Annotated in this window: 49 protein-coding genes and 1 tRNA gene (2 of these 50 only partly in view); 36 read left to right on the plus strand and 14 right to left on the minus strand. The window is 67.2% G+C overall.

Going from position 1 to position 57,671, the window contains the following annotated elements; translation table 11 throughout:
• From AC3WP6_RS04810 to AC3WP6_RS04820, 3 genes are all read right to left on the minus strand, one after another.
• Positions 1–22 carry the 5' end (the start) of a hypothetical protein gene (locus AC3WP6_RS04810; RefSeq protein ID WP_492626658.1) on the minus strand. The gene continues 1,931 nt to the left of window position 1, outside the view, so 22 of the gene's 1,953 nt are visible here — the first part of the coding sequence; the start codon lies at positions 20–22; its stop codon lies beyond the left edge, outside the window.
• A 52-nt stretch (positions 23–74) separates the two neighbouring features.
• Complete coding sequence (locus AC3WP6_RS04815; protein ID WP_492626659.1) at positions 75–521, minus strand: pilin; 447 nt, start codon at positions 519–521, stop codon at positions 75–77.
• Positions 522–643: 122 nt separating this feature from the next.
• Positions 644–1,096: a pilin gene (locus tag AC3WP6_RS04820; RefSeq protein ID WP_492626660.1), complete on the minus strand. Its 453-nt coding sequence runs from the start codon at positions 1,094–1,096 to the stop codon at positions 644–646.
• 520 nt (positions 1,097–1,616) lie between these two features.
• Between AC3WP6_RS04820 and AC3WP6_RS04825 the strand changes: the two genes are divergently transcribed.
• The 5 genes from AC3WP6_RS04825 (at position 1,617) to AC3WP6_RS04845 (ending at position 10,964) form a co-directional block, all read left to right on the plus strand.
• The gene (locus AC3WP6_RS04825) at positions 1,617–3,764 is read left to right on the plus strand and encodes a dipeptidyl-peptidase 5 (protein ID WP_492626661.1); all 2,148 of its coding nucleotides are present in this window, start codon (positions 1,617–1,619) and stop codon (positions 3,762–3,764) included.
• 1,122 nt (positions 3,765–4,886) lie between these two features.
• Positions 4,887–5,636: a uracil-DNA glycosylase family protein gene (locus AC3WP6_RS04830; RefSeq protein ID WP_492626662.1), complete on the plus strand. Its 750-nt coding sequence runs from the start codon at positions 4,887–4,889 to the stop codon at positions 5,634–5,636.
• 226 nt (positions 5,637–5,862) lie between these two features.
• Positions 5,863–8,454: an ATP-dependent chaperone ClpB gene (clpB, locus tag AC3WP6_RS04835; RefSeq protein ID WP_492626663.1), complete on the plus strand. Its 2,592-nt coding sequence runs from the start codon at positions 5,863–5,865 to the stop codon at positions 8,452–8,454.
• A 646-nt stretch (positions 8,455–9,100) separates the two neighbouring features.
• Complete coding sequence (locus tag AC3WP6_RS04840; RefSeq protein ID WP_492626664.1) at positions 9,101–10,075, plus strand: nicotinate-nucleotide--dimethylbenzimidazole phosphoribosyltransferase; 975 nt, start codon at positions 9,101–9,103, stop codon at positions 10,073–10,075.
• Positions 10,076–10,169: 94 nt separating this feature from the next.
• On the plus strand, positions 10,170–10,964 hold the full coding sequence (locus AC3WP6_RS04845; protein ID WP_492626665.1) for an SDR family NAD(P)-dependent oxidoreductase: 795 nt from the start codon (positions 10,170–10,172) through the stop codon (positions 10,962–10,964).
• A gap of 48 nt (positions 10,965–11,012) precedes the next feature.
• On the opposite strand, the gene AC3WP6_RS04850 is transcribed toward AC3WP6_RS04845, so the two are convergent.
• Positions 11,013–13,163, minus strand: a complete 2,151-nt coding sequence (locus AC3WP6_RS04850; RefSeq protein ID WP_492626666.1) for a TonB-dependent receptor — start codon at positions 13,161–13,163, stop codon at positions 11,013–11,015.
• Positions 13,164–13,514 (minus strand): hypothetical protein, encoded by a 351-nt coding sequence (locus AC3WP6_RS04855; RefSeq protein ID WP_492626667.1) that lies wholly within the window; start codon positions 13,512–13,514, stop codon positions 13,164–13,166.
• Positions 13,515–13,817: 303 nt separating this feature from the next.
• Here AC3WP6_RS04855 and AC3WP6_RS04860 point away from each other — a divergent pair, with 303 nt between their 5' ends.
• The 20 genes from AC3WP6_RS04860 (at position 13,818) to AC3WP6_RS04955 (ending at position 30,285) form a co-directional block, all read left to right on the plus strand.
• On the plus strand, positions 13,818–14,108 hold the full coding sequence (locus AC3WP6_RS04860) for an FmdB family zinc ribbon protein (protein WP_492626668.1): 291 nt from the start codon (positions 13,818–13,820) through the stop codon (positions 14,106–14,108).
• A gap of 98 nt (positions 14,109–14,206) precedes the next feature.
• Positions 14,207–14,812 (plus strand): DUF3011 domain-containing protein, encoded by a 606-nt coding sequence (locus AC3WP6_RS04865; protein ID WP_492626669.1) that lies wholly within the window; start codon positions 14,207–14,209, stop codon positions 14,810–14,812.
• A 95-nt stretch (positions 14,813–14,907) separates the two neighbouring features.
• Entirely contained in the window at positions 14,908–16,662 is a 1,755-nt protein-coding gene (aspS, locus tag AC3WP6_RS04870; RefSeq protein WP_492626670.1) for an aspartate--tRNA ligase, read from the plus strand.
• 161 nt (positions 16,663–16,823) lie between these two features.
• Positions 16,824–17,456 (plus strand): esterase/lipase family protein, encoded by a 633-nt coding sequence (locus tag AC3WP6_RS04875; RefSeq protein WP_492626671.1) that lies wholly within the window; start codon positions 16,824–16,826, stop codon positions 17,454–17,456.
• A gap of 70 nt (positions 17,457–17,526) precedes the next feature.
• Entirely contained in the window at positions 17,527–18,240 is a 714-nt protein-coding gene (locus tag AC3WP6_RS04880; RefSeq protein WP_492626672.1) for a YebC/PmpR family DNA-binding transcriptional regulator, read from the plus strand.
• A 189-nt stretch (positions 18,241–18,429) separates the two neighbouring features.
• Positions 18,430–18,978, plus strand: coding sequence for a crossover junction endodeoxyribonuclease RuvC (ruvC, locus tag AC3WP6_RS04885; RefSeq protein WP_492626673.1), 549 nt, complete (start codon positions 18,430–18,432; stop codon positions 18,976–18,978).
• Positions 18,975–19,568, plus strand: a complete 594-nt coding sequence (gene ruvA, locus AC3WP6_RS04890) for a Holliday junction branch migration protein RuvA (protein WP_492626674.1) — start codon at positions 18,975–18,977, stop codon at positions 19,566–19,568. The genes ruvC and ruvA overlap by 4 nt, the downstream gene beginning before the upstream one ends.
• A gap of 12 nt (positions 19,569–19,580) precedes the next feature.
• Positions 19,581–21,521, plus strand: a complete 1,941-nt coding sequence (locus tag AC3WP6_RS04895) for a potassium transporter Kup (RefSeq protein ID WP_492626675.1) — start codon at positions 19,581–19,583, stop codon at positions 21,519–21,521.
• Between the two features lie 223 nt (positions 21,522–21,744).
• Complete coding sequence (gene ruvB, locus AC3WP6_RS04900; protein ID WP_492626676.1) at positions 21,745–22,794, plus strand: Holliday junction branch migration DNA helicase RuvB; 1,050 nt, start codon at positions 21,745–21,747, stop codon at positions 22,792–22,794.
• Positions 22,787–23,197 (plus strand): tol-pal system-associated acyl-CoA thioesterase, encoded by a 411-nt coding sequence (gene ybgC, locus AC3WP6_RS04905; RefSeq protein ID WP_492626677.1) that lies wholly within the window; start codon positions 22,787–22,789, stop codon positions 23,195–23,197. Before ruvB ends, ybgC begins: the two co-directional genes overlap by 8 nt.
• 29 nt (positions 23,198–23,226) lie before the next feature.
• A complete protein-coding gene (tolQ, locus tag AC3WP6_RS04910; protein WP_492626678.1) occupies positions 23,227–23,910 on the plus strand; it encodes a protein TolQ in 684 nt (227 codons plus the stop codon).
• 14 nt (positions 23,911–23,924) lie between these two features.
• Positions 23,925–24,383, plus strand: a complete 459-nt coding sequence (gene tolR / locus AC3WP6_RS04915; RefSeq protein ID WP_492626679.1) for a protein TolR — start codon at positions 23,925–23,927, stop codon at positions 24,381–24,383.
• On the plus strand, positions 24,370–25,317 hold the full coding sequence (locus AC3WP6_RS04920) for a cell envelope integrity TolA family protein (RefSeq protein WP_492626680.1): 948 nt from the start codon (positions 24,370–24,372) through the stop codon (positions 25,315–25,317). The genes tolR and AC3WP6_RS04920 overlap by 14 nt, the downstream gene beginning before the upstream one ends.
• 5 nt (positions 25,318–25,322) lie before the next feature.
• The gene (gene tolB, locus AC3WP6_RS04925; RefSeq protein WP_492626681.1) at positions 25,323–26,648 is read left to right on the plus strand and encodes a Tol-Pal system beta propeller repeat protein TolB; all 1,326 of its coding nucleotides are present in this window, start codon (positions 25,323–25,325) and stop codon (positions 26,646–26,648) included.
• A gap of 244 nt (positions 26,649–26,892) precedes the next feature.
• The gene (pal, locus tag AC3WP6_RS04930) at positions 26,893–27,402 is read left to right on the plus strand and encodes a peptidoglycan-associated lipoprotein Pal (protein ID WP_492626682.1); all 510 of its coding nucleotides are present in this window, start codon (positions 26,893–26,895) and stop codon (positions 27,400–27,402) included.
• 66 nt (positions 27,403–27,468) lie between these two features.
• Positions 27,469–28,278 carry a tol-pal system protein YbgF gene (gene ybgF / locus AC3WP6_RS04935; protein ID WP_492626683.1) on the plus strand — a complete coding sequence of 270 codons (810 nt, stop codon included), beginning with the start codon at positions 27,469–27,471 and terminating at the stop codon, positions 28,276–28,278.
• A gap of 16 nt (positions 28,279–28,294) precedes the next feature.
• Positions 28,295–28,969, plus strand: coding sequence for a 7-carboxy-7-deazaguanine synthase QueE (queE, locus tag AC3WP6_RS04940; RefSeq protein WP_492626684.1), 675 nt, complete (start codon positions 28,295–28,297; stop codon positions 28,967–28,969).
• A gap of 96 nt (positions 28,970–29,065) precedes the next feature.
• Positions 29,066–29,761, plus strand: a complete 696-nt coding sequence (queC, locus tag AC3WP6_RS04945) for a 7-cyano-7-deazaguanine synthase QueC (RefSeq protein WP_492626685.1) — start codon at positions 29,066–29,068, stop codon at positions 29,759–29,761.
• A 60-nt stretch (positions 29,762–29,821) separates the two neighbouring features.
• Positions 29,822–29,897: transfer RNA gene (locus AC3WP6_RS04950), tRNA-Lys, on the plus strand.
• A gap of 61 nt (positions 29,898–29,958) precedes the next feature.
• Positions 29,959–30,285: a hypothetical protein gene (locus AC3WP6_RS04955; RefSeq protein WP_492626686.1), complete on the plus strand. Its 327-nt coding sequence runs from the start codon at positions 29,959–29,961 to the stop codon at positions 30,283–30,285.
• A gap of 232 nt (positions 30,286–30,517) precedes the next feature.
• Here the strand turns inward: AC3WP6_RS04955 and AC3WP6_RS04960 are convergent, their stop codons facing one another.
• From AC3WP6_RS04960 to AC3WP6_RS04975, 4 genes are all read right to left on the minus strand, one after another.
• On the minus strand, positions 30,518–31,513 hold the full coding sequence (locus AC3WP6_RS04960) for a YncE family protein (protein ID WP_492626687.1): 996 nt from the start codon (positions 31,511–31,513) through the stop codon (positions 30,518–30,520).
• Between the two features lie 77 nt (positions 31,514–31,590).
• A complete protein-coding gene (locus AC3WP6_RS04965; protein WP_492626688.1) occupies positions 31,591–32,151 on the minus strand; it encodes a deaminase in 561 nt (186 codons plus the stop codon).
• Between the two features lie 4 nt (positions 32,152–32,155).
• Positions 32,156–33,910 (minus strand): glutamine--tRNA ligase/YqeY domain fusion protein, encoded by a 1,755-nt coding sequence (locus AC3WP6_RS04970; protein ID WP_492626689.1) that lies wholly within the window; start codon positions 33,908–33,910, stop codon positions 32,156–32,158.
• A gap of 84 nt (positions 33,911–33,994) precedes the next feature.
• Positions 33,995–35,059 (minus strand): diguanylate cyclase, encoded by a 1,065-nt coding sequence (locus AC3WP6_RS04975; RefSeq protein ID WP_492626690.1) that lies wholly within the window; start codon positions 35,057–35,059, stop codon positions 33,995–33,997.
• Between the two features lie 90 nt (positions 35,060–35,149).
• On the opposite strand from AC3WP6_RS04975, the gene AC3WP6_RS04980 reads away from it, so the two are divergent.
• The 4 genes from AC3WP6_RS04980 to msrA are packed head-to-tail and all read left to right on the plus strand — an operon-like array spanning position 35,150 to position 37,535.
• Positions 35,150–35,428, plus strand: a complete 279-nt coding sequence (locus AC3WP6_RS04980; RefSeq protein ID WP_492626691.1) for a putative signal transducing protein — start codon at positions 35,150–35,152, stop codon at positions 35,426–35,428.
• Positions 35,429–35,445: 17 nt separating this feature from the next.
• Positions 35,446–36,333 carry a DMT family transporter gene (locus AC3WP6_RS04985; RefSeq protein ID WP_492626692.1) on the plus strand — a complete coding sequence of 296 codons (888 nt, stop codon included), beginning with the start codon at positions 35,446–35,448 and terminating at the stop codon, positions 36,331–36,333.
• A 13-nt stretch (positions 36,334–36,346) separates the two neighbouring features.
• Complete coding sequence (locus AC3WP6_RS04990; protein ID WP_492626693.1) at positions 36,347–36,865, plus strand: adenine phosphoribosyltransferase; 519 nt, start codon at positions 36,347–36,349, stop codon at positions 36,863–36,865.
• Positions 36,866–36,875: 10 nt separating this feature from the next.
• Positions 36,876–37,535, plus strand: a complete 660-nt coding sequence (msrA, locus tag AC3WP6_RS04995) for a peptide-methionine (S)-S-oxide reductase MsrA (protein ID WP_492626694.1) — start codon at positions 36,876–36,878, stop codon at positions 37,533–37,535.
• A 33-nt stretch (positions 37,536–37,568) separates the two neighbouring features.
• Here the strand turns inward: msrA and AC3WP6_RS05000 are convergent, their stop codons facing one another.
• Positions 37,569–38,540: a LysR substrate-binding domain-containing protein gene (locus AC3WP6_RS05000; RefSeq protein ID WP_492626695.1), complete on the minus strand. Its 972-nt coding sequence runs from the start codon at positions 38,538–38,540 to the stop codon at positions 37,569–37,571.
• A gap of 127 nt (positions 38,541–38,667) precedes the next feature.
• Between AC3WP6_RS05000 and AC3WP6_RS05005 the strand changes: the two genes are divergently transcribed.
• From AC3WP6_RS05005 to AC3WP6_RS05025, 5 genes are all read left to right on the plus strand, one after another.
• Entirely contained in the window at positions 38,668–41,334 is a 2,667-nt protein-coding gene (locus AC3WP6_RS05005; RefSeq protein ID WP_492626696.1) for a M1 family metallopeptidase, read from the plus strand.
• 169 nt (positions 41,335–41,503) lie between these two features.
• Positions 41,504–42,439, plus strand: a complete 936-nt coding sequence (locus AC3WP6_RS05010) for a hypothetical protein (protein WP_492626697.1) — start codon at positions 41,504–41,506, stop codon at positions 42,437–42,439.
• A 59-nt stretch (positions 42,440–42,498) separates the two neighbouring features.
• The gene (locus AC3WP6_RS05015; protein WP_492626698.1) at positions 42,499–46,548 is read left to right on the plus strand and encodes a hypothetical protein; all 4,050 of its coding nucleotides are present in this window, start codon (positions 42,499–42,501) and stop codon (positions 46,546–46,548) included.
• Complete coding sequence (gene prmC / locus AC3WP6_RS05020) at positions 46,541–47,368, plus strand: peptide chain release factor N(5)-glutamine methyltransferase (RefSeq protein ID WP_492626699.1); 828 nt, start codon at positions 46,541–46,543, stop codon at positions 47,366–47,368. Before AC3WP6_RS05015 ends, prmC begins: the two co-directional genes overlap by 8 nt.
• 104 nt (positions 47,369–47,472) lie before the next feature.
• The gene (locus AC3WP6_RS05025; protein WP_492626700.1) at positions 47,473–48,285 is read left to right on the plus strand and encodes a universal stress protein; all 813 of its coding nucleotides are present in this window, start codon (positions 47,473–47,475) and stop codon (positions 48,283–48,285) included.
• 127 nt (positions 48,286–48,412) lie between these two features.
• Here AC3WP6_RS05025 and dxs read toward each other — a convergent pair whose 3' ends face one another.
• Positions 48,413–50,239, minus strand: a complete 1,827-nt coding sequence (gene dxs / locus AC3WP6_RS05030; protein ID WP_492626701.1) for a 1-deoxy-D-xylulose-5-phosphate synthase — start codon at positions 50,237–50,239, stop codon at positions 48,413–48,415.
• A 199-nt stretch (positions 50,240–50,438) separates the two neighbouring features.
• A complete protein-coding gene (locus AC3WP6_RS05035) occupies positions 50,439–51,041 on the minus strand; it encodes an HNH endonuclease (RefSeq protein WP_492626702.1) in 603 nt (200 codons plus the stop codon).
• A 252-nt stretch (positions 51,042–51,293) separates the two neighbouring features.
• Between AC3WP6_RS05035 and AC3WP6_RS05040 the strand changes: the two genes are divergently transcribed.
• Entirely contained in the window at positions 51,294–52,073 is a 780-nt protein-coding gene (locus AC3WP6_RS05040; protein ID WP_492626703.1) for a SapC family protein, read from the plus strand.
• Positions 52,074–52,188: 115 nt separating this feature from the next.
• The gene (locus tag AC3WP6_RS05045) at positions 52,189–53,532 is read left to right on the plus strand and encodes an RNB domain-containing ribonuclease (protein WP_492626704.1); all 1,344 of its coding nucleotides are present in this window, start codon (positions 52,189–52,191) and stop codon (positions 53,530–53,532) included.
• Here the strand turns inward: AC3WP6_RS05045 and AC3WP6_RS05050 are convergent.
• A complete protein-coding gene (locus AC3WP6_RS05050) occupies positions 53,510–57,277 on the minus strand; it encodes a translocation/assembly module TamB domain-containing protein (protein ID WP_492626705.1) in 3,768 nt (1,255 codons plus the stop codon). The two genes, AC3WP6_RS05045 and AC3WP6_RS05050, sit on opposite strands and share 23 nt — an antisense overlap.
• Before the next feature lie 109 nt (positions 57,278–57,386).
• Positions 57,387–57,671, minus strand: the end of a protein-coding gene (locus tag AC3WP6_RS05055; RefSeq protein ID WP_492626706.1) for an autotransporter assembly complex protein TamA. 1,494 nt of this gene lie beyond the right edge of the window; the window shows 285 of its 1,779 coding nt (coding positions 1,495–1,779); its start codon lies off the right edge, out of view; it ends in the stop codon at positions 57,387–57,389.

Genomic DNA, 57,671 nt, shown 5'->3' on the forward strand with positions numbered 1-57,671 from the left:
ATCTGTACTTCATCATCGGCATGCGATCAACCAAGGATCAGTCAATGGCGCAGTATGCCGGAATGCGTCTGATATCACCGGCAGGTTTGCGGCAGATATTCCGCTGCAACGGTGCTGGTGCAGGACCACTGCGTGGCACCGCCGTTACGCACGGGATTCATGGTGAATACCACCTGCTTACCGCTCACTGAGGCCGTCACGCTGCTGCTCCGCATCAGGGCAGTGATGACGCACGAGCCGCCCGAGGAAGTGACATTCACACTGGCGACGTAGTGACCCGAATAGCTCGCCGCGTTGCTGGCGAGCCCATCGCCAGGTGTGCCCACGGTCGGACACGCGCCAGTCTGGCCGTAGTAATCCAGCACATCGTTCTTCAGGCCCGCAGTGACAGTGAATGCTTCGCTGAGCTGAGCTTTGCTGACGGATTTGGCGTAGGCCGTGATGGCCAGGCTGACCAGAATGGCAATGATGGCAACGACAACCATCAACTCGATCAACGTGAACCCCTGCGAACGTTTCATGCGGCTCCCCCCAGTTACTCATACGAACCAGCAAGTTTCAGACCAAGCCTCGTGCCCGACAGGCAAAAGAAAGGCCCCTCCGCGGAGGGGCCTTGATGCCTGGTTGCAACGCGCCGAAACGATTAACGGCAGGCGTCCGGTTTGTACTTGTCAGCAACCGCGCTGGTGCATTTCCAACTGAACGTGCCGCCATTGTCGGTGCCGTTGAAAACGACAGTCGCACTCACCAGCTGCTTAGCAACCGATGCTGCCTTGAAGGTTACGGTGATCGGGCAGAGCGTACCGGCAGTGGTGCTGGTGCCCACGGAGGCAGAGGCAACGTACTTGCCTGCGTAGCTGGCAACGTTGGATGCCAAACCACTGCCGGCTGTACCAACCTGCGGGCAGGTACCGTTCTGAGTGTAGAACTCCTGGATCGGGGTTTTCAGGCCGTCAGCCACTGTCTGCGACTCGGTGAACTGCGACTTGGTGATGTAGTCCTGATACGCCGGAATCGCAATCGCCGCCAAGATCGCGATGATCGCGACCACGATCATCAATTCGATCAGGGTGAAGCCTTTTTGCAGGTTCTTCATGATAGTTCCTCTTAACGGTTAGCTAACGTTGTGGCCCCCTGGGTTCCGGCCCCGATACCCCCTAGGCGGGATCGAACCCCTCACACGACTTGGTCAGGAACGACCAGGAAGCTGGCGTATGCGAAGCACTGAGCATGCCACCGCAACCCCTTGCATATTGCCGCATCTTTCACGATACACGTGGTGTGCACGCGGTCACGAAAGCCGACATGCGGTGAGAATCGGTCGTGTCGGTGACGGTGGACCAAGTGTGCTGGGTGTTATTGGTGCCTTCCGCTTAACGTCACTTTGTGACCTTTTACGGCAAGTTGTGGCAGGCGGTTGGTTCGTAATGCTGGGTCGAAGAGGCAAGAGGTGTTGAAGAGCACGGGCGGAGTGGATGGAGTCAGGGTGCTGCTTTTACCCAGCAACGCTTTGCCTTACGGCCCGGAAGTGATACTCCGCCCCCGTTCCTCCCTTCGCTTGCACCTGCCGCCTCCGCTGTTTACCGTGCCCCATTCATTTCAATGGGGAACGGACCATGAGCAAAACCCTGACCACGGCGTTGCTGCTGGCCATGGCGGCAGCGCCGGCGCTGGCGGCGGAGGTGCCGACGGTGGCGCCGGTGGATACCGCGATCACGCTGGATACCGCGCCGCATCCGTTCAATGTGCGCGACCTGGTGATGCTGCAGCGGGTGTCCGACCCGCAGCTTTCGCCGGATGGGCGCTATGCGGCATTCACCGTGCGCAGCACCGATTACGCGGCGAACAAGGGTGTGACCGCGCTGGCGGTGCTCGATCTTGCGCACGGCGGTGAACCGGTGACGGTGGTGAAGACCGGCGTTTCCTCCCCGCGCTGGGCGCCGGACGGGCGCAGTCTTTATTATGTGGCGCCGGTGAAGGACGTGGCGCAGTTGTGGCGGGTGGATTTTGCCGACGCCAAGGGCGCGCTCGATCTGGCCACGGCGAAAGCCCCGGTGCAGGTGAGCCACGGCGTGCTCGATCTGCAGGCGTACAAGCTGTCGCCGGACGGCAAGAGCGTGCTGCTCTCCTACGCGGCGTTCCGCGAGTGCACCACGCTGGCGTGCAGCAAGGCGCGCGCGGACAAGCGCGCGGCGGACAAGACCACCGGCACGCTTTACAAGAAACTCTTCGTACGCCACTGGGATACCTGGGCCGACGGCACGCGCAATCAGCTCTATCTCGGTCGTTTCGGCGCGAATGGCGAGCTGCCGGCGGAGCCGGTGCTGCTCTCGCGCGGGATCGACGGCGACATCCCGAGCAAGCCGTTTGGCGACGACAGCGAGTTCGCGTTTTCGCCGGATGGCAAGACGGTGTATTTCGGCGTGCGCATTGCCGGCGTGAGCGAGCCGTGGTCGACCAATTTCGACATCTACCAGGTGTCGGTCGACGGCAACGCGGCGCCGGTGAACCTCACCGCGGAAAACAAGGCCTGGGACGCCTACCCAGTGCCCTCGCCGGATGGCAAGACGCTGTACTACCTGGCGATGAAGGTGCCCGGTTTCGAGGCGGACCGCTTCGGCATCATGGCGCTGGATCTTGCCACCGGCGCCAAGCGCGAAGTCGACCCCAAGTGGGATCGCTCGCCCGGCAGCATGAGCATATCCGCCGATGGCAAGACGCTCTACGTCACCACCGACGACGAGGGCCAGCACCCGCTTTTTGCGGTGGATGCGGCCAGCGGCGCGGTGCGCAAGCTGGTGAGCGATGGCGCGGTCGGCGGCTACTCCATGGCCGGCTCGCGCGTGCTCTTGGCGCGCAACGACCTCAAGCGCCCGAACGACCTGTACACCGTGGATGCCGACGGCAAGGCGCTCAAGCAGGTGACGCATTACAACGCGTCGATGCTTGCCAACGCGCACGAGGGCGATGCGGAGTTCTTCACCTTCAAGGGCTGGAACCACGAAACCGTGCAGGGCTACGTGGTGAAGCCGGTAGGCTACCAGGCTGGCAAGACCTACCCGGTCGCGTTCATTATCCACGGCGGCCCGCAGGGGGCGATGACCAACAGTTGGAGCTATCGCTGGAACCCGCAGACCTACGCGGGCCAGGGCTTTGCGGTGGTCACCATCAACTTCCACGGTTCCACCGGCTACGGCCAGGCGTTCACCGATTCGATCTCCGGCGATTGGGGCGGCAAGCCGCTGGAGGATCTGAAACTCGGCTGGAAGGCCGCGCTGGCGAAGTACTCGTTCCTCGACGGCAACCGAGCCTGCGCGCTTGGGGCGAGCTACGGCGGCTACATGACGTATTGGATCGCCGGCGTGTGGAACGGCCCGTGGAAATGCTTCGTCGACCACGATGGCGTGTTCGACGCCCGCTCGATGTATTACTCCACCGAGGAGCTGTGGTTCGAGGAGCGCGAGCACGGCGGCACGCAGTACGACGTGCCGGCCAACTACGAGAAGTTCAACCCGATCGACCACGTGAAGGACTGGCGCGTGCCGATGCTGGTGATCCACTCGGAGAAGGATTTCCGCATCCCGTTGGCGCAGGGCCTTGGCGCTTTCACCGCGCTGCAGCGCCGCGGCATCCCCAGCGAGTTCCTCACCTTCCCGGACGAAAACCACTGGGTGCTGAAGCCGCACAACAGCGTGCTGTGGCACGACACGGTGAACGCGTGGCTGAAGCAGTGGACGGCGGCGCCGGCCGCGGCTTCGAAGTGATGCTGGTTGGCTGAGGGGTGGGCCTCATTTCGGTTGCATCCGGGTGGGGCTCGTCTTTGGCTGGGTCACATCGGGGCGCGGGTTTTGTGGTTGGCGCGCATCAGAGTGGTTTCGTGCGGGCCAGCGCGGGGCGCGGCACTAGAGCGGTTTCGAACGCCCTTTGGGCGTCCGAGCTACTTTTCTCTGAATGGCCAGAGAAAAGTAGCCAAAAGAGAAGCCACCCCGATGGCGCGCCCTCCGGGCATCCTGCCCTGCGGGTGCGCGGGTGGGCTGCGGGGTTTTCCGACGGCACCTCCGTGTGCCGGCGGAAAACTGGCCCGCCTCCCTGCGGGCCATCCTGCGGACTATCCGCAGCCCACCCGCCGCGCCATAGGGGCCCCGAAGAGCAGGCGCGCGTCTGCGCGCCCGAAGCAGAGCAGCCGCGTACTACCAACTGTAGGGGCCCGCTCGCGGGCGATACTTTTCGCAAGAAGCATCGCCCGCTAGCGGGCTCCTACAACAAACCCGCAGCGCCGCGGCACCGCAGTGCTGTGGCCGTTGCCGTTGCTGTTGCCTCTGGCGCGCACGATGCGCGCCGCTCTTCCGGGGGCCCCTCGGCGGCGGTGAGGCGGGGTCGGAAAAGCCGCGCAGCGGGCGAGGCCAGGGATGGCCTCGCCTTTTCGCGCGGGCACGATGCCCGCTCGAAAAGCCCGGCCCCGCCTCACGGACTTTTTGCCCACGGATGGGCAAAAAGCGCCGCCGCGGGGTGCCGTTTCTCTTTGGCTACTTTCTCTTTGGGCAAGCAAAGAGAAAGTAGCTCGCGCGCCCAAAGGGCGCACGAAACCGCTCTGATGCCGCGCCCGCCGCTGGCACCGCACGACACCGCTCTGATGCCACGCCCCGCGCTGGCCCCACACGAAACCGCTCTAGTGCGGCGCGTCGCGCTGGCCCCACACGAAACCGCTCTGGTGCCGCGCCCACCGCCGGCTCCACACGAAACCGCTCTAATGCCGCGCGTCGCGCTGATGCCACGCGAACCGCTCTGACGCCGCGCGTCGCTCTGGCGCCACACGACACCTCTCCAGTGCCGCCCCCACCGCCAAACCCGCGGCGTCATCGCCGCGCGGAGTAAGGTGGTGGATCGTGTTCCATCCATTCCGTTCGCGCATGCCCACCACGTTACCGATCATCCGCATCACCCGCCGCTTGGCGCGTGACATGCAGGCGCTCGACCTGCACACCCCCTCCCACGTCTACAACCCGCTCCGGTACGCGTGGGACGGGCACCATCAATACCTCGACCGCTACGGCGCGCCGAAAGGGCGCGTGTTGCTGGTGGGCATGAATCCGGGGCCGTGGGGCATGGCGCAGACCGGGGTGCCGTTCGGCGACGTCATCATGGTGCGCGACTGGTTCCACATCGACATGCAGCTCGCGCGCACGCTGCCGGCGCAGCACCCGAAATATCCGATTCTCGGCATGGCCTGCCACCGCGGCGAAGGCAGCGGCTCGCGCGTGTGGCGCTGGGCGCGGGACCGGCTTGGCCCGCCGGAGGCGTTTTTCGAGCGCTTTTTCGTCTGGAACTACTGCCCGCTGCTGTTCCTGAAAGACGGCCGCAACCTGATCCCCGAAAAGCTGACGCGCGCGGAGCACGATGCGCTGACGGTCGCCTGCGACCACGCATTGAAATCCGTGGTGCGCGCGCTGGAACCGCAGGCGGTCGTCGGCATTGGCCGCTACGCCGAGCGCCGCATCAACGAGGTGCTCGGGATCACTGCGGACTATCTGCCGCACCCCAGCCCGGCCAATCCCAAGGCCAACAAGGAGTGGCCGGCGATGGCCGAGGAAGCGCTCAAGCCGTGGTTGCCGCGGGGCCGGGTTCGGGCCGGCTGAGAGGTGATCGGTGGGTGGTTTTTCGCGCTGCCTTCATGCGGCAGGGAGATGTATTGGCGGGCCACTGGCGCGCGTACCGATGAAGACCGGAAGCGGGTGCCGGGGCAGGGAGATGAGCTGACTCGGGGCCGTGGGTGGGTGCCGCGCAGCTTGAATCGTTTGCGGCCGTCCACATCTCCCTCGCAGTGGCGGCGGTGCCGCCAAACCTTGTGATGGGGATCGCCCGATGCGGATGGACAAACTCACTTCGCGTTTCCAGCAGGCGCTGGCCGACGCGCAGTCGCTGGCCGTGGGCCGCGACCACAACATTCTCGAACCGGTGCACGTGATGGCGGCGCTGCTTGACCAGCAGGGCGGCTCCACGGTGCCGCTGCTGGCGCATGCCGGCGTGGACGTGCAGGGGCTGCGGCAGAAGCTCGACGCCCTTCTTGGCCGGCTGCCGACCGTGCGCGGGCAGGAAGGCGACATCAGCCTTGGCAACGACCTGAACCGCGTGCTCAACCTCACCGACAAGCTGGCGCAGCAGCGCGGCGACCAGTTCATCGCCAGCGAGCTGTTCGTGCTGGCGGCGCTGGAGGATCGCGGCGAGCTGGGGCAGGCGTTGAAAGCCAGCGGCGCGAACAAGGCCAACATCGAGGCGGCGATCGAGCAGGTGCGCGGCGGCGAGAAGGTGCAGAGCGAGAACGCCGAGGATTCACGCCAGGCGCTGCAGAAATACTGCATCGACCTCACCGCGCGCGCCGAGAGCGGCAAGCTCGATCCGGTAATCGGCCGTGACGAGGAGATTCGCCGCACCGTCCAGGTGCTGCAGCGGCGCACCAAGAACAACCCGGTGCTGATCGGCGAGCCCGGCGTGGGCAAGACCGCCATCGTCGAAGGCCTGGCCCAGCGCATCATCAAGGACGAGGTGCCGGAAGGCTTGCGCGGCCGCCGCGTGCTGGCGCTCGACATGGGCGCGCTGATTGCCGGCGCCAAGTTCCGTGGTGAGTTCGAGGAGCGGCTGAAAGCGGTGCTCAAGGACCTCGCCAAGAACGAAGGCCAGATCATTCTGTTCATCGACGAGCTGCACACCATGGTCGGCGCCGGCAAGGGCGAGGGCGCGATGGATGCCGGCAACATGCTCAAGCCCGCGCTCGCGCGCGGCGAACTGCACTGCATCGGCGCGACCACACTGGATGAATACCGCAAGTACATCGAGAAGGACGCCGCGCTGGAGCGCCGGTTCCAGAAGGTGTTTGTCGGCGAGCCGAGCGTGGAGGACACCATCGCCATCCTGCGCGGCCTGAAAGAGCGCTACGCCGTGCACCACGGCGTGGAGATCACCGACCCCGCGATCGTCGCCGCCGCGACGCTTTCCAACCGCTACATCAGCGACCGCCAGCTGCCCGACAAGGCCATCGACCTGATGGACGAGGCGGCCAGCCGCATCCGCATGGAGATCGACTCCAAACCGGAGGAGCTCGACCGTCTCGAACGCAAGCTGATCCAGTTGAAAATCCAGCGCGAGATGCTGAAAAAGGAGCACGACGCGGAGTCGAAGCAGCGCCTGGCCGATCTCGAAAGCGAGATCAGCAAGGGCGAGCGCGAGTTTTCGGATTTGAACGAGGTATGGAAATCCGAAAAGGCCGCGATGCAGGGCACGACCAAGGTCAAGGAGCGCATCGCGCAGGCTCAGCTCGACCTCGAAACCGCGCAGCGCAAGCAGGATTACACCAGGATGAGCGAGATCCAGTACGGCGAACTGCCCGCGCTGGAGAAGCAGCTTGCCGCCGCGCAGGATGCCGAGCACCGCGATTTCAAGCTGGTGCAGACGCGCGTGACGGCGGACGAGATTGCCGAAGTCGTGGCGCGCGCCACCGGCATCCCGGTCGCCAAGATGCTCGAAGGCGAGCGCGACAAGCTGCTGCACATGGAGGCCGACTTGCACAAGCGCGTCGTCGGCCAGGACGAGGCCGTGCGCGCGGTGAGCGACGCCGTGCGGCGTGCGCGCGCCGGGTTGTCCGATCCGCACCGGCCGAGTGGCTCGTTCCTGTTCCTCGGCCCCACCGGCGTCGGCAAGACCGAGCTGTGCAAGGCGCTGGCGGAGTTCCTGTTCGACAGCACCGACGCGATGGTGCGCATCGACATGAGCGAGTTCATGGAGAAGCACTCCGTCTCGCGCTTGGTCGGTGCGCCTCCGGGCTACGTCGGCTACGAGGAAGGCGGGTACCTCACCGAAGCGGTGCGCCGTCGGCCGTACAGCGTGATTTTGCTGGACGAGGTGGAGAAGGCGCACCCGGACGTGTTCAACATCCTGCTGCAGGTGCTGGACGACGGCCGCCTGACCGACGGCCAGGGCCGCACGGTGGATTTCCGCAACACCGTCATCGTGATGACCTCCAACCTGGGCTCCAACCTGATCCAGGAGCTGGCCAGCGAAGGCGACGATGCCGAGGCCGAGTACACCAAGATGAAGGCCGCCGTGCTCGGCGTGGTGCAAACTCATTTCCGCCCGGAGTTCATCAACCGGCTGGACGAGCTGGTGGTGTTCCGCCCGCTGGGCAAGGCACAGATCCGCGCCATCGCCCGCATCCAGTTGGCTTACCTGGAATCGCGCCTGGCCGAGCGGCAGTTGAAACTGCAGGTGGAAGACGGCGCCCTCGACCTGCTCGCCAACGTCGGCTTCGACCCGGTGTACGGCGCTCGCCCGCTCAAGCGCGCGATCCAGCAACAGCTCGAAAACCCGCTGGCCAAGGAAATCCTCGAAGGCAAATTCCTCGCCGGCGAAACCATCGTGGTGGATGCCGCGAGCGGACGATTGGTGTTTCGCAAGCGGTGATGCGTTGGGCGGCCCCGGCAATGGCTGAGGCCGCCCAACGCTGGCTTGATCTGCCGGGTACCGGGTGAGGGACTGGTCGAGATGAATCCGCCCCGCGACGAATATTGGCGGCGTAGGGAGGGTTTGCGCCTACTGGTGCTTGCCGGGCGAGTGCGAACCCAAAGCTGTTTGTGGAGGGCACCCCAGTCTCGAGCATGCTTCGATGGGCGCTGTCGGCGTGTCCGTAGCCTCGTGTCGTGCCCGCAACGCCTGCTTCTGGTGCGCACGATGCGCGCCGCTTTTCCCGGGGCCCCTCGGCGGCGGTGAGGCGGGGTCGGAAAAGCCGCGCAGCGGGCGAGGCCAGGGATGGCCTCGCCTTTTCGCGCGGGCACGATGCCCGCTCGAAAAGCCCGGCCCCGCCTCACGGACTTTCCGTCCATGGAAGGACGGAAAGCGCCGCCGCGGGGTGGCTTCTCTTTTGGCTACTTTTCTCTGGCCATCCAGAGAAAAGTAGCTCGCGCGCCCAACGGGCGCACGAAACCGCCCTGATGCCCCGTTCAACACAGAAACAGCACCCCTCAGGCGCAGCCGACCAGTTGCGCTGCATCAGTAGCCACCACGCCACCGCGTGCTGAAATGGACGTCAGTTTTCAAGCGAGGCAAGACCATGGCGTACTGGTGGCTCGACGCGTGTGCGGAGCCGGACATGGCCGCGGCCGAAGCGCTGCGCGCAAGCTGGCCGCAGCATGACCCGGCGGACATGCCCGACGGCATCCGCGCCGCGACCCTGCAACTCGCCGCGCTCCAGCGCAGCCCGCATCCACGGCTGGACCACGTGCAGTTCGGCTGGTTCGCAGGTGACCACGGCATTGGCGCCGAAGCGGCACCCGAGGCGCATACCGGCGGGCGGTTGGCTGCGCTGGCGCGTGGGGATGACGGGCGGCGTGCGCGGCTCCAAGCGCTCGGGGCCGGCATCGACATCGTGGATCTCGGCGTGCGCGACGATCCCGGCGAGCTGCCCGGCGTGCGGCGTGCGGTGATCGCGCCGAATACGTTCGACTGGCGCGTGCATCCGGCGATGGGTACCGAACAGGCGCGGCACGCCGTGACCATTGGCGCGACCAGCATCGAACTTGCGGCCGGCGCCGGCGCGCAGCTTTTCGTCGGCGCCACGCTCGGCGATGCCGATGCGTTGTCGGGGCGCGCACTGGCCTGCCGCCTGCTGGGCATCACCCCGCACGAGTTGGATGGCGACGTGGCGAATACGAACCCCCAGCGCGACGGTGCATGGATTGCCGAAGCACTCGCGCGCCATACCGGTGCGGTGGATGCGCTTGCCTGCCTGCGCCGCCTTGGCAGCTTCGGGATGGCCGCGCTGGCCGGTGCCTGTGTCGCCGGTGCGCAGCGCGGCCTGCCCGTACTCGTCGATGGTCTGGTCGGCGCCGTGGTGGCGATGGTCGCCATCGGTCTCAACCCCGATTGCCGCCCCTGGCTTTTCGTGGCCCACAACAGTGACGAGCCGGGATTTGCGCGCGTGCTGGCGGCGCTGCACCTGCAGCCGGTGTCCGCAGCGGTGTCCACCCATGACGATGCCGGCGTGGGCCTCGTCGAACGCTGGCGCGCCGCCTGTGCAGCTGCATGACGTGGTGCGACGAGCGTCCCGCACAGGCCACATCGTCACCAGGCCGGCACGGCCGCCGGGTAAGCTCGCCGGCAGCACATGACGGAGGCACACGATGGATCTTCAATTGGCCGGCAAGACGGCTTTCGTCAGTGGTTCGACCGCAGGCATCGGGTTGGCCACGGCGACCCGGCTGGCGCGCGAAGGGGCACGCGTGGTCGTCAACGGGCGCACGCAGGCGCGGGTCGATGCGGCAGTGGCGCAGGTCAGACGGGACACTGGCAGTGCCGACGTGATCGGCGTGGCAACCGACCTCGGCACTGCCGCCGGCGTGGCGGCCGCCGTGGCGGCGGCGCCGCAGGTGGATGTGCTGGTGAACAACCTCGGGATTTTCGAGGTACGCGCGTTTGCCGACATCGACGATGCCGACTGGCTGCGTTTTTTCGAGGTGAATGTGCTCTCCGGCATCCGCCTGGCGCGCGCGTGGCTACCGGGCATGCGTGCGCGCAACTGGGGGCGCATCGTGTTCGTGTCGAGCGAATCCGCGCTCAACATTCCGGTGGAGATGATCCACTACGGCATGACCAAGACCGCGCAACTTGCGGTGGCGCGCGGGCTTGCCGAGTCGCTGGCTGGTACCGGCGTCACCGTCAACAGCGTGCTGCCGGGGCCGACCGCCTCGGAAGGCGTCACCCGTTTCGTGGGCGAGATGGCGCGCGCCAACCACACCGATGCCGCGGCGATGGAAAAGCAGTTCTTTGCCACCGCGCGCCCGTCGTCGCTGCTCAAGCGCTTCATCCGGCCGGATGAAGTGGCCAACCTGATCGCCTACGTGGCAAGCCCGCTGGCCAGCGCCACCAACGGCGCCGCACTGCGCGTGGATGGCGGCGTGGTGCGTTCGATCACCTGAAAGAAAAGCCCCGGCGCGCGATGCGCCGGGGCTCGTGCAGCCACTCCATTACCAGCGATAGGCCACCTTGCCGTACACGTAGGCGCCGTTGTAGCCGAAAGGCGCAAACGTGGAGTAGGGCAGCGTGCCGTTGTTCGAGTTGTTGGCGATCGCCCGGTTCGGGTGCACGTTGAGTGCGTTGTCGGCGCCGAGCGTGAACGTCCAGTTCTGCCACTGGTAGTTGCCGGCCAGGTCGAACACCCAGCTCGGGCGATACGTCTGGTCGACGATGCCGCGTGCGGGGTTGTAGCTGGCGATGTTGCTTACGTAGTTGGTATAGCGCCCGTAGCGCGTCAGCGTGCCGGTGAAGCTCCACGGGCCGATCTCGTAGCGCTCGTTCCAGATCAGCTTGCTGCGCGGCGAGGAGTTGGCGAGGTAGCCCTTGATGTCCTGCCGGCTCAGGCGGGTGAAAGCGACGCCCAGGTTGGTCAACACCGCCGGGTTCGGCTTCACGTAGTCGACCACGTTCTGGTTGTAGTTGGCGGTGAGCGTGCTGGTGAGTTTGCCGGTGTTGCCGAAGTCGGACACATAGGTGCCGACGAAATCCACGCCGCGGGTGCGGGTGTCGGCCGCGTTGGTGAAGTAGTTGATGCTGCTGAAATCGAGGTTGCCGATGCCGTTGGCGGCCAGGTAGTTGACCACCGCCGGCGTGGTGGTGGAGATCGCACCGGACAGCGCGATGCGGTTGGAGATGTTGATCTGGTAGACGTCCAGGCTGAGGCTCAGCGCGTCGGTCGGGTTCCACACCGCGCCCAAGGTGTAGTTGCGCGATTTCTCCGGCTTCAGCGCCTCGGCACCAAGCAGGGTCGCGATCGGGCTGCCCACCGGTACCAGGCCGCGGTTGTAGATGCCGCCGGGCAGGCCCGGCAAGGTGCCGTTGGCGACGAACAGCGAGGAGATCTGCGAGAAGTACTCCTGCCCCAGCGACGGTGCGCGGAAGCCGTTGGACACGCTGCCGCGCAACGCGAAGCTGTCGGTGAAGTCGTAGCGCAGCGACAGCGCGCCCGAGTTGGTGCCGCCGAAATCGGAGTAGTTCACGTGGCGCAACGCCAACGACGCGCCGAGCTTGTCGGTGAGGTTGGTTTCAAAGTCCACGTACTCGGCGGTGGAGTGCCGCGCGCTGTTCACCGCGTTGGCGGGTTGCCAGCCGGCAAAGCCCTGCGCGCCGCCCGAGGTGCCGGAGGTGCCGACGTACCACGAGGGCAGGTCGCCGGCGGCGATCTGGTAGCCCTGGCGCAGCCACTCGGCACCGAACGCCACGGTCAGCGGGTTGGGCAGCCAGGTCGGCCGGAAGTCCTTGGCCAGATCCACGTCGAACACCTGCTGGCTGGATTTCAGGATGCCGTCGTGGAACGCCGTGGGCGTGGTGCCGAAATCATGCAGGTAGGCGTAGTTCATGGTGTTGCGCGTCATGTACGAGACGCGGTTGCCGCCGGCATTGGCCGACACGTCCCAACGCCAACCGTTCCACGTGCCGCGCACGCCGAGCACCAGCGAACGGTCGTAGGAGTCGGCGTTTTCCAGCGGCAGGAAGCCGTTGGGGAACACCGAGGCCATCAGCGGGTTGTTCGCCTTCGGGCTGTTCAGGCCGTAACGGAAGAACGCCGGCGAGGTGCTGTTGCGATGGCTGTAGTGGCCGAAGGCGTAGAGCTGCACGTTCGGCGTGATGTCGACCTGCGAGTTCAACAGCACGTTGTTGCTGTGCACGTCCGGGTCGCCCTGGCGGAAGTTCACGCCCAGCGCCTGCCAGGCCGGCGAACGGTTGTCCGGACCGGCGCGGTTGGTGTGGTCCTGGTTGCCGCTTTCCAGCGTGAAGCGCATGAAGCCTTGCTCGCCAAGCGGGATGCCGAAGTTGGCCGAACCCAGCCACTGGCGGCCATCGCCGGCGGAGTACTGGCCGCCGCTGGCTTCGATCGCACCGCCTTTGGCGCCACCTTTCAGGATGATGTTGATGACGCCCGCGATGGCGTCGGAGCCGTATTGCGCGGAGGCGCCGTCGCGCAGCACTTCGATGTGGTCGATGGCGGTCATCGGGATGGTATTCAAATCCACCGGCTGCGAGCCGCGGCCGATCACGCCGTTGTTCAGGAGGATCGCGCCGGGGTGCCAGCGTTTGCCGTTGACCAGTACCAGCACCTGGTCGGGCGACAGCCCGCGCAACTACGCTGGGCGCTGGGTGTCGGCGGTATCGGCGGCGGCCGGCCGCGGGAAGTTCAGCGACGGAATGATGCGCGCCAGCGCGGTGGGCAGGTCGGTGGTGCCGGTCTCCTGCAGCACCTTGGCCGAGACCACGTCGATCGGGGTGAGCGAGCTGCTTTCGGTGCGGTCGGCCGAGCGGGTGCCGGTGACGATCACCGTCTGCAATTGCTTGGCTTTGGCGGGAGACACGGTGTCGGTGCCGCCGGTGCTCTGCGCAAAAGCCGGCGCCCCGGTAAAGGCCAGCAGCAGGGCGGTAGCCAGGGCCGTCAGTGCCGGGCGGCGGTTCAGCGTGTCGTGGATCGAGTTCTTCATGACTTCTCCCGAAAGGTTGGTGCAGCGCAGCAACACAAAGTTAACGACCTGCGGTCCGCATTGCAACGGACGTTTGGACGTCCATGTCGGTGACAACGTCATAAGCCGTCTGCATGGCCTGCGCGATGCCCGGTGCGCCCGCCGGCGTCGTGATCTTCGTGTGCAGGGAGGGTGAACCGGCCGGTGTCGCCGGTGCGTGAGCGGCGCAGCACGTTGAAAAGGGCGGGCAGACCCCAAATAATGGCGTGTTGTCGAGATGCCGTTCGGGCCGGATGGCACCGGTTCGACGGCTTTGGAGCCTTCATGCCCATTTACGAGTTTGCGTGTGGCCAGTGCGGCCACCATTTCGATCACCTGCAGAAGTTTTCCGATCCGGACCCGACGGCGTGTCCGAGTTGCGGCGCCGATTCGCTGCACCGCTGCGTGAGTGCGCCGACGTTCCGCCTTGCCGGCAAGGGCTGGTATGAGACGGATTTCAAGGGTGCCGGCGACCACAAGCACAACCTCGCCGACAGTGGTGCGGCACCGGCGTCCGCGCCGGCACCAGCCCCGGCACCGGCACCGGCACCGGCGGCTGCGACCAGCGGCAATTAGCAAGCTGAATCGCGGCATGCCGTGAGTGCCGGAGCCCTGCGCCGGCGACCCTGCGCCCGGGTACCTTGAGCCCCACCTACCGGCGCAGGAAATTTCGCATGCATCGCGTATTCGGCATGACGCTTGGCACCTTTGCGGTATTGCTGGTTGCGGGCTGCGTTCCGTACGACGCCGTTGCGCAACGCTATGGTGGCAGCGGCCAGCAGCAGGTCTACTGCGCGAGCAACGACAACCGCGGCACGCGCTGTCGCATGCCGTGGCGCGATTCGGTGCTGGCCCGGCAAATGTCGCAATCGGCCTGCATCGAGGGCGAGACCTGGGGCAGTGACCCCTACAGCGTGTGGATCAAGAACGGCTGCCGCGGCAATTTCGCCGATGCGCGCGGCTGGGGCCGGCGCGGCTACGGGTATGGCTACGACCGCGGCAGTGGTCGCGGCGACTACGACGGCGATGACGGCTACGGCTACGGTCGCGGCGGTTACGACGGCGGCAATCGCGGCGGCGCCGAGGTGTATTGCGCCAGCAACGACAATCGCGGCGCCCGTTGCCAGGTGCCGTGGCCGCGCGCGGTACTGTCGCGGCAGATGTCGCAATCGGCCTGCATCGAAGGCGAAACCTGGGGCAGCGACCGGTACAGCGTGTGGGTGAAGAACGGTTGTCGCGGACAATTCCGCGCGGCATGGGGCGGTCGCGGCGGTTGGTAGCCGGCCGATGCCGAAGCGACCGCGGCGCGGTCGCGATGTAACATTCCGGGTCTTTCCATCCGTTTTCGTGGGCCTCGGCCCGGAGTTCCAGACGCATGCGCACGCATTACTGCGGCCTCATCGATGAGTCGCTGGTCGGCCAGACCGTCACCCTGTGTGGCTGGGTCAACAAGATTCGCCTGCAGTCGCACGTGGCGTTCGTCGACCTGCGCGACCACGAGGGCCTGGCGCAGATCGTGGTGGAAAAGGACAACGCCGCGGCGTTCGCCACCGCCGGCGAGCTCGGCTACGAATACTGCGTGCGCGTGACCGGCACCCTGCGCAAGCGCCTGGCGCCCAACGACAAGCTCAGGACCGGCACGGTCGAAGTGCTGGCGGACGAGGTCGAGATCCTCAATGCCGCGAAGGATCTGCCGTTCGCGCTGCACGAAAGCCCGAACGAAGATCTGCGCATGACCTACCGCTATCTCGACCTGCGCCGGCCCGAGATGCAGGTAATGATCCGCAAGCGCATCAAGCTGGTGCAGGCGCTGCGCCGGTATCTGGACGCGCACGGTTTCCAGGATGTGGAAACCCCGATCCTGACCAAGGCCACGCCGGAAGGCGCGCGCGATTACCTCGTGCCCAGCCGCGTGCATCCGGGCCAGTTCTACGCGCTGCCGCAATCGCCGCAGCTCTTCAAGCAGCTTTTGATGATTGCCGGCTTCGACCGCTACTACCAGATCGCGCGCTGTTTCCGCGACGAGGACCTGCGCGCCGACCGTCAGCCCGAGTTCACCCAGCTCGACCTGGAATTTGCGTTCGTCGACGAGAAGGACATCCAGGACTTCACCGAGAACCTGATCCGCCACGTGTTCAAGGAAGTGGCGGACGTGGCGCTCGCCGAGCCGTTCCCGCGCATGACCTGGGCGGAGGCGATGCGCCGCTTCGGCTCGGACAAGCCCGACCTGCGCATTGCGTTGGAGCTGGTCGACATCGCCGATGCGGTGAAGCATGTCGAGTTCAAGGTGTTCGCCGAGCCGGCGAACGATCCGGCCGGTCGCGTCGCGGCGCTGCGCGTGCCGGGCGGCAGTGCGTATTCGCGCAAGGACATCGAGCACCTCACCGAGCACGTCGCCAAGTTCGGCGCGAAGGGGCTCGCGTGGATCAAGGTGGAGGATCCGGCGAAGGGGCGCGAGGGCGTCAATTCGCCGATCGCGAAATTCCTCGATGATGCCGCACTCGCTGCAGTGCTTGCGGCCACGGCCGCGCAGGCGGGCGACATCGTGTTCATCGGTGCCGGCAAGTGGAAGCCGATCACCGATTCGATGGGCGCGCTGCGGCTCAAGGTGGCGAAGGATCGCGGGCTGGTCCAAGCCAGCTGGAAGCCGCTGTGGGTCACCGACTTCCCGATGTTCGAATTCGACGAGGCGGAGCAGCGCTACGTCGCCCTGCATCACCCGTTCACCGCGCCCAAGATCGACGACATCGCCAACCTCAAGGACCATGCCGCCACCGCGGTTAGCCGCGGCTACGACATGGTGCTCAATGGCAACGAGATCGGCGGCGGTTCCATCCGCATCCACCACCCGGACATGCAGAGCGCGGTGTTCGATCTGCTGGGCATCACGCCGGCGGAGGCCGAGCTGAAATTCGGATTCCTGCTCAAGGCGCTGAAGTTCGGCGCCCCGCCGCACGGCGGCCTCGCGTTCGGCATCGACCGCATCGCCGCGCTGATTGCCGGCACCGAATCCATTCGCGACGTGATCGCGTTCCCCAAGACCACCAGCGCGCAGGACCTGATGACCGACGCCCCATCCAACGTGTCGGAGCCGCAGCTCAAGGAATTGCATGTGATGGTTCGGGAGTAGAGATTGGGGATTGGGGATTCGGTAGAGCGGGGGCGCGCGAGGTTGTGGCTTGCCGCAATCGACCTGAATCAGCGGTGCGCCAGCTAACGGATTGCCAGCGCGCGGCGTGGCAAGCTTGCGCCGGCACGCTTTGACCGAATTTCTTGTCCCGAACCCCGTCGATGCAACAACACATCCTGCTCCTGCACGGCCTCTGGATGCGCGGTTTCGCGCTGGGCATGCTGCATCGGCGCCTGATCGCCGCGGGATATCGGGTGCACCGGTTCGATTACATGAGCGTGGCGGCCAGCCAGGAGCGCATCCTGGCGCAACTCCTTGCGCGCATCGTGGCGTACGCGCCGGCACCGGTGCATCTGGTGGGGCACAGCCTGGGTGGTCTCTTGGCGTTGCGCGCATGCCTGAGCGAGGTGACGTTGCCGCCGGGGCGCGTCGTGTGTCTGGGCTCCCCACTCAAGGGCAGTGCGGCCGCACGCGCGTTTGCGGCGTGGGGGCACGGCAGCGAGGCGTTGCTTGGCCACAACCGCGCGTTGCTCGAACAGGGCTTCGAGCGCTGGGACGGGCCGCGCGAGGTCGGCGTGATTGCCGGGCGCATGCCGCTGGGGCTGGGGGCAATGCTCGGGCATCTGGCGGGCGAGCACGATGGCACGGTGGCGGTGGCCGAAACCGAATTGCCGGGGCTGGCCGACCACTGCGTGGTCGAGGCCAATCACACGGGCCTGTTGTTTTCGCAGGAAGTTGCGCAGCAGGTAGACGTCTTTCTGCAGCACGGACATTTCGATCAGGGCCACGCTTGACGCCGGTCAGCTCGGTGGGTCCGTGTGCTTGCAGTAAACTGGCGCGCTCGTTTTCACACCGGGAACCGCCATGGGTAGAGGTCCAACCGTCGAAGGCCGCAAGAATGCCGAGGACGCGCGCCGCGGCAAACTGTTCACCAAGCTGATCCGCGAAATCACCATTGCCACGCGCTCCGGTGTCCCCGACCCGGCGCTCAACGCCCGCCTGCGCACCGCCGTCGACAAGGCGCTGGCGGCGAACATGACCAAGGAAACCATCGAGCGCGCGGTCAAGCGCGGCTCGGGCGCCGATGGCGCCGGCGAGGAGCTGCGCTATGAGGGTTATGGCCCTGGCGGCATCGCGCTCATCATCGATTGTTTCACCGACAACGCCACGCGTACCGTGGCCGACGTGCGCCATGCGCTGACCCGCTTTGGCGGCAACCTCGGCACCTCGGGTTCGGTCGCGTTCCAGTTCACCCGCTGCGGCGAAATCGCGTTCGCGACCAATGGCGATGAAGCCGCCGAGGAGAAAATCCTCGAAGCCGCGCTCGACGCCGGCGCCGATGACGTGGTGAACGAAAACGGCGAGAGCACGGTGATCTGCAAGCCGGACGACTTCGAAGCCGTGCAGCAAAAGCTGATCGACGCCGGCCTCGAATCCCTCCACGGTGGCGTCGGCATGCGCCCCAACAACCGCATCGCCGTCAGTGGCGACGCTGCCGAATCCCTCAACTCGCTGATCGAAGCGCTGGATGCGCTGGACGACGTGAGCGAGGTGTATCACAACGCCGTGTTGCCGTAGGCAACACGGCGTTGTGACGGGATTCGAGATGCGGAATTGGGGGTACGGCAAGAGCAACGGCGAGGTTCGTCGCTGCAGGTGACGTGTTGCCTACTGTGGCTGGGATTACGTCGTAACCGGCATTAATGTGCGAGGCACGGAATTCGGCCATGGTGCCGGCAAGGTGCTGCATCCTGGCGAGATACTGCTTTGACCGAATCCCCAATCCCCCATCCCGAATCCCGGATCCTGGGCATCGACCCTGGCAGCCAGCGCACCGGCGTGGGCATCATCGACGTGGATGCCCAGGGGCGCCTGATCCATGTGTTCCACACGGCGTTGGTGGTGGTCGGCGAGGCGACGTTCCCGTTGCGGTTGAAACGCATTTTTGACGAGCTGGGTGACATCATCGCCACCCATTGCCCCACGGAGTGCGGGATCGAGCGCGTGTTCATGGCGCGCAACGCCGACTCGGCGTTGAAGCTGGGGCAGGCGCGGGGCGCCGCGATTTGCGCGGTGGTAAGTCGAGGGGTAACGGTGCACGAGTACGCGGCAACCGAAGTGAAACAGGCAGTGGTCGGCAGTGGCCGCGGCGACAAGGCCCAGGTGCAGCACATGGTCGGTGTGTTGCTCGGCCTGCGTGGCCCGCTGCAGCCGGACGCGGCCGATGCGCTCGCGATCGCGGTAACCCATGCGCATACCCGCGCCAGTCTTGCCCGGGTCGGCATTCCACGCAGCGCGTGGCGGAGGCACCGGTGATCGGGCGCCTGCGCGGCACGCTCATTTCCAAGCAGCCGCCGTGGCTTTTGGTCGAGGTGGGCGGCGTCGGCTACGAGCTGGAAGCGCCGATGTCCACCATCTACGACCTGCCAACGCTGGGCCAGGAAGTGATCCTGCTTACCCATTACGCGCAAAAGGAGGACAGCGTCGCGTTGTATGGCTTTCTGAAGGAGGCCGAGCGCGTGCTGTTTCGCAACCTGCAGAAGGTTTCCGGCATCGGCGCCAAGATCGCGCTGGCCGTGCTTTCCGGTGTCTCCACCGATGAATTCGCGCGGCTGGTGCATGCCGGCGACGTGGTGGCGCTGACCAAGATTCCGGGCATCGGCAAGAAGACCGCCGAGCGCATCGTGGTCGAGCTGCGCGACCGCGTGGATGGCCTGGGCGTGACGCTGCCGGGTGCGGGCCGCGGTAGTGCGCCACTCGATCCGGCCGGTGAGGCCACGGTGGCGCTGCAGCAGTTGGGTTACAAGCCGGCCGAAGTGACCCGCCTGGTGCAAAAAGTGGCCGCCGACGGCGACAGCGCCGAAGCGATCATCCGCAAGGCGCTGCGCGCTGCGTTGGGCGGCTGAGCAGGCAGTGCAGTGAGCGAGCAACCCGTATCCAGCAACCCTGCCGCCGGCGCGGCAAACCGCAGCGAGCCAGCCGACGGCGCAAGCGTGCATGGCAAGCTGCGGCTGCTGGTGCTGGGTGCGCTGGGCGTGGTGTTCGGCGACATCGGCACCAGCCCGCTGTACACCATGCACGAGACGTTCCTGCCCGAGCATGGCCTGCATCCGCACCCGGAAACCGTCATCGGCGTGCTGTCGCTGGTGACGTGGACGCTCATCATGGTGGTCGCTGTGAAGTACGTCAGCGTGGTGATGCGCGCCGACAACAAGGGCGAAGGCGGCATCATGGCGCTGATGGCGCTGGCGCAACGCGCGGTGCGCGGCTCCAACCGCATGCGCAAGCTGGTGATGCTGATGGCGCTGTTGGGCGGCGCGCTGTTTTTCGGCGACAGCGTGATCACGCCGTCGATCTCGGTGCTGTCCGCGGTCGAAGGTCTCGAAGTCGCCACGCCGGCGCTGTCGCGCTGGGTGGTGCCGATCACCGTGATCGTGCTGTTTGGCCTGTTTGCCTTGCAGCGGCACGGCACGGCGCGTGTGGGTGCGCTGTTTGGCCCGGTGATGACGATCTGGTTTCTCGCGCTGGCGGCGGTTGGCGTGTGGAATGTCATCAGGGCGCCGGCGGTGTTGGCGGCGCTCAACCCGTGGTATGCCGCGCAGTTTTTCATGGCCCACGGCAAGACCTCGATGCTCGCGCTCGGCTCGGTCGTGCTGTGCGTCACCGGGGCAGAGGCGCTGTACACCGACATGGGGCACTTTGGCCGCTTTCCGATCCGTGCCGCGTGGTTCGGGTTCGTGCTGCCGGCGCTGCTGCTCAACTATTACGGCCAGGGTGCGATGCTGCTGCATCACCCCGAGGCGATCGCCAATCCGTTCTACCACGCGGTGCCGGATTGGGCGCTGTACCCGATGATCGGGCTGGCGACGCTGGCCACGGTGATCGCGTCGCAGGCGGTGATCTCCGGCGCGTTCACGGTGTTCCGCCAGGCAGTGCAGCTCGGCTTCATGCCGCGCATGCAGGTGGTGCAGACCTCGCGCGAGGCGATCGGCCAGGTATTCCTGCCGTGGATCAACCGGGTGCTGATGATCAGCGTGATCCTGACCGTGATCGCCTTTGGCTCGTCGAACGCGCTGGCGGGCGCTTACGGCATTGCGGTGACCGGCACGATGGCGATTGACACCGTACTGGTGATGGTTGTCGCGCGCCGCATGTGGCACTGGAACCGCCTGCTGGTACTGCTGGTGCTGCTGGTGTTCCTCACCATCGACATCAGCTATTTCGGCGCCAATACCCTGAAGATCCCCGATGGCGGCTGGTTCCCGCTGGCACTCGGCCTGTGCACCTTCACCATCATGACGACGTGGCGGCGCGGGCGCGATTTGCTGGTGCGCGAGATGCAGCAGGGCGGGCTTGCGCTCAAGCCGTTCATCGAGGCGATGCGCGAGCATCCGCCGCTGCGCGTGCCCGGCGCGGCAGTGTTCCTTACCGCCAACCAGCACGCGGTGCCGCATGCGCTGCTGCACAACCTCAAGCACAACAAGGTGCTGCACGAGCGCAACGTGCTGCTTACGGTGGAAATGCTGGAGACCCCCGTGGCCGACCCCGACGAGCGCATCCGCATCGACGCGATGGGCGACGAGTTCTACGGCATCGAGCTGCACTTCGGCTTTGCCGAGGTTCCCAACGTGCCGCAAGCGCTGGCCCAATGTGCACGTGCCGGGCTCGCTTTCGACATGATGGACACCACGTTCTTCCTGTCGCGCGAAAACATCGTGGCCGACAAGCGCCGACCCGGCATGGCGCTGTGGCGCGACAAGCTGTTCGCCTTCATGGCGCGCAACGCGCTGCCCGCCACCGCGTTTTTCCAGATCCCCGGCAACCGGCTGATTGAGCTGGGGGCGCAAGTGGAGATCTGATCCGCTCCGCGGATCAGATCTCCACCGCGGCCCCGCGGCCCATGGATGGGCCGCACGCATGCCGATCGCTTTGCGATCGGCATGCGGAGCCTGGACGGGCGCAGCCCGTCCCTGCGAGCCCGAGGCGGACATCCTGCCCGCCTCGGGCTCATGAGCATGAGCATGGCGCTCTTGCTCTTGCCTTGTGCTCCTCTCACGGAGCCAGAGCCGCCATAATGCCGCCATGACCGAACCCCGCCTCACCACTCCCGTCTCCCAGCTCGACGACGAGGCGCTGGAAGCGACGATCCGTCCACGCCGGTTTGCCGAGTACCTGGGCCAGGATGCGGTGCGCGAGCAGCTGGCGATCTACATCGAGGCGGCAAAGAAGCGCGGCGGTGCGCTCGACCATGTGCTGATCTTCGGTCCGCCGGGGCTGGGCAAGACCACGCTCTCGCACGTCATCGCCAACGAGCTCGGCGTCAGCCTGCGCTCCACTTCCGGCCCGGTACTGGAACGCGCCGGCGACCTCGCAGCACTGCTGACCAATCTGCAGCCGAACGATGTGCTGTTCGTCGACGAGATCCATCGCCTGGCACCGGCAGTGGAAGAGGTGCTGTACCCGGCGATGGAGGATTTCCAGATCGACATCATGATCGGCGAGGGTCCGGCCGCGCGCTCGATCAAGCTCGACCTGCCGCCGTTCACCCTGGTCGGCGCCACCACCCGCGCCGGCATGCTCACCGCGCCACTGCGCGACCGCTTCGGCATCGTGCAGCGGCTGGAGTTCTACAGCGTGGAGGAGCTGACCGCGATTGTGCGCCGTTCGGCGAAGATCCTCGGCATTGCCTGCGTGCTTGACGGCGCGCAGGAAATTGCCCGCCGCTCGCGCGGCACTCCGCGCATCGCCAACCGCCTGCTGCGCCGGGTGCGCGATTACGCCGAGGTGCGCGCGCAGGGTGAGATCACGCTGCCGGCGGCGCGCGCCGCGCTCGACATGCTGAAGATCGATCCGGATGGGCTCGACGAACTCGACCGGCGCCTGCTTGGCATTATCATCGAGAGCTTCGATGGCGGCCCGGTTGGCGTCGAGTCGCTGGCCGCGGCGCTCAGCGAGGATCGCGGCACGCTTGAGGACGTGGTCGAGCCGTACCTGATCCAGCAGGGTTTTCTGGTGCGCACCGCGCGCGGACGCATGGCGAGCGCCAAGGCCTGGCGCCACCTGGGTCTGAACCCGCCCACACGCCCCGCGCAGGTGCCGGATCTGTTCGACGGAGATCACCCCGATGGCTGAACCCGTGCCGTTCCGCTGGCCGATCCGGGTGTATTGGGAAGACACCGATGCCGGCGGCGTGGTGTACCACGCGGGCTATCTGCGTTTTCTCGAACGCGCGCGCACCGAGTGGCTGCGTGCGCGCGGCGTGGACCAGCTCGCGTTCAAGCAAGCCACCGGGTTGGCGTTTCTGGTGGCCCGCATGGAGCTCGATTTCCTGCGCCCAGCCCTGCTGGACGATGAATTGCTGGCAACCGTAAGCGTCAAGAAACGGGGCGCAGCCAGTATCCTGTTCGACCAGACGATCGAACGCGCGGATGGGGCCTGCCTTGTCCGCGCCGTGGTGCGGGTGGCCTGCGTGGACATGACGCGCATGCGTGCCGCACCGATCCCTGCGAGTCTCATCCCCCCGATTTCTCCCTGATCCAGACTGGTGCGGAGCGCTCTAAGCCCATGAACGGTGGATTCAATGTCATCGATTTGATCACCAATTCCAGCCTGCCGGTCAAAGGCGTGCTGTTGATCCTGCTGGTGTTCTCGTTCATGTCGTGGGTCATCATCATCCGCAAGTACGGCCAGACCAAGCAGGCGCTGGAAAACTCCGAGAGCTTCGAGGAGCGCTTCTGGTCCGGCGGCGACCTGGCCCAGTTGTTTCGCGAAGTGAGCCACCGTGGCGCCAGCGGCGGGCTGGAGACTATCTTCGAATCCGGTTTCCGCGAGTTTGCCCGCCAGCGCCAGCGCAAGACGCGCGATGGCCGTGCGGCGATCGAAGGTTCGGAACGCGCGATGCAGGTGGCCGGCACGCGCGAAATCGGCGCGCTGGAGCGCAATCTCGAATTCCTCGCCAACGTCGGTTCGATCAGCCCGTACGTCGGCCTGTTCGGTACGGTGTGGGGCATCATGGGCGCCTTCCAGGGCCTGGGCGACATGAAGGACGTCACCATCGCGGTGGTCGCGCCGCACATTTCGGAGGCGTTGATCGCCACGGCCATGGGCCTGTTCGCGGCGATTCCCGCGCAGTGGGCCTACAACCGCTACGCCACCAAGGTGGAGCGCATCGCCTCGCGTTACGAGGTGTTCCAGGAGGAGTTCTCCTCGGTGCTGCAGCGTCAGGTCCAGGCTGACGACGCCGCCTGACGGGAGCTGCCGACATGCCGATTGCACGGCGCCACAAGCGCTATCAACTCAAAGCCGAAATCAACGTGGTGCCCTACATCGACGTGATGTTGGTGCTGCTCATCATCTTCATGGTCACCACACCCATGATGAACTCCAACGTCGACGTCAACCTGCCGCAAGCCGATGCCAAGGCGCTGCACGGCAAGAAGGATTCGTTGATCGTGCAGGTGGCCAAGGATGGTTCGATCTCCCTCATCATGGGTACCGGCAAGCCGCAACCCACCGACGAGACTGGCATGCAGACCAAGGTCAAGGCCTTTCTGGATGCCAACCCGCAGCTCAGCGTGCTGGTCGCCGGCGACACCTCCGGCAACTATGGCGGCGTGTACAAGGTGCTGGCGGATCTGCAGCAGGCCGGAGTCGACAAGGTCGGCCTGATGAGCACCCCGGGCGAGACCGGAAACGGGCAGAGTGCCCATGGACGAAAGTAACCAGGGCACGCCGCGGGCGGTAGTGCTCTCCGCGCTGCTGCATCTGGGCATCATTGCGTTCCTGTTCCTCGCCACGATTTCGTGCGCGAGCTACGAGGCGTTCTTCGACAACCTGCGTCTGCCGTCGTGGATGAACCCGATCACCTGTACGCGCCCGTTGCAACTCGCCGGGCCGGTGATCGAAGCGACGCTGGTCGGACCGACCGGCAGTCCGCCGCCGAAGGCGCACAAGGCCAAGGTGGTGCCGGACAGCGTGCCGCCGCCGCCCGCCGTGCCGCCGCCGCCCCCGCCGCCGGAAGCCAAGCCCAAGATCGAGCCGTTGCCGCCACCGCCCAAGCACCCTGACATCAAGGATCAGGAAAAGGTGGTAGAGGAGGGCGTGCAGCAAGCCGAAGCCAAGCAGGTGCAGGAAGAAAAGCAGCGCCAGCGCCAGGCCGACCTCGACGCGCAGGCGGCACAAAAGAAAAAGGAAGAGCTCAAGAAGATCGACGAGCTGTTCGCCAAGATGGACGCCGCGCAGGCGCAGACCAAAAAGCTCGACAGCAAGGCCAAGCAGGCCAAGCAGCAGCTGGCCGACCTCAAGAATGCGCAGGACGACGGCCAGGCCAACCTGCCGTACGCGGCACAGCGGCAGACCGGCAACAACTCGAAAACCACCGATCTTTCGTCCGCGTATGCGGCGGCCATTCAGAATGCGGTCACGCCAAACTGGTTACGCCCGGATAACATGCCCCCTGCACCGTGCAAGGTGCACATCGTGCAGCTGCCCGGTGGTGACGTGATGAGCGCCACAGTCGATCCCAGCTGCCCGTATGACGATGCCGGCAAGCGTTCCGTCGAGAACGCCATCCTGCGCACCAAGACCTTGCCGTACAAGGGTTTCGAGAGCGTGTTCCAGCGCAAACTGACCTTTACCTTTATGCCGCAAATGTGAGTTTCATGCGCAAGCCGAGTTCCATTGCTGCTCTCATCCTGATGTTCGTCGCTGCCTTGTTCACCGGCCCGGTGCTGGCCCAGGCCAGCGGTGGGCTGGACATCCAGATCGTCGGCGGCGTCAAGACCGCGACGCCGATCGCGGTGGTGCCGTTCGCCACCCAGGGCATGGCGCCGCTGCCGACCGATGTAGCCGACGTGATCCGCAATGACTTGAATCGCTGCGGCCAGTTCCGCGCGTTGGCCAAGAGCGACATCGTCGAGTTTCCGTCCAAGGGCAGCGACATCAACTTTTCGACCTGGCGCCTGCTCAAGCAGGATTTCATCGCGGTCGGCAATATCAGCGATGCCGGCGGCGGCATGCTGAAAGTCAGTTACGAGTTGTGGGACGTCAACAAGCAGCAAAATCTGCTGGCCGCGTATTTCACGGCGCCAGCCGGCGATTTGCGCGGGGTTGCCCATCAGATCGCCGATGCGATCTACCAGAAAATCACTGGCGTGCGCGGTGCGTTCTGGACCCGCATTGCCTACATCACCCAGGTGGGGCTGGGCGACAACATGACCTATTCGCTGGTGGTGGCCGATTCCGACGGCTTCAACCCGCAGGTGGTCGCACGTTCGCACGAGGCGCTGATGTCGCCGGCGTGGTCGCCGGACGGCAAGAAAATCGCCTACGTTTCCTTTGAAAGCGGCAACTCGCAAATCTACGTGCAGAATCTGACCACTGGTGCGCGCCAGTTGGTGGCATCCCATCCCAAAGGCATCAACGGCGCGCCGGCATGGGCACCGGATGGGCGTCGACTTGCCATCGCGCTGTCGTTCTCCGGCCACCTCGAGTTGTATCAGCTCGACCTGGGGTCCCGGCATGAAACTCAGATTACCCACAGCCCGTCGATCAATACCGAGCCGGTGTGGTCACCGGATGGCGGCTCGATTTACTTCACCTCGGATCGATCCGGGCGCGCGCAGATTTATCGCACGGCCGCGAGCGGCGGCAGTGCGCAGCGGGTGAGCTTCCAGGGGCAGAGCAATTCCAATTCCAACCTCAGTTACGACGGCAAGAAACTCGCCATGGTCGAGGGCAACGGCAACGTGTTCCGCATTGCCATCATGGATCTCGGTTTGGGCGGGCAGGTGCATTACCTGTCGCCCGGCCCGCTCGATTTTGGCCCGAGCTGGGCGCCGAATGCGAGCATGCTGCTGTATGGCGCCACCGAAGGCCCGCGCGGTGTCTTGTATGCGACGTCGGCGGACGGTATGGTGCGACAGCGACTCGCGCTGGCAAACGGCAACGTCAGCGACCCGTCGTGGGGCCCGTATCGACAAAAATGAGTTTTCTGCCGTCGCGACAGCGGGAACGGGCGACGGCCGAGGCCGGGAACGATCCATGCGGTCGCGCCCGGCGTGTTTTGCCGACCGCAACGCTTTCCGGCGTGAGGGTCAGCCATTGGAGGTGAGCATCACACGCCGTTGATCTTGCAATATCAAAATGAACAACAGCCGGGTCACCGGCGATTCGTCCCGTAACCAGTCCGTCACTGTATGCCGGAACTCTCACGTTTGAAGGAACGTCACCATGAATAAGACCGTTCGCGTTGCCCTGGTCGCCCTGCTTTGCGTAGGTGCGGCTGCCTGCTCCAAGAAGCAGCAAGTCAAGCCGCAGGCTCCGGCTGCCGAGCCCGCCCCGGCTGCTGCGCCCGCCGAGACCAGCGGCAAGTACACCCCTGCCGACCTCAACACCGATCCGTGCCTGCGTCAGCGCGTCGTGTACTTCGACTTCGACAAGTCGGAAATCAAGCCGGAATTCCAGCAGATCATGGCTTGCCATGCCAAGTACCTGCAGGATCGTCCGCAGGCCCAGATGCGTCTGGAAGGCAACACCGACGAGCGTGGTTCGAAGGAATACAACCTCGGCCTCGGCGAGCGCCGCGGCAATGCCGTGTCCAGCGCCCTGCAAGCCAATGGCGCCTCGGCCAGCCAGGTCAGCGTGATCTCGTACGGCAAGGAAAAGCCGGTTTGCCGCGAGCACAATGAAGATTGCTGGAGCAAGAACCGTCGTGTCGATATCGTCTACACGGCTGAGTAAGTGTTGAAATCTCTGGCCAGCAACATGGCAGCCAGAATCGGCATGGCGGGCGCAATCGCGTCCGCCATGCTTTTCGTGGCGCCGGCATTTGCGCAAAGTTCGCGCCTGAGCCTTGCCGACCGCGTTGCCCAACTGGAGCAGCGTGCGCAGAACAAGGACCAGAGCAGCGCGCAGATGGTCAACCAGCTGCAGCAGATGGAATCGCAGTTGCGCGACATGCAGGGGCAGATCGAAGAGTTGCAGCACCAGCTGCAGGATCTGCAAAGCAAGAGCAAAGACCAATACGTCGACCTCGACTCCCGGCTGGGCCGGCTCGAAGCCGCAAACCCATCCGGTGGCGCGCCGGCCGCAGGCGGCAGTACCGCGGCACCCGCTGCCACCAATACGCTAGCCAATGCAGCAGCCAATGCAGCAGCCGCAGCGCCGGTTGCCGCCAGTGCAGCACCGGTGCCGGGCAAGAAGGGCGCAAAGCCCGCGTCGACGCCCGACAGCGCCGCAACCACCGCGGCCTACGACGCCGCTTTCAAGACCCTGCGCGGTGGCGACTACACCAACGCGTCGCGGCAGTTTCGCGAGTTCATCCAGAAACACCCGGACAGCCCGCTGGTTTCCAACGCGTTCTACTGGCTTGGCGAGTCGTACTACGTCACTACCAATTACCAGGTGGCGCAGGAAGCCTTCCAGCATTTGCTGAGCCAGTATCCGCAGAGTGAAAAGGCGCCCGATGCGCTGCTCAAGCTCGGTTATTGCCAATATGAGCTGAAGCAGGTTGCGGCCGCCAAGGCAACACTCAAGTCGGTGGTGGCGAAATACCCCAGCTCGAAGGCGGCCAACCTCGCGAAGGAGCGGCTGCGCCGCATCGAATCGGCAGGCTGAGGTGACGACGTTGTCCATGCCCGGTACCGACGAGGCCAGCGCTGCGGTTTCCGAGCGCCTGCGCATCACCGAGATTTTCCTGTCGATCCAGGGCGAGGCCGACGCTGCCGGCTGGCCCACGGTATTCGTGCGCCTCACCGGCTGTCCGCTGCGCTGTGTGTGGTGCGATACCGAGTATGCGTTCCAGGGCGGCCAGTGGCACGACATCGACGAGATCGTGGCTGAGGTGGCACGCCAGGGCGTGCACCACGTGTGCGTGACCGGCGGCGAGCCACTGGCGCAAAAGCGCTGCCCGATCCTGCTGCGCAAGCTGTGCGATGCCGGTTACGAGGTGTCGCTGGAAACCTCCGGGTCGATCGACATTTCCACTATCGATCCGCGCGTGCACAAGGTGATGGATCTCAAGGCGCCCGGCTCGGGCGAGTGCAAGCGCAACCTGTGGTCGAATCTCGATCACCTGCTGCCGCACGATCAGGTGAAGATCGTGATCGCCGATCGTGCCGATTTCGACTGGGCGTGGGCGCGCGTGGCCGAGCACCGCATCCACGAGCGCTGCATGGTGTTGTTCTCGCCGGTGGCCGGCAAGCTGGCGCCGCGCGAGCTGGCCGAGTGGATTCTGGCCGACCGCCTGCCGGTGCGCTTCCAGATGCAGTTGCACAAGGTGCTGTGGGGCAACGTACCCGGCAAGTGATGCCGGCGGTGCGACGCCACCTGTTTTCGCGCTGCGGCCGGTGTCGCCGTCGGCGTGTCCCGGCCGGTGACCGGTCGTTTCTGATGGACTTCAGCCATGACTGAAACCCCGCGGCGCAAAGCCGTCATTCTTGTCTCCGGCGGCATGGACTCGGCCGTTACCACCGCGATCGCGCGCGAGCAAGGCTATGCCGTATACGCCCTGAGCGTGGCGTACGGCCAGCGCCACGATTCCGAGCTGGTGGCGTCTGAGCGCGTTGCGCGCATGCTCGGCGTGGCCGAGCACAAGGTGGTGCATGTCGATCTGCGCACCATCGGCGGCTCGGCGCTCACCGCCGATATCGCCGTGCCGTTGGATGCGACGGCTGCACACGATGACGCACATATCCCGGTCACCTACGTGCCGGCACGCAACACCATCATGCTGTCGATCGCGCTGGGCTGGGCCGAGGTGCTGGGCGCCAGCGACATCTGGTGCGGCGTCAATGCGGTGGATTACTCGGGCTATCCAGACTGCCGTCCCGCCTTTATCGCGGCGTTCGAGCGCCTCGCCAACCTTGCCACCAAGGCCGGTGTGGAAGGCGCGCAGCTCCGTATCCATGCCCCGCTGATGCGGATGAGCAAGGCCGACATCGCCCGCGAAGGCCACCGCCTTGGTGTGGATTTTGCGCAGACCGTGAGCTGTTACCAAGCTGATGCGGATGGCCGCGCCTGCGGCCATTGCGATGCCTGCCGTCTGCGCGCGGACGGTTTTCGCGCAGCTGGCTTGCCCGATCCGACGCGCTACGTCTGATTCGACTTTGCTTGTGCGCATCGCGGTGCGCCCATAAAATGGCCAACTTGCCGTTCGCGCGGGTCGTTAGCTCAGTCGGTAGAGCAGTAGACTTTTAATCTATTGGTCGAGGGTTCGAATCCCTCACGACCCACCAAATTCCATTCGCGGAGTACGTCGGCTTCCGCGATGGTGGCGAAACAGGGGAGCGATACGCCATGAGCAAATTTGGACGGCGGGTACTGTTGGCGGTTGTGCTTGCCGCAGTAGCCATTGCGGCGCGAAACATCTTGTTCAAGGCAAGCGCCGACTACATGGTGGGCACCGTCAATGATTCCTTTGCGCCACTGAAGGCCCAGGCGCAGCGGGATGCGTATGTAGCGCGGTCACACGCGGCCCGGCACGCGCCGGCACCCGTAGGCCGCCAATTGGCCGATAACGAGCGGTGCATCGGGGGCACTGTCGTCCTGGTCGAGGAAGTGGATGGTGTGCCGTCATTCAAGCAGAGGACTGACGGCAGCCGGCCACTTGCTTGTCCGGAATAGTTGCGCGGTGCGCTGGTCGCCCAAGAGCCGGCCGCAGGGTCGCGTGCGCGTGCGGGTGAGTCAGGGGCCAGACGTCGATGCGGCTATCGCGGGTGTAAGGGTTGGTGCAGCGGTCGTCGCCAAGACGGTGGTTTGTTGCAACGAGTTTCGACACACGGGCACGCATCGATTTTGGAGTTGCCGGTTCGGCCGTCAGTTGCCGTTGCGTCTGGTTGGAGCTCAGGCAAACTCGTCAACGTGATCCGACGACCAGTGCGGTGAAACCTGTCACTGGCGCCCCACGTGGTGCCGGGGTGGCGGCGACCAGCCAGATGTCGTGGGTGGCGCGGTCCAGCGTCATGGTGCGCGCACCGACCTGGGTTGGTACGTTGGCGACCACGCGGTAGTGGTTGGCATCGTCGGCGTGCACGACGGTCAGCGTGCCATCGTGATTGGAGCTGTAGACCATCTGCGTGGCCGGGTCGAAAACCGCGCCGTCCGGCCCCTTGCCGATCGGCACGCTGGCGACGTGGTGACCGTCGCCGGCGTCGGTGACCACCATCCGGTGGTTGGCGCACACCGAAAACAGACGCCGCGCAGTGGTGTCGATGGCCAGGCCAGTGGGCGATTCGCACGGCGCGAGTGGCCATACCGCATCGACTTTGTCGGTCGTCGAGTTGATGCGGGCAAGCTCGTTGCGGTCTTCGATGTTCGCGTAGACATGGCCGCGACCGTCGCTCACTGCGAACTCCGGCCGGCCGGGCAGGGCGACGTTGGTGAGCGTCTTGGACGTTGCGGGGTCGATTACGGTGGCGTTGTCGCTGCCGCCGTTCATCGTCAGCACATGGCCGCTGGCCGGGTCGTACACGATGGCGTCGGGGCGCTTGCCGTCGATCGCGATGCTGCGCAGCGTTTTCAGCGTGGCGAGGTCGATCACGTGCACCGCGTTGGCGTTGCCGTCGCTGACGTAGCCGCGGCGCAGCTGCGGCACCAGCGCGATGCCGTGGATGCGCTGCATGCCGGGGATCTCGCCGACCAGCTTGCCGTTGCGGGTGTCCACCGCCATCACGTGGTCGCTGCGGGCGATCAGCAGATGGTGGGTTGGTGCGTCGATGGTGACGTAATCCCAGCCGCCACTGCCGCCCAGCGGGTAGTGGTGCAACACGGCGTACACGGATGGTGCCGCCGATGCGGCAATGGCGAATGCGCTGCCGATGGCGGCAACGAGCAGGTTGGCGAAGGTCTTCACGGCTGACTCCGGCGACAGGCGATGCTCCGCCGAGCATGCGCGCGGTTCGATTAGTGGATGCTGTGGGCGCCGCGGCCTCAGTACACCTCGCCGCGGGCGCCGTAGTCAGCCAGCACGGCACGGGCTTCGGCGCGCAGGATGTCGCGGCGCACGGTGATGCCGCGCTTTTCCAGCTCGCCGATCCAGTCGGTGGGCAGTGGGCCTTCGTCGAAGTGCGCGAGGGCTTCGACGTCTTCCGAACGCGCACCAATCAGGAGTTCGTCGATACCGGCCCACATCGTCGCGCCGTAGCACTGACAGCACGGCTGTGCGCTGGTGGCGAGCGTGTAGCGACCGCCGGCCGCGTTGAGGCGGTAGCTGGCAAGGCGTTGCTGCGCGCTCATGTAGGCCAGCATTTCCGCGTGGGCGACCGAGCAGGTTTGCGGCACCACGCGGTTGACCCCGACCGACACCACGCGGCCGTCGGCGTTGAACACCGCGGCGCCGAACGGGCCGCCGAAACCGTGCTCGATGTTGCGCGCCGCCAGTGCGACGGCGAGCCCCACGCGCTCCTCGTCGGTGACGAAGCGCCGGGTGTCGTCGACCAGCTCGTCCACCCACGGCGGCAGGGTCAGGTGCACCTGGCGCGGCAGGAACACGGCGTCAGGCCCTTTTCGCCCAGGTGTCGCGCAGGGTGACGACACGGTTGAAAACCGGCTTGCCGGGCGTGTGGTCGATGCGGTCGGCGACGAAATAGCCGGTGCGCTCGAACTGGAAATGCTGTTCCGGCGCGCAGTCTGCCGCAGCGGGTTCCACCCAGCCGCGCACGATGCGCTTGGATGCCGGGTCGACGTGCGCCGTCCACGGCTGGCCGTCGTCTTCGGCGTCGGGCGCCGGCACGTTGAACAGGCGGTCGTACAGGCGCACCTCGGTGGCGACGGCGTGCGCGGTGTCGACCCAGTGAATGGTGCCCTTGACCTTGCGGTCGGCGCCCGGCAGGCCGGCGCGGGTGCTCGGGTCGAGCGTGGCGTGCAGTGCAGTCACGTTGCCGGACGCGTCTTTTCGCACCTCGTCGCACTTGACGATGCCGACGCCACGCAGGCGCACTTCGCCGCCGGGCACCAGGCGCTTGAAGCCTTTCGGCGGCACCTCGGCAAAGTCTTCGCGCTCGATCCACACCTCGCGCGACAGTGGCATTTCGCGGGTGCCGAAGCTTTCGTCTTTCGGGTGGTTGGGAAACACGATGGTTTCCGTGTGCCCTTGCGGCAGGTTGTCGATGACGAGTTTGAGCGGATCGAGCACGGCCATGCGGCGCGGTGCGTGCGCATCGAGATCCTCGCGCACGGCGTTCTCGAGGATGGCGTAGTCGATCACGCTGTTCTGCTTGGAGATGCCGACCCGCTCGATCAGCAGCTTGAGGCCGGCGGGCGTGAAGCCGCGCCGGCGCAGGCCGCGCAGCGTGCTCATGCGCGGGTCGTCCCAGCCGTCGACGAAGCCTTCGTGCACCAGTTGCGCGAGCTTGCGCTTGCTGGTGATGCAATAAGTGAGGTTCAAGCGCGAGAATTCGATCTGGCGCGGCTTGGCAGGTTTTGCCACGAGGCCGGCGGCGACCACCGATTGCCACAGCTCGGGGTGGTGCGGCAGGTCGACGTGGTCCACGCACCAGTCGTAGAGCGGGCGGTGGTCCTCGAACTCCAGTGTGCACAGCGAGTGGGTGATGCCTTCCATCGCATCCGACAGCGCATGCGCAATGTCGTACATCGGGTAGATCGGCCAGCTGTCGCCGGTGTTCTGGTGGGTGACCTTGCGGATGCGGTACAGCGCCGGGTCGCGCAGGTTCATGTTGCCGGAAGCCATGTCGATCTTCGCGCGCAGGGTCTTTTCGCCATCGCCGAACTCGCCGGCGCGCATGCGCTGGAACAGGTCGAGGTTTTCGGCCACCGAGCGCTCGCGATACGGCGAGTTCCTGCCCGGCTCGGTGAGCGTGCCGCGGTAGGCGCGCAGCTCGTCGGCGGAAAGGTCGTCCACGTAGGCAAGGCCGTCGCGGATCAGTTTCAGCGCGGCCTGGTAGAACACCTCGAAGTAATCGGAGGCATGGCGCAGTTCGTGCCAGTCGAAGCCGAGCCAGTGCACGTCGTCCTTGATGCCCTGCACGAACTCGGGGTCTTCCTTGCCGGGGTTGGTGTCGTCCAGCCGCAGGTTGCACCAGCCGCCGAACTCGCGCGCGATGCCGAACGAAAGGCAGATCGCCTTGGCGTGGCCGATGTGCAGGTAGCCGTTCGGCTCGGGCGGGAAGCGGGTGTGGATTTCCACGTGTTTGCCGCTGGCAAGGTCGTCGCGCACGATCTGGCGGATGAAATCGCGCGGCGCATCGCCCTCGGGGGCGGTCGTTTCGGCGGCAGAGATGGGGCTCGACATTGCGTGGCTCATGGCAAAGGTGGCGAGCCGCCTAGTTTACGCACTGACCCAAGCCGACGCATGGCGCGCGTCGGGGCGGCGCGCTCAGGTTGCAGTGGTGTCGGCGCAGCACACCCGATTGCGCCCGTCGGCTTTTGCGCGGTACAGCGCGATATCCGCCTGCTCGATCCATGCCTTCAAGCTGATGCAGCTCGCATCGAGCGGGGCAATGCCGATGCTGACCGCGCAGGTGTGGTCATGTCCGTCGGGCCGGATGCGGGCCACTTCCCGGCAAATGCGTTCGGCCACGTCGCGCTCCGCCGCGACATTCGTGTCGGGCAGCACGATGCCAAATTCATCGCCGCCAAAACGGCCCGCCGTATCCAGCGTGCGCAGGTTGGCGAGGAGAATCCGTGCAAGGGCTTGCAGTGCGGCATCTCCGGTGGTGTGGCCGTAGCGGTCGTTGATCGCCTTGAAATGGTCCAGGTCGAGCAGCAGCAGGCTGGCGACATGCGGATGCCGGACGTGCCGTTCGAACTCGTTGCGGGCGGCATCCAGCCACGCGCTGCGGTTGGCGAGCCCGGTCAGGGAGTCGGTGCGGCTCAGTTGCGCCAGCAGCCGGTTTTGTTGCCGCACGCGTTGGCTGAGGCGGAACGAGACGTAGCTGAGGCAGCTCGGGAAAATCGCGATCAGCGGCAGGCTGGCAACCACCACCAGCGTTTCGGTATGCGGAGGCCATACCGGCGGCAGGAAGATGCCCAGGAGGGCCGCGCTGGCGACCTGCAGCGCCACGGAGCGCGCCACCCAGCGCAGGCCGCCGGAGCCGACGTGGTTCATGGTAATCAGCGATACCAGCAATACCGAAGGCAAGAGGTCGAAGCGGATGGCCGCCACCCAGGCACCGGCGGTCACGGCGTCGAACAGCTGGTTGCGTTCTTCGGCGTCGACCGGCTGCGTGTTGCGGCGCGCGAGACGCCACGCGATGTGCGGCCAGAGCAGGGCGTTGATGGCCAGCAGCAGCCACAGCCACGCGTTGGCGTGGTTGAGGTAGAGCACAGCGCCGATCGGCAGCGCGGCCAGACCGACCACCAGCGTGCGCACGCGATGGATGAAGGCGACAAACTCGAGGTCTTCTTCGTGCTGGTCGGAACCCTGTGCCAATCTGGTCACCGCCGGTCCACCTGTCCCATCGGGGTTATCGGCCGATTTCCCCCGTTCTGGAGGCTTGTCAGCGCGCGGGCGGGCGGCTAGCGTGGCGGCATGCGGACCGTCTATCGCGCGGAAAACCTGGTGGATGCGCATCTGGTGAAAGATGCGCTGGAGAACGCCGAGATCCCGGCGTTCATCGCCGGCGAGTACCTGATGGGCGGCGTGGGCCAGTTGCCGGCGCTGGATTACCTTGCGGTGATGGTGCCCGATTCGGCGGTGCCGACGGCGGAAAACATCGTGCGCGAGGTCGAGGCGCAGTTGTTCGAGGCACGCGCGGCCATGCAGGATGCCGACGACGCGCCGGACGATCCGCTCCCCGCGACTTGCTGAGCGGCCTCTCCCCGACCGTGACTGCGGCCACCGATCACCCGGTGTGGCGGATGACGCTGGGCGCGGCGCTGCTGTCCACCACCGGCATCTTTGTCGCCTATACCACCGTGCCGGCCACGGTCTCGGCGTTTTATCGCATGGCGTTTGGCGGCGCGATGCTGCTCGCGTGGGTGGCGTGGCGCGGCCAGTGGCGTGCGCTGCGCTGGCGCGACTTTGCATGGGCGACGCTGCCGGCCATCGGGTTTGCCTGCGACCTGTTCCAATGGCATCGCAGCATTCTCGTGGTGGGGCCGGGTGTGGCGACGCTGCTGACGAATTTCCAGGTTTTCCTGCTCGCGCTGGTGGGCCTGGCGTACTACCGCGAACGGCTCGGCCGCTGGTTTGTTCCCGGCATGCTGTTGGCCATCGTCGGCCTGTGGCTGCTGGTGGGTGCGGAGTGGTCGCTGTTCAGTGCGGCGTATCGCGCCGGTGTGTGGCTGGGGCTCGGCAGCTGCGTTGCCTACGCGGTGTACTTGTTGAGTTTCCGCCACGCGTTGTCCGGGCATACGCAGCTGTCGCCAGCACAGTTTCTGGGTCTGATGAGCCTGGAAAGCGCCCTGCTGCTGGGCGCCATTGGCTGGGCCGAAGGCAATGCGTTTGTGCTGGACAGCCTGCGCAACTGGAGCGTGCTGCTCGCGCTCGGCTTTTTTGGCCAGGTGCTGGCGTGGCTGCTGATGGTGGGCGCGATGCCGCGGCTGCCGGCATCGCTGGTGGGCTTGCTGCTGCTGTTGCAGCCCGCGCTGGCGTTCGTGCTGGATGTGCTGCTGTTTGCGCGGCGCACCAGCGCCAGCGATTGGGTCGGCCTCACGCTGGCGCTGTTCGGCATTTTGCTGGGTACCCTGCGGCCGCGGCGGGCAGCGGCGTGAAACGGGAGCGGGCATGAGCGGTTTTGCGGGCTTGATACGCGCGGTGCCGGATTTTCCGCGCGATGGGGTGCTGTTTCGCGACATCAATCCGCTGCTGGCTGATGCGCACGCGTTTGCGCAGTGCGTGGCCGCACTGGCGGCGCCGTGGCGCGATGCGCGCGTGCAGGCCGTATGCGGCATCGAGGCGCGCGGTTTCATTTTTGGCGCCGCGCTGGCGCAGGCGCTCGGTGCCGGCTTCGTGCCGCTGCGCAAGCCGGGCAAGCTGCCGCCGCCGGTGGAGCGCGTGGCCTACCAGCTGGAATACGGGCAGGATCATCTGGAAGTGGGCCGCGACGCGCTGCACCCGCGCGAACGCGTGTTGCTGGTGGACGATGTGCTGGCCACTGGCGGTACGCTGGCAGCGGCCAGGACACTGGTCGAACGCGTGCACGGCGAACTGGTCGGCGCCTGCGTGGTCGTCGAGCTGGAAGCGCTGCGCGGGCGCGCACGCTGGGCCGGCAACCCGCCGCTGCACGCGCTCATTCGTTATTAGGAGGCGAACCATGTTGGGCATTGGCGGGTGGAAGCAACGCATGCCGCGGCGTGAAGACGCGTTGCCGGGGCACGACGAGGTGCGCTTGCCCGGTGACCGACATGCGGTGTTGGGCGGCTCGCTGTTGGCGGACGACCATCCCGGTGCGGCGCGTGCATGGTTTGCGATGGGCTGCTACTGGGGCGCGGAGCGCAAGTTCTGGAGCGTGCCCGGCGTGCTGACGACGGCGGTGGGTTTTGCCGGCGGCTACACCCGCAACCCGAGCTACCACGAGGTGTGCACCGGCATGACCGGGCATGCGGAAACCGTGCTGGTGGTGTTCGACCCGGCGCGCGTCGCGTTCGACACGTTGCTCACGATTTTCTGGGAAGGCCACGACCCGACCCAGGGCATGCGCCAGGGCAACGACGTCGGCACCCAGTACCGTTCGGCGATCTACGCGGCCGATGCCGTCCAGCTGGCGGCGGCCGAGGCTTCGGCGCAGCGCTACCAGGCCGCGCTGGCGCATGCCGGGTTTGGCGCGATCACCACTGAGGTGGCGCTGGCCGGGCCGTTCTATTACGCCGAGGACGCGCACCAGCAGTACTTGGCGAAAACCCCGCACGGTTACTGCGGGCTGGGTTCGACCGGCGTGTCCTGCCCGGCGGGCGTGCTGGCGGCAGCTCCGTAAAACCCCGGTACCCGCCGCTGGCGTCGGCCGGGATCAGATGCGTGGCTTACGCGCGGCCTTGGCTGGCGGCGGCAACGCAGGCTGCGCGGCGATCACGTCGCCCGGGTCGAACAGTGCCTTCGGCAAACCGCGTACCACGCCGGCCAGTTGCACGAGGAAGTCGTGCATCGCCGAGCTTTTGCGCCACAGCATGGCGATGCGCCGGCTCGGCGGATGCTTGCTGAGGAACGGCACCAGGCGCATGTTCGGTGCCTGCGCTACCGGCGGTTTCACCGCGAGCGTGGGCAGCAGGGTGATGCCGACTTCGGCGGCCACCATCTGGCGCAGGGTTTCGAGGCTGGTGGCGCGGAAGCCGGTGCGCTCGCCGGCGCCGGCGAGGTGGCAGACCTCCAGCGCCTGGTCGCGCAGGCAGTGGCCGTCTTCGAGCAGCAGCAGGCTCTGGTTGCCGAGATCGGCGAGATGCAGCGCCGCCTTGCGTGCGAGCGGATGCGAGCGCGGCGCGGCCAGCACGAACGGCTCCTCGAACAGGAACTCCGCGTGCAGGGTGTCGTCATGCACCGGCAGCGCGACGATCACCGCGTCCAGCCGGCCCTCGCGCAGGCGGTGCAGCACTTCCTCGGTCTTTTCCTCCACCAGCAGCAGCTCCAGCCGCGGGAAACGCGTGCGGATCAACGGCACTGCATGCGGCAAGAGATACGGCCCCAGGGTGGGGAAAATGCCCAGCCGCACGGTGCCGGATTCCGGGTCGAGCGTGCGTCGCGCCACGCCCTTGATCTGCTCCACCTCGTTCAGCACGTCGCGCGCGCGGGCCACGATTTCACGTCCCACTTCGGTCAGCAACACCTTGCGCGGCGTGCGTTCGACCAGCGTCACGCCCAGTTCCTCCTCGAGTTTCTTGATCTGGGTGGAAAGCGTCGGCTGGCTGACAAAGCACGCCTCGGCGGCGCGCCCGAAATGGCGTAGCTCGGCCAGCGCCACGAGATAGTGCAGGTCACGCAGGTTCATGCAGGCAAGGCGTCCGGCCGATGGTGCATTCGATCATAGCCGCCCCGGCGGGCATGCCTTGTGGCACTGGGGTGTCGGCCGGCTTCGGCCTAGCGTCGAGGTTTGTCCTTTTGTGTCGGGAGCCGCCATGCGTCGTTCACTTCGCCCCTTGCTCATCACGGCGCTGGCCGCCGGGTGTGGCCTTGCGCTCTCGGTCCAGGCCGAGTCCGCACCGCAGGGCCGGCTACCCGGCTGGGCGGTGCCGCAGTCCTATCAATTGGCGTTTCGGGTCGATCCGGCGCAGGCGGATTTCACCGGCACCACGGTGATCCGGGTGAAACTCACCCAGGCTTCCGACCACGTGTGGCTCGACGGCAAGGCGCTCAAGGTGGCGAAGGTGGCGTTGACCGACGCCGCCGGCAAGACCAGCGCGGCCAGGTACGTGGATGCCGATGCGCAAACCGGCGTGGTGCGGGTGGATTTCGGCCGCACCGTGCAGCCCGGCGAGATCGCGCTCGCGTTCGACTACAGCGCGCCGCTCAATGCGCAGTTGCAGGGCTTGTACAAGGTCAGCGCGCAAGGCCAGCCGTACGCGATGACGCAGATGGAGCCGATCAGCGCGCGCTACGCGTTCCCGGGTTTCGACGAGCCTGGCTTCAAGACGCCGTTCGACATCTCGATCACGCTGCCGGCGAAGGACCGCGCGTTCGCCAACACCGCGCAGGTCAGCGAAAAGCCCGCCGACAAAGGCTGGAAGACGGTGACCTTTGCGCCGACGCTGCCGCTGCCGACCTATTTGGTGGCCTTTGCGGTCGGTCCGTGGAGCGTGCGGGAAGCGCCGGACATCGCGCCCGATGCCTACCGCACCAAGCCGCTGCCGCTGCGCGGCATTGCCGCCGCCGGCGAGGCGCCGCGCATGGCGCACGTGCTGGGCGAAACGCCGAGCATCATCCATGCGCTGGAGAACTACTACGGCTTCGGTTACCCGTTCGGCAAGCTGGATCTGCTGGCCGCACCGGATTTCTCTGCCGGCGCGATGGAGAACGCCGGCCTGGTCACCTTCCGCGACTGGCTGCTGTTGCTCGACAAGGATTCCCCGGCGCGCAACGTGCGTGGCTCGTTCAACGTCACCGCGCATGAGCTGGCGCACCAGTGGACCGGCGACACGGTGACCCTCGCGTGGTGGAACGACATCTGGCTCAACGAGGCGTTCGCCACCTGGATGCAGCAGAAGGTCACGATGGAGGTGCACCCGGAATACCGCGCCGATCTCGACCGCGTGCGCGGTGCGCAGGGCGCGATGGCGAACGACAGCCTGGTCAGCGCGCGCGCGATCCGCCAGCCGATCACCGGCAACGGCGACATCGAGACTGCGTTCGACGGCATCACCTACCAGAAGGGCGCCGCCGTCATCGGCATGTTCGAGAACTACGTGGGTGACAAGACCTTCCAGAAAGGAATGCGCGCGTACATCCAGGCACACAAGTTCGGCAATGCCACTGCGGATGACCTGGTGAACGCGATCGCCACCGCCGCCGGCAAAGGGGAACCGTTCAAGCACGCGTTCGACAGCTTCCTGAATCAGACCGGCGTGCCCTACGTGCAGACCAGGCTCACGTACAAGGACGGCAAGGCGGTGCTCGATCTGGCGCAAAGCCGCTACCTGCCGCTGGGCAGCCGCGGCGACACGACGCGCGTGTGGGGCGTGCCGGTGTGCGTGCGCTACGGCACCACAGATGGCAGCAAGGTGGCCTGCGACATGCTGAGCGCGGCCACCGGCAGCATGGCGCTGCCCGGCGCCAGCAAGGCCACCTGGGTGATGCCCAACGCCAACGCCGCCGGCTACTACCGCTTCAGCCTCGACCAGAGCGAGCTCACCGCGCTGGTCCGCGAGGTGCCCAAGCTCAGCGACACTGAGCAACTGGCGTATGCGGATGCGATCCATGCGAGCTTCCAGCATGGCGATCTCGATGCCGGGCGGGCGCTGGCCGCGCTCAAGCCGCTGACCGCCTCCAAGGTGCGCCAGGTGGCAGTGGCGCCGCTGGGCCAGGTGGGCTGGATCTACCACCACGCCGCGCGCACCGATGCGCAGCGCGCCAAGGTGGCGGCATGGGTCAAGGCGGCCTATCTTCCCAGGCTGGAAGCGCTGGGCTACGTGCGCCGCGCCGGTGAGTCGGAGGATGCCGCCCTGCTGCGCAGCACACTCGCCGGTACGCTGGCGTTCGACTACAAGCTGCCACAGGTGCGCACGGCTCTGCTCAAACAGGGCGAGGCGGCACTGAAGCACAGCGCCGACGGCAAACTCGATCTCGCCGCTGCCAACCCCGATTTGCTGGGCGATGCGCTGGGCGTGGCGGTGCAAACGCAGGGCAAGCCCGCAGTGGATGCGCTGATCGCGGCGCTGCCGGGCACCAGCGACCCGGCGCTGCGCAACGGCATCCTCGGTGGCCTCGCGCATGCCGAAGCCCCGGCACTGGTGGAACAGGTGCGCGATTTCGCACTGGGCAAGTCGGTCAAGGTCGGCGAGATGGCGATGCTCCTGCGCAGCGGCCGCAACACCTTGGCCCAGCGGAACGCGATGTGGACGTGGTTCACCGGGCATTACCCGCAAATCCTCAAGCGCACCGGCAGTTTTGCCGGCGGCTACCTGCCCATGCTCGCCGCCGGCGGCGGTTGCTCCACCGCGGAAGCCGAGCGCATGCAAACCTTCTTCAAGGCCCATGAGAACGATGCTGCCGGCATCTCCCGCGGCCTCGCGCAGACCGGCGAATCGATCGAGCTGTGCTCGGCATTGAAGGACAAGCAGGCGATGTGAGGGGAGAGCCGGGATTGGGGATACGGGATTCGGTAAAACCGATCTCGCGCCATGCGGCTTTCCAAATCCCCAATCCCCAATCTCGAACCCCGGTACTGCGAAACACGACTCGCGCGGTGCAGTATCTTCGAATCCCCAATCTCCTATCCCGAATCCCGGCTCTTGCCCCATGATCGACCTCGAAATTCAGGCCCTTGCGCTCACGCGTGAGGGCCTGTCGCTGGAAGTGGGCCGGTTGGCTGGCAGCGAAGGTTTCGTGCTGTTGCGCCAGCGGTTGGTGAACGATCCGCACGGTGTGTTGCTGGCGATGGTGGTGCGTGGTTCGCGCTTCAAGAAGCGCGCGCTGGAAGCCGCGCTGGCGGGTTGCGAGCGGTTCGTGAGTGTCGAGTTGTTGCCGGCTGGCGAAGATTTCCAGCCACATTTTGCCGTGACGCGCGCGACGGCGAGTGGCTATGTGCCGCCACCGGCACCCGTGCCGGAGCCATTGCCGGAGCCGGTTCCCGCGCCACCGGCAAGGGCGGCCACGGTGCCTGTCGCACCGGCGCCGAGCCTGCCGCCGCCGTTGCCGGAAGCGGATGAGCGGGAAGCCTGGGAAGCGCTGGTGGTACGCAAGGCGGCACCGTCACCGGTGCCTTCCACGGTCGAGGTCATGGCCTGGGATGACACCCCGTCGTTGGCGGCGGATGCGGTAGCGGTGGAACAAGCGCTGGCCGACCTGGCCCGGCTTTACCCCGGCATCCTGCCGCGCGTGCAGGCACTGGATCGCGACGTGGCGCCCGGTGCGCGGGTGGCCAGCCTGCGCTTGGCGGGACAGCGCATTGGCGCCTGGCTCGCGCGGGAAAAGCCACCCAAGGTCGCGCCGAGCACCCCGCAAAGCCTCGCGCAAACGGTGTTGCCGGCACTGTCCGCGCTGGTTGAAACCACGCTGCCGGCGGATGGCCAGCTGCACATCCTGCACAGCCCGCTGTGCCAGGCCAACGGGCATTCCGGCTGCGAGTTCTATGCCGGGCTGCTTGAAGGCCTGCTTGGGGATGCTGGCGCGGTGGTGCCGGTGTGCTGCCGCAGTTTTGGCGCCGAGGAGTGCATCCTCGCGGTCGGCGACTGATACCGGCTGGTCGCTCGTCCGTGGTCTACTTGCGCGCATCCTTGTGCACGGAGCTGCCCATGCTTGCACGCCTGATCGGCATCGCCCTGTTGTTGCTGGCACTGGTTGCGCCACTCGCTGCACAGGATGTGCCGCCGCCGCTGCGCGACTGGCAGGGCTGGGTGCTGCATGACACGCCGGCGCATGCCTGCCCGTATCTGGTGAGTGGGGATGCCACCGACCGCGATCGCCCGTGCGCCTGGCCCGGCACGCTGAGCCTGACGGCTGGCGCGCAGGGCGGCAGCTTTGCGTTTGACGTGCGGGTGGATGCGCCCAGCTGGGTCGCGTTGCCGGGCAGTGCGCGCCATTGGCCGCAGGCGGTGAGCGTGGATCGCCAACCCGGGGTGGTGCTCGACCACGACGGCACGCCGGCGCTGCGCCTTGCGCCCGGCGACTACCGCGTGCAGGGCAACCTGCCGTGGACGACACGGCCGGCGCGGCTTGCGGTGCCCGAGGCGTTCGGCCTGGTGGCGCTCAGCCTCGACGGCCAGCCGGTGGTGCGGCTCGAACGTCACGCTGATGAGCTGACGCTGGGCGAAGCCGTGGCCGCGCAGCGGGGCGCCGACGCCTTGTCCCTGCGCGTCTACCGGCGGCTCGCCGACGGCGTACCGGCCATGCTGGAAACGCGGCTGGAATTCAACGTCACCGGCAGCGCGCGCACCGCTAGCTTCGGGCCGGCGCTGCCCCCCGGGTTTGTGGCCACTGCGCTGGATGGCGACTTGCCGGCACGGCTCGACGCCGCCGGTCGGCTTGAGGTGCAACTGCGCCCAGGCACCTGGACGCTGACGTTCGAAGCGCGCGCCACCGTGGCACTGGCAAAGCTGGCGCCCAAGTTGCCGGCCGCGCCGTGGCCGCGGCAGGAGATCTGGAGCTATGCCGATGATCCCGCGCTGCGCACCAGCCGTGCCGAAGGGCAGGCGGTGGACGCGGGACAAGCCGGCGTGCCGCAGGCGTGGCGCGCCTTGCCGGCGTTTGCGCTGACCGACGGCCATGGCCTCGCCGTCGTGGTCGGCGCGCGTGGCCAGACGGGCAGCAAGGGTGACCAGCTCCAGCTCGATCGCCAGTGGTGGCTGGATTTCAACGGCCACGGCCTGAGCGCGGTGGATCATTTGACCGGCGAATTGCGCCAGCGCCAGCGGCTGGACGTCGCTGCGCCATGGGAGTTGCAGCGGGCCAGCGAGCACGGCGCGCCGCTGCTGGTGACCGCGGGCGCGGATGGTGCACGCGGCGTCGAGTTGCGTCTGTACTCCGGCCGACTCGACCTCACTGCCGGCCTACGCCTGCCGCACGCCGGCGGTGCGCTGCCGGTCACGGCGTGGAATCTGCCGCTGGACGGCATCCGGGCCACCTTGCACCTGCCGCATGGCTACCGACTCATTGCCGCGCCCGGCGCCGACCGCGCACCCAACACCTGGGCTGCGGGCTGGAGCCTGCTCGATCTTTTCGTACTGGCGCTGATCGCCTTGCTGGCCGGGCGCCTGCTCGGCTGGCCGTGGGGCGTGCTGGCGGCCGGTTATCTCGTGCTGGGCCAGCAGGAGCCGGGCGCGCCGGTGTGGACGCTGGCGGCGGTAGTGCTGCTGGCCTTGCTGTGGCGCGCCTTGCCGGCGGCGCGGCTGCGTGGGCTCGTGCGCGGCACGGCGGTGGCGGCGTTGGTGCTGACTGCCTTGTGGAGCCTGCCGTTTGTCGCGCAGCAGTTGCAGTACGCGTTGCATCCGCAGCTTGAATCCGGTCGTTTCGACCGTGCGGTTGCCGTGCAGTTTGCGTCGCCATCGGCCGAGATGGCGGTGCGCGCCAACCGCATGGATGCCGCGAATATGCCGCCACTGCCACCTGCGCCCGCAGCCATGCAGGCGGCGCCCATCGGCTCGCCGCGGGTGATGAAGTTTGCCGTGCCGCCGGGAGTGAACGCGTTGGCGCCGAGCGCCGTGGAAACGCAGACACCGGTGCAAGCCGGCGCGGGCACCCCGGCCTGGGATCAAGGCAACAATTACCCACTGGGCTGGTCGGGGCCGGTTACCACCGCGCAAACCGTGCGCCTGATCGTTGCGCCGCGCTGGCTGGTGCGGGTGCTGCGCGTGTTGCTGGTGGGCTTGCTGGTCGCACTGTTGGCGCGGTTGGTGCTGGCGCTGCAGCCATGGCAGTGGCGCGGACATGCTCCGCATGCCGCTGCTGTCCTCGGCAGTTTGCTGCTGGCCGGCGTGCTGCTGCCTACGTTGTCGCACGCGCAAACCCTGCCCAGCCAGCCGCTGCTCGACCAGCTCAAGGCGCGGCTGACCGAAGCGCCCAGGTGCGCGCCTGACTGCGCCGAGGTGGCCCAGGCGCAGCTCTCCGTTACTGGCGATGCGCTCGACCTGGCGCTGGAGATCCATGTGGGCGCCACCGTCGCCGTGCCCTTGCCGCACGCTGGCGAGGCGTTGACGTTGACCGCCGCCACCCGCGACGGCAAGCCGGCGGCGCTCACCCAGTACGCCGGGCAAACCCTGGTGCGGCTCGACCGCGGCGTGCATCGGCTCGACCTGCACTATCGGCTCGGCAACAGCGATGCCGCCACGCTGCAATTTGGCTTGCCGCCGCAGCGCGTGCAGTTCAGCGGCGCCGGCTGGACGCTCGCCGGCGTCGATGGCCAGCGCCTGCTCGGCGACAGCCTGACCTTGCAGCGCGTGGCGGCCGCCGGCGGCGTGGCGGCCGCCAACCTGGCACCGGCGTTTCCGCCCTACGTGCGGCTGACGCGGCGATTGTCGCTGGGGGTTGAGTGGCAGGTGGAAAACACCGTGCAGCGTATCGCGCCGGCCAGTGGCGGTTTCAGCCTTAGCCTGCCGCTTTTGCCCGGCGAGCACCCGCTGGGCGACGGCGTGGTGGTGAAGGATGGTCGCATCGACGTCACCTTCAACACCGCTGCGCAAAGCGTGCGCTGGACCAGCCGGCTGGATCAGACCCCGCAGCTCGCACTGATCGCGCCGCCGCTGGGCGAGCGTGCCGAGGTGTGGCAGGTGGATGCCGCGCCGATGTGGCGGGTGGCCGCGCAGGGCGTGCCGCAAAGCGCCAGCGGCAGTGGTCTGCGCTTCCAGCCGTTGCCGGGTGAAACCCTGCATCTCGCATTTGACCGGCCGGCGGCGGTGCCGGGTGGCAGCCTCGCATTCGACCGCGTGGCGGTGCACACCACGATCGGCCAGCGGGCACGCGAAACCACGCTCGATCTCACGGTGCGCAGTACGCGCGGCGGTGAGCACGCGATCACGTTGCCGGCCGGCGCCGAGTTGGTCGACGCGCAGCGCGATGGCGAGCCGTTGGGCCTGGCCATTCGCGATCATCGGCTCGGCCTGCCGCTGTTGCCGGGCACGCACGCCTACCAGGTTCGGCTGCGCGAACCGGGCGCTGGCGCCACGCTGACGCGCACGTCGGCCATCACGCTCGATGCGCCGGCCGCGAACCTGGCGAGCGCCTTGAGCCTGCCGCACGACCGCTGGGTGCTGTGGGCCTGGGGCCCGGCCACCGGCCCGGCGGTGCTGTACTGGGCGCGCCTCGGCGTGCTGCTGCTGGTGGCGTGGCTGCTGGCGCGTTACGCGCCGACGCCGCTCAAGTGGCGGCACTGGCTGCTGCTCGGCCTCGGGTTTTCCGCGCTGGCCTGGGGCGCGCTGGCGCTGGTGGCGGGCTGGCTGGTGCTGAGCGGCCTGCGGGCGCGCAGGACCCCGCCGCCCTCGTGGCCGCGCTGGGGCTACAACCTGATGCAGATTGGCCTGGCCCTGCTTACCGTGCTGGCGCTCCTCACGCTGATCGCGGCAGTGCCGAAGGGCCTGCTCGGCGTGCCGGACATGCAGGTGGCCGGCAACGGCTCGTCGGCGTGGGATCTGCGCTGGTTTGCCGACCACAGTGCCGGCAGCTTGCCGGCGGCCGGCGTCGTCAGCGTCTCGCTGTGGTACTACAAGCTGGCGATGCTGGCCTGGGCCTTGTGGCTGGCGTTTGCGCTGATTGGTTGGCTGCGCTGGGCGTTCGATGCGTGGAGCCGCGGCGGCTATTGGCGGCGCGCCGCACCGCGTGCGGCGTTGCCGCCGGAGTTGCCCCATGACTGATGTGCGCAGTTGGATCACGGGCGCCACCGCGCGCCTCGGCGACCGGGTCGAAGCCGAAATGTTGCTGTTGCACGTGCTGCGCAAACCGCGCAGTTGGCTGTTTGCGCATTCTGGCGAGGCGCTGCAGACGGACGTCCAGACGGCCGCCGACGCGCTGGTGGAACGCCGTGCCAAGGGTGAGCCGGTGGCCTACATCACCGGACGCCGCGGATTCTGGACGCTCGACCTCACGGTGACGCCGGCCACGCTCATTCCGCGGGTGGAAACCGAGCTGCTGGTGGAGCTGGCGCTGGCGCGGCTGCCAGTGAACTTGCCGTTGCGGGTGGCTGACCTGGGCACTGGCAGCGGCGCGATTGCGCTCTCCATCGCCTTTGAGCGCCCGCGCACGCAGGTGCTGGCGACCGATGCCAGCGGTGATGCGCTGGCGGTGGCGCGGCGCAATGCTCAGCGGTTGGGTTTCAACAACGTGAGCTTTGCGCACGGCGACTGGTTTGCCGCGCTCGAAGACGCCTGCTTTGACCTCATCGTGTCCAATCCGCCGTACATCGAGGCGGGCGATCCGCATCTGACGCAGGGGGATCTGCGCCACGAGCCGGCGGCGGCGCTGGCTTCCGGGCCGGATGGGTTCGACGCCATCCGCCGCATCGTCGCTGGCGCCGCGGCGCACCTCGCGCCGGGCGGCTGGTTGCTGTTCGAGCACGGCTGGCAGCAGGGCGATGCGGCGCGCGCGCTGCTGACCGCGGCCGGGTTTGCCCAGGTGTTCACCGCGCAGGATCTCGAAGCGCGCGACCGCGTCAGCGGCGGCAGTCGCGGCAGCTGATGCCGCAGCCCACCGCAAGTGACAAAAATCAAGCATGCGTCGGCGGGATGCGGGAAGCTGTCGCTACTTGCCACATTGGCGCCGGTTTGCATGCGAGGTGCGCGATGAAAACCATCCTTGTCCATGTACGCGAGCCGCAGGGCGATACGCCGGCCGTGCAGCACGCGGTGGCGCTCGCCGCCGCCATGCACGCCGGGTTGACCGCGGTGTACGCCGCGCCGCTGTACTTCGGTTCGGCAGTCGAGCCCGCGCTGGCCGCCGTGCTGATCGAAGACACCCGACGGCTGGTGGCGGCGGCGATCGCGGCGCGGCCGGGGTTTCTGGCGCGTGCGGCCGCGGCCGGCGTCACGCCGTGCCGGTGGCTGGTGGCCGAAGGGCGACCCGACGAGGCGTTGTCGCAGGTAGCGCCGCGGCATGATCTGCTGATGCTCGATCACGCCGATGGCGACACCGGCGCCGGCTCGGATATTGCGGGCATCGTGCTGCGCACCGGCATCGCCTGTGTGGTGTTGCCGCGCTCGGTAGGGGCGTTCCGCCAGCCGGTGCGTCTTGCCATTGGCTGGAACGGGTCATCCGAGGCGATGCGCGCAGTGCATGCGGCACTGCCGCTGCTACCCGGTGCCGAGGTGCTGTTGATGCAGGGCGAGGAGCGCGAGCGCTATCCCGGCCTGGCGTGGTACCCGCCGTTCGACATCGCCGAGTACCTGCGTGAACACGGCGCCAAGGTGGAAGTGCAACCCATCGCCGAGCGCGCCGATGCGGCCGGCGGTGCACTGCTGGCGCACGCCGACGCCTTTGGTGCGGATCTGCTGGTGATGGGCGCCTATGGGCGTGGGCGTTTCAGTGAGTGGGTGCTGGGCGGCGTCACCCGCGATGCCCTGCGGCTGGCGCGCATGCCGCTGCTGCTGTGTCACTGATGCACCAGCGCCATTGGCATATCTGATCAACCAGCGGGGCGCAAACCGGCGTGGGACCCTCGAACCGGACACGTGGTCCTTGTCGGATGGTGTCCCACCGTACAGGTAGCGGACGCGTATGCGGGGTTCAGCGGCCTGCGCAGGAACGCGCCACCAGTGACGCAAACCGCGCGTGGATAGCCTGCCGCAGGCCATCCACGCTGAGCCCGGCCAGGGCCAGTACTTCGTCGCGGGTGCCGTGTTCGAGGAAACGGTCGGGCAGGCCGAGGTGCAGGATGGGCAGGGTGATGGCGTGCGCGGCGAGGCATTCGGCAACCGCCGAGCCGGCGCCGCCGGCAATCGCGTTGTCTTCCAGCGTGACGAAGGCTTCGTGGGTTTGCGCGAGCTCCAGCAGCAGGGTTTCGTCCAGTGGTTTGACGAACCGCATGTTGACCAGCGTGGCGTCGAGCTCCACGGCGATTTGCGCCGCGCGCGGCAGGAGCGCGCCGAAGCTGAGGAGGGCGAGGCGGTGGCCGCGGCGGCGCACTTCGGCCTTGCCGATCGGCAGGGGGTCCAGGCCGCGACCGGCATCGACGCCGGGGCCGGTGCCGCGCGGGTAGCGGATCGCCGCGGGACCGGCATGCGCCAGCCCGGTGGCCAGCATTTGCCGGCATTCGCGCTCGTCGGCCGGGGCCATCACGAGGAAATTCGGCAGGCAGCGCAGGTAGCCGAGGTCGAAGCTGCCGCAGTGGGTGGCGCCATCCGGGCCGACCACGCCGGCGCGGTCGATGGCAAAAGTGACGTCGAGGTTTTGCAGCGCGACGTCGTGGATCACCTGGTCATAGGCGCGCTGCAGGAAAGTGGAATAGATCGCCACCACCGGTTTGGCGCCTTCGCACGCCATGCCGGCGGCCAGCGTCACCGCGTGCTGCTCGGCAATGCCGACATCGAAATAGCGCTGCGGGAAAGCCTGTGCGAAACGCACCATGCCGGAGCCTTCGCACATCGCCGGGGTGATCGCCATCACGCGCGGGTCGGCGCTGGCGGCGTCGCACAGCCAGTCGCCGAACACCTGCGAATAGCTCGGCCGCGTTCTCGGCTTGGCTTCCACCCCGTGTGCCGGGTCGAACGGGCCGACCGCGTGGTAGACGGTTTGCGCCTGCTCGGCCGGCGCGTAGCCCTTGCCCTTGGTGGTGAGCACATGCAGCAGTTGCGGGCCGGGGCGGGATTTCAACGTGCGCAGCGCGCGCAGCAGGGCCGGCAGGTCGTGGCCGTCCACCGGGCCGGTGTAGTCGAAGCCGAGCTCTTCGAATAGTGCGGATGGCGGCAGCGTGTCGGTTTCCGCGCGGTGGCGCAGCGCGTCGAGATGGTGGTTGGTCGCCACGTGCGCCAGCGTCTGGTTCATCGCGCCGACGCTGGCGCTGATCGACATGCCGTTGTCGTTGAACACCACCAAAAGGTCGGCGCGCACGTCGCCGGCGTGGTTCAACGCCTCGAACGCCATGCCGGCGGTGGCCGCGCCGTCGCCGATCACCGCCACGATGTGCCGGTGGTCGCCGCGCTGCCGGTTCGCGACGGCCATGCCCAGCGCGGCGGAAATCGAGGTGGAGGAATGGCCGACGCCGAAGGTGTCGTACTCGCTCTCCGCACGGCGCGGAAACGGCGCCAGCCCGCCCAGCTGCTTGATGGTCGTGATGCGGTCGCGGCGGCCGGTGAGGATCTTGTGTGGATAGCACTGGTGGCCCACGTCCCACACCAGCCGGTCACGCGGGGTGTCGAACTCGTGGTGCAGCGCCACCGTCAGCTCGACCACGCCAAGCCCGGCCGCGAAATGCCCGCCCGAGCTGGCCACCGACTCGATCAGATAGGCGCGCAGCTCGTCCGCCACTGCCGGCAACTCGGTGTCCGCCAGGCGCCGCAGGTCGGCCGGCGTGTTGATGGTGGCTAGGTGCGGATAGCGCGTGGGGTTTTTCATGCATGCATTGTTGGCTGCACGGCGTGAAGGGACAAGCCGTGAGGCTGGGATTGGGGATACGGGATTGGGGATTTGGCACGGCGCCGCGCTGCGAGAACCGGAGGCGGAGGCCCCGGCCGCACGTCCGTCGGGCTGAGGTCCGACCCACAAGACTCCGCTGCTTGCGCGATGCTGCTTTTACAAATCCCGAATCCCGGCCCTACGCCTCCATCGCCTGCCGGCGGTTGCGCGGCAGGTGGCTGACGAGGAATTCCATCTGGTCGGCGAGAATGTTGCGGTTGGAGAGGATCAGATGCTCCACCCAACTGGGCCGGTAGGGCACGGCGAGCAGTGGCATGTTGGCCTGTTGCGGGGTGCGGTTGCCTTTCTTGAGGTTGCAGGCAAGGCAGGCGCTGACCACGTTTTCCCATTCGTCGCGGCCGCCGCGGGAAACCGGCTGCACGTGGTCGCGGGTGAGTTCGCCACGGGTGAAATGCTCGCCGCAGTACAGGCACAGGTGACGGTCGCGCGCGAACAGGGCGGGGTTGCTGAGCGTGGGCGCCGGGTCGGTCGCGTCGGCGTGGCAATGCCCGGTGCTGGCAATGATCGGGTGCAGGGACAGCGTGCTTTGCATGCCGGTGCCGCGGTTCCAGCCGCCGTGCACGGTGAGGCAAGGCTCGCCCAGCGTCCACGCGATGGCATCGCGCACGTAAAGGCACACGGCGTCCTGCCAGCTGATCCAGTCGAGGATGCGGCCGGCGGCGTCGAGCGAAAGCACGCGGGTGGCATTCAGATCCACCCGGTTGGCAACTTCCATCAGCATGCGGTTCGTCCCTCGGCAAAAGCGAAAGAGCGCTGCGACCATGCAACGGCGTTCAACGCATTGCAGCATAGAACAGATTGCTGCCGGCACCACGCGAATCGCTTTGCGGTCAACGAGATAGCCATCACGGGTAGGGGTTACGGCGCGCCGGGGCGCACTGATATAGTGCGCGTTCATTCGTGGACCCGACGCCGGGTTTGGGAGGGGGGGCCAACGGTGGCAACCCCGGCACGGCGGGGCAGAGGTAACAACGTGGCTGAAGTGATCTTCTACGAGCGCCCGGTGCCGCTCAACCGTACCGAGCACAAGGACCTGCGCCTGAAGCCGGTACCGAACATGAAATTCGCGCTTACCGCGCATTCGGTGCCGCTGACTGGCGTGGAGTTTGGCCTGGCCGCGCGCGATCTGCCGATCGTGTTTGCCGGCAATACCCTTGAGGACGCCGGCCCGGTTGCCCTGCTCGGTTTGCGCCAGAACGAGAACCTGTTCGTCGATGCCGCCGGGCAGTGGGCGCCGAACATCTACATTCCCGCGTTCGTGCGGCGCTATCCGTTCGTGCTGGCCGAGAAGCCGGCCGGGCAGGAAGGCGACGATTTCGCGGTGTTTCTCGACGAGGGCTACGAAGGCTTCGGCAAGACCGAGGGCGACCGCCTGTTCAACGAGGATGGCACCGACACCGAGCTGTTGACCCGCGCCGTGGGTTTCCTGGGCGAATTCCAGCAGCACGTGGCGCGCACCCGCGCGTTCATGCAGCAGTTGCGCCAGCACAACCTGCTCGAGCCCCGGAACATGAGCCTGCGCAAAGGCGCGCCGGAAGACCCGAACGGCCACGTCATCAACCTGAACGGCTTGTTCGTGGTGAACGAGGACAAGCTGCGCGAGCTGGACGAGAAGACCGCCAAGGAGTTCCTGCACGAGGGCGTACTTGGCTGGATCTACGCGCACCTGATGTCGCTCAACAACGTCGACCGCCTTGGCCAGCGCCTGAGCCAGCGCGAGGAGACGGAGACCACGGCCGCGCCGAAGAACTGAAGCGGCCAGCCGTGGCGGTACCATTGAAAGGGCGACGCGCAAGCGTCGCCCTTTCGCATGGCGCAAACCTTGGTGCGCCGTATAGTGCGACCTTCGCCCCTGCGCAGGATCGCCGATGCCGGCCACCCGCATTCGTCTTGCTTCCGGTGCCGACGCGCCGCTGGCCGAAGGGCTTGCGCAAATCGCGCGCGAGCTCAAGTTGCCGCCTGCGTTTGCGCCCGAGGTGGAAGCCGCGGCTGCGCAGGCCGCACGGGCGCCGCGGCTGCCGGCGCTGGATCGCACCGACGTGCCGCTGGTCACCATCGATCCGCCGGGCTCGCTGGATCTCGACCAGGCGCTGCATATCGAGCGGCGTGGCGACGGCCATCGCGTGTACTACGCGATCGCCGACGTGGCTGCGTTCGTGACCGCCGGCGATGCCATCGACCTTGCGGCGCACCGCCGCGGCGAAACCCTGTATGGCGCGGAGTCGCGGATTCCGCTGCATCCGGCCAGCCTGTCCGAAGGCGCCGCTTCGTTGTTGCCGGGGCAGGTGCGCCCGGCGCTGCTGTGGACCATCGACCTCGATGGTGCAGGCGAAATGGCGGCGGTCGATGTGCGCCGCGCGCAGGTGCGCAGCCGGGCCCGGCTCGATTACGCCGGCGTGCAGCAGACCCTGGATGCCGGCACCGCCGACCCGGTGTGGCGCCTGCTGCGCGAGGTGGGCGAACGTCGCGCACAGCGCGAAGCGGCGCGCGGCGGCATCAGCCTGGCGCTGCCGGAACAGGAAATCGCGCTGGTCGACGGCCACTGCCAGTTGCGCTACCGGGTGAACCATCCGGTGGAGGACTGGAATGCGCAGATTTCGCTCTTGACCGGCATGGCCGCGGCGCAGCTCATGCTCACCGCGTGCACCACGGTGCTGCGCGGGGCTGGTTACGTGGCCTTTGACGGCACCCCGCCGGAGCAGCCCGAGCAGGCTGCGCTGGCGGCACCGTACGCGCATGCCACCGCGCCGCTGCGGCGGCTGGTGGATCGCTATGTGGGCGAGGTGTGCGTGGCGCTGTGTGCCGGCAGCACGGTGCCGACGTGGGCGCGCGCCGGGCTGGCGGAACTGCCGGCCCTGATGGGCGGCGCCGACCGCCGCGCGCACCAGTACGAGCGCGCGGTGATCGACCTGATCGAAGCGGTACTGCTGGCACCGCAGGCCGGTGCGGCGTTTGCCGGGGCCATCGTCGAGTTGGGAGACGCGGCGCATCACCGCGCTGCGCCGGCGGCACACAGTGGCGTGGTCATGCTGCACGCGCCCGCGATCGAGGCGCGCGTCACCGCAGCGCAACCCTTGCCGCTCGGACAGGAAGTGCGCGTACGCCTGGTCGAAGCCGATCCGCTGCAGCGCAGCGTACGGTTCGCCTGGCCGGCGGAGGAGGGCTCGCCGGCCGGCACGTCGCCGGAAGTCACTTCTCCAACCGGTAGTTGAGGCTGGCGCGGTTGAAGTTGGTCGCGCTTTGCGCCTCGAAATGCCAGCGGCGGCTGAGCCGGTAGCGCAGGCTCACCACCTCGCCAGGTTCGAACAGGCCCACGCCGTAGCTCAGGTACAGGCGCGGCGACAGGTACTTGCCCACGGTGAACGCCGACCCGCCGCCCAGTGCATCGCTGCTGCCGACGCCGACGTCGTCCAGGCCGAGCTGCGCGCCGATGCTTTTGGCCAGCAGGTTGCCGGCCGCCGTACCCAGTGTCTGCGCAGCGCTGCCGAGCAGGTTGCTCTCGCCGCTGGTTACCTGCGCGAGCGGCTTGCCGGTGACGAGATACGCCAGCGCGTCGGATTGCTCCATCGCCGGTTGCGAAAATATGGTCAGCACCGGGCGCTTGGCAGTGCCGCTGATTTCCAGCCCCACCTCCTGGCCTTCATCGATCGTCGCGTTGGGGTTCAGTTTGCGCACCGCACGAATGGCCAGGCCGGGGTTGTCCAGCGGGGTGCCGGCAAACAGCAGCTTGCCGCGCTCGATCTGGAGCTTTTGGCCGTAGGCCTCGTAGCTGCCGTCGACGGTGATCTGGCCCTGGCCGGTGGCAGCCTGTCCAGGCGATTGGTTGACGGTGAGTACGCCGTGCAGGCGGCCGTCCAACCCGTAGCCGACCAGATGCGTGTGCGCGCCAAGGTCCACCTTGACCGTGGCGCGTACCGGCAGCGCGGCGTCGCGTTCGGCTTGCGGACGATCCATCACGACCACATCGGCGGAAGCCTGCGGCGCACCGGCGCCGGGCAATTTGTCGAGGTTCACCTCGGCACGGTCCATCAGCACGTTGCCGTCCAGCGCAAACCCGTCGGCGTCGTGGCGCAACGCCAGATCCGGCGATACCACGATTTGCGCGGCGGGGACGCTGGCTGCGGTGAACTGCTTGCCGCTGATCGCCAGCTGCATCGGCAGGCCGTCGCCGAGGCCGATCTGGCCGCGCACGCCGAGCATGCCGCTGCCCGATTGCACCTGCCCGTCCACCGCCAGCGTGTGGCCGGGGAGGGTGTTGGCCACCAGCTTGCCGCCGGTGAGTTTGAGGCCGACGCCGGGCACTTCGGCGGCGAAGTCCTGGATGCCGGCCTGGCCGGCAACACTGGGTGTCGCCAGCGTGCCGCCGAGGGTGAATTGCGCGCTGGCCGTGCCGTGCACATTGGCCAGCGTGTCGCCGGCCAGCGTGAGCCAGCCGAGATCGTTGAGCTGCATCGTCACGTTGCCGCTCAGTGCCTGCTGTCGGCCACGCAATTCGGCGCTGCCGGCAAGCCGGCCGCCATGATCGAGTTGCGCATGCAGTTCGATCCGCTGGCGCGCCGCGTCGAGGTCGAAGCCTGCGGCAAGGTTGCTCCACGCCAGCGCCGGCACACCCTCACGCTCGATCCAGCTCACGCTGCCGCGCGGCGAGGAGAGATTGCCGCGCCCGCTCCACTGGCCGTTGCCGGCGCGTTGCCACTGGCCATCGCCGTCGAGCGCGCCGTCGACGCGCAGCGATGCGTGTGTCACGCCAGCGGCATCCAGCAGCGCCGCCAACGGCAAGGCATGCAATTGGTAGCTGGCGCGCAGTCGGCCGTTGCGCTCGCCGCGGCCGGTCACGCACAGTAAGGGCTCACCGGCGGTCAGACACAGCTTGCCGAGGTCGAAGGCGCCGTTGCGCCACGCAAGGCGAGTGGTGCTGCGCAGGTGCCACGGCGGCATGCCGGTCGGTTCGAGGTTGAGCGTGTTCAGGGCGCCGGCCCAGGTGTTGCCTTGCTGCGCGCCGTGCAGCGCCAGGCGCGCCGACAGGGGCGTGCCGCGGGCATCGAGTTCCAGCTGGTGATCGCGCTCACTGCCTTCGGCGCGCAGGTGCAGTTGCGAGAAATCCAGCCCGGCGAGCTGTGCGCCGCGGGTTTGCAGCTCGATCTTGCCCGCAAGGCGGCGGGTGTCGGGCACGCCGACGATGAGCTGCAACTGGTCGAGTTTCTGCGCTTGCCAGTGCAGCGCGCTGCCGGTGAGTCGCCCGTTGACCGCCAGCCCTGGCCAGCGGCCACGCAGGTTGAATTGGCCATCCAGACGTCCGCTTGCCTGCGGCAGCCAGTCACCAAGCGAGGCCACGGCCAGCTTCAAGTCCGCGTCGTTGGTGCGCCCCGGCTTGGCGTCGAGCTGTACCCGGCTGGCGCCGGACGCGAGGCGCAGGTTGCCGCTCAGCACTTCGGTGGAGCCGAGCTCGAGGTGGGCGCTGCCGGCGAGCGGCCGGCCGCGCAGTCGCCCGCCAAGGCGGGCGATGTCGAGGCTGCCCTGCACGGCGTTGGCGGCGAACGTGCCGCGACTGGCGAGATCCACATCGAGCGCGCCGGGCCAATGGGCGAAGACCGCGCCGGGGTTGAAAGCACTGGCGCTGGCATTGAGTTGCCAAGCCAGTGCCGGCGCCCAATCCAGTTGCCCGTGCAGCGCCAGCCGGCTTTTCGCTTGCTGCGCGGTGAGCGTGCGCAACGCGATGCCGTGCGGCGTGCCATCGAGCTGCAACGTCAACTGCACCGGTTGCCGCGGTGGGCCGAGCGTCAGCCGGGCATCGGCCCGATAGCGCTCGGGCGTGCCGTCGAGCTTGAGTGTGCCGGCGCTGGCCAGCACTTGGCCGACGAGTTGCGCCGGCAGCAACACGTTGGCCCAGCGTACGTCGAGGTTGCCGGCAATGGGTTGGGTGCCCAGGTCGAACGTGCCACTGGCGTCGAGCTGGCCCTTGACCTGCGGCGAACGCAGCGCGAGTTGTTCGAGTTTCAGCGTGTGGCGGCTGGCGGCGTAGTGCGCGCGCAGCGGCGTGAGTTCCAGCTGGTAGCCGTTGGCGGCAAGTGTGCCGCGCAGCTCGCCGGTGGCGCCTTTGCCCTGCGCCTGCAGCGCCAGCGAGACATCGCGCAACGCAGTGTCGCCGAGCAGCACGGCCGGATCGAAGTGTGGCGCGTCGAGGCGTGCCGACCACGCATGCGGGGGATCCTGCGCCAAGGTCAGGTGCAGGGTCGCCGCCATCGGCTGCTGCAAGGCGAGGTCGAGTCGCGCCTGGTGGCCATCGGCGGTTGCGGTCAGCGTGCCGGCCCAGGTCTTGGCACCGAATTGCCACGCGAAGCGGGCCTTGCCCTGACCCGATTCGCGGCGTGCCAAGGCCACCCGGCCGTCGAGATCGACCGTGCCGTCCGCCGCGCGCAGGCGCAGGGTGTCGATCGCGATGCCGTCGCGCGTCCAGCGTCCGGCCAGATCGAGCTGGCTGGAGGCGAAGGTGGGCGCGCCACCGACGGCGACGTGCGCGCTGCCGATGTGCACCCGATCGAGCACGATGTCGACCGGCGGTCGCAGCGAGAACGTGCCTGGCGTGCTCGTCTTGCCGCTGCTTTGGGGCACCTGCACCTCCACACCATCGGCATCCAGCCGCGTGACGTGCACGCGCTTGGCCAGCAGTGGCCAGAAGCGCAGGTCGAGCCGCACGCGGCGCACCGCGACCCGCGTGCCGTGGCGGTCGTCGTAGCGCACCCCGTCCAGCCGCATGGACTCGAACAACGCCCCGTGCGCCTGCTGCCAGTGCAACGCTCCGCCAGTTGCCTGCTGTACCCGTATCAGCACAAACCGCAGTCCCGCGTTGCTCCACCCGAGCCACGCCAGAGCCAGCATCGACGCAACCAGCACTGCCGCCGCGCCGACCCCGACGCGCCGTCCCCGCCGCCACCGCTGGAGCCCCACCGCGCTCACGCCACCGCACTCCTCCAAACCCGACCAACAGTCCAGCCGCCTTTCGCCTCACCCCACACCCTCGCGAGCCTTTCCGAATCCCGAGTCTCCCATCCCGAATCCCGGCTCTTCACAAATCCGGCCCGATCACCAGATGCAACACCATGCCGTGCCGGGTGGCGTCGTGCACCGGCGTGCCGACATCAAGCCGGATCATGCCCACCGGCGAGCGCCAGCGCACGCCGAGGCCGGTGCCGATCTTGGGTCGGAAATCCACGGCGTCGAACGCATTGCCGATGTCGACGAAGCTGGCGATGCCCCAGTTGCGGGTGAAGTAGTGCTCCACCTCGGCGCTGCCGACCAAGAGGTTCACCCCGCCCATGACGCGGTCGGCGTGGTTGCGCGGGCCGATCGA

It is taken from the genome of Rhodanobacter sp. FW106-HT46G03 (genome assembly GCF_058789895.1).

Bases quoted from the DNA above. Each gene is read 5' to 3' on its own strand.
- AC3WP6_RS04815 (WP_492626659.1), bottom strand. From the start codon at position 521: ATGAAACGTTCGCAGGGGTTCACGTTGATCGAGTTGATGGTTGTCGTT.
- AC3WP6_RS04820 (WP_492626660.1), bottom strand. From the start codon at position 1,096: ATGAAGAACCTGCAAAAAGGCTTCACCCTGATCGAATTGATGATCGTG.
- AC3WP6_RS04825 (WP_492626661.1), top strand. From the start codon at position 1,617: ATGAGCAAAACCCTGACCACGGCGTTGCTGCTGGCCATGGCGGCAGCG.
- clpB (WP_492626663.1), top strand. From the start codon at position 5,863: ATGCGGATGGACAAACTCACTTCGCGTTTCCAGCAGGCGCTGGCCGAC.
- AC3WP6_RS04840 (WP_492626664.1), top strand. From the start codon at position 9,101: ATGGCGTACTGGTGGCTCGACGCGTGTGCGGAGCCGGACATGGCCGCG.
- AC3WP6_RS04845 (WP_492626665.1), top strand. From the start codon at position 10,170: ATGGATCTTCAATTGGCCGGCAAGACGGCTTTCGTCAGTGGTTCGACC.
- AC3WP6_RS04855 (WP_492626667.1), bottom strand. From the start codon at position 13,514: ATGAAGAACTCGATCCACGACACGCTGAACCGCCGCCCGGCACTGACG.
- AC3WP6_RS04860 (WP_492626668.1), top strand. From the start codon at position 13,818: ATGCCCATTTACGAGTTTGCGTGTGGCCAGTGCGGCCACCATTTCGAT.
- AC3WP6_RS04865 (WP_492626669.1), top strand. From the start codon at position 14,207: ATGCATCGCGTATTCGGCATGACGCTTGGCACCTTTGCGGTATTGCTG.
- aspS (WP_492626670.1), top strand. From the start codon at position 14,908: ATGCGCACGCATTACTGCGGCCTCATCGATGAGTCGCTGGTCGGCCAG.
- AC3WP6_RS04875 (WP_492626671.1), top strand. From the start codon at position 16,824: ATGCAACAACACATCCTGCTCCTGCACGGCCTCTGGATGCGCGGTTTC.
- AC3WP6_RS04880 (WP_492626672.1), top strand. From the start codon at position 17,527: ATGGGTAGAGGTCCAACCGTCGAAGGCCGCAAGAATGCCGAGGACGCG.
- ruvB (WP_492626676.1), top strand. From the start codon at position 21,745: ATGACCGAACCCCGCCTCACCACTCCCGTCTCCCAGCTCGACGACGAG.
- ybgC (WP_492626677.1), top strand. From the start codon at position 22,787: ATGGCTGAACCCGTGCCGTTCCGCTGGCCGATCCGGGTGTATTGGGAA.
- tolQ (WP_492626678.1), top strand. From the start codon at position 23,227: ATGAACGGTGGATTCAATGTCATCGATTTGATCACCAATTCCAGCCTG.
- tolR (WP_492626679.1), top strand. From the start codon at position 23,925: ATGCCGATTGCACGGCGCCACAAGCGCTATCAACTCAAAGCCGAAATC.
- AC3WP6_RS04920 (WP_492626680.1), top strand. From the start codon at position 24,370: ATGGACGAAAGTAACCAGGGCACGCCGCGGGCGGTAGTGCTCTCCGCG.
- tolB (WP_492626681.1), top strand. From the start codon at position 25,323: ATGCGCAAGCCGAGTTCCATTGCTGCTCTCATCCTGATGTTCGTCGCT.
- pal (WP_492626682.1), top strand. From the start codon at position 26,893: ATGAATAAGACCGTTCGCGTTGCCCTGGTCGCCCTGCTTTGCGTAGGT.
- ybgF (WP_492626683.1), top strand. From the start codon at position 27,469: ATGCTTTTCGTGGCGCCGGCATTTGCGCAAAGTTCGCGCCTGAGCCTT.
- queE (WP_492626684.1), top strand. From the start codon at position 28,295: ATGCCCGGTACCGACGAGGCCAGCGCTGCGGTTTCCGAGCGCCTGCGC.
- queC (WP_492626685.1), top strand. From the start codon at position 29,066: ATGACTGAAACCCCGCGGCGCAAAGCCGTCATTCTTGTCTCCGGCGGC.
- AC3WP6_RS04955 (WP_492626686.1), top strand. From the start codon at position 29,959: ATGAGCAAATTTGGACGGCGGGTACTGTTGGCGGTTGTGCTTGCCGCA.
- AC3WP6_RS04970 (WP_492626689.1), bottom strand. From the start codon at position 33,910: ATGTCGAGCCCCATCTCTGCCGCCGAAACGACCGCCCCCGAGGGCGAT.
- AC3WP6_RS04980 (WP_492626691.1), top strand. From the start codon at position 35,150: ATGCGGACCGTCTATCGCGCGGAAAACCTGGTGGATGCGCATCTGGTG.
- AC3WP6_RS04990 (WP_492626693.1), top strand. From the start codon at position 36,347: ATGAGCGGTTTTGCGGGCTTGATACGCGCGGTGCCGGATTTTCCGCGC.
- msrA (WP_492626694.1), top strand. From the start codon at position 36,876: ATGTTGGGCATTGGCGGGTGGAAGCAACGCATGCCGCGGCGTGAAGAC.
- AC3WP6_RS05000 (WP_492626695.1), bottom strand. From the start codon at position 38,540: ATGAACCTGCGTGACCTGCACTATCTCGTGGCGCTGGCCGAGCTACGC.
- AC3WP6_RS05005 (WP_492626696.1), top strand. From the start codon at position 38,668: ATGCGTCGTTCACTTCGCCCCTTGCTCATCACGGCGCTGGCCGCCGGG.
- AC3WP6_RS05010 (WP_492626697.1), top strand. From the start codon at position 41,504: ATGATCGACCTCGAAATTCAGGCCCTTGCGCTCACGCGTGAGGGCCTG.
- AC3WP6_RS05015 (WP_492626698.1), top strand. From the start codon at position 42,499: ATGCTTGCACGCCTGATCGGCATCGCCCTGTTGTTGCTGGCACTGGTT.
- prmC (WP_492626699.1), top strand. From the start codon at position 46,541: ATGACTGATGTGCGCAGTTGGATCACGGGCGCCACCGCGCGCCTCGGC.
- AC3WP6_RS05025 (WP_492626700.1), top strand. From the start codon at position 47,473: ATGAAAACCATCCTTGTCCATGTACGCGAGCCGCAGGGCGATACGCCG.
- dxs (WP_492626701.1), bottom strand. From the start codon at position 50,239: ATGAAAAACCCCACGCGCTATCCGCACCTAGCCACCATCAACACGCCG.
- AC3WP6_RS05035 (WP_492626702.1), bottom strand. From the start codon at position 51,041: ATGCTGATGGAAGTTGCCAACCGGGTGGATCTGAATGCCACCCGCGTG.
- AC3WP6_RS05045 (WP_492626704.1), top strand. From the start codon at position 52,189: ATGCCGGCCACCCGCATTCGTCTTGCTTCCGGTGCCGACGCGCCGCTG.